General features: G+C 39.5%; 51 protein-coding genes, 1 pseudogene and 1 riboswitch (2 of these 53 running past the window's edge). Of the genes and pseudogenes, 35 read left to right on the forward strand and 17 right to left on the reverse strand.

Annotated elements, in window-relative coordinates:
• Positions 1 to 810, forward strand: the 3' portion of a protein-coding gene (locus NFR44_RS06045; RefSeq protein ID WP_251442082.1) for a PTS transporter subunit EIIC. It extends 363 nt beyond the left edge of the window; 810 of the gene's 1,173 nt are visible here — the last part of the coding sequence; its start codon lies off the left edge, out of view; it ends in the stop codon at positions 808 to 810.
• 240 nt (positions 811 to 1,050) lie between these two features.
• Here the strand turns inward: NFR44_RS06045 and NFR44_RS06050 are convergent, their stop codons facing one another.
• Positions 1,051 to 2,418: an NCS2 family permease gene (locus tag NFR44_RS06050; RefSeq protein ID WP_251442085.1), complete on the reverse strand. Its 1,368-nt coding sequence runs from the start codon at positions 2,416 to 2,418 to the stop codon at positions 1,051 to 1,053.
• 294 nt (positions 2,419 to 2,712) lie between these two features.
• On the opposite strand from NFR44_RS06050, the pseudogene NFR44_RS06055 reads away from it, so the two are divergent.
• The 5 genes and pseudogenes from NFR44_RS06055 to NFR44_RS06075 all read left to right on the forward strand — a co-directional run.
• Positions 2,713 to 3,135, forward strand: a pseudogene (locus tag NFR44_RS06055) (RrF2 family transcriptional regulator); the annotation flags it as partial.
• Between the two features lie 269 nt (positions 3,136 to 3,404).
• Positions 3,405 to 3,860, forward strand: a complete 456-nt coding sequence (locus tag NFR44_RS06060; RefSeq protein WP_251442091.1) for a MarR family winged helix-turn-helix transcriptional regulator — start codon at positions 3,405 to 3,407, stop codon at positions 3,858 to 3,860.
• An 85-nt stretch (positions 3,861 to 3,945) separates the two neighbouring features.
• Positions 3,946 to 5,148, forward strand: coding sequence for an MFS transporter (locus NFR44_RS06065; protein WP_251442096.1), 1,203 nt, complete (start codon positions 3,946 to 3,948; stop codon positions 5,146 to 5,148).
• 164 nt (positions 5,149 to 5,312) lie between these two features.
• Entirely contained in the window at positions 5,313 to 6,302 is a 990-nt protein-coding gene (gene msrA / locus NFR44_RS06070; protein WP_251442102.1) for a peptide-methionine (S)-S-oxide reductase MsrA, read from the forward strand.
• A 523-nt stretch (positions 6,303 to 6,825) separates the two neighbouring features.
• The gene (locus tag NFR44_RS06075; RefSeq protein WP_251442105.1) at positions 6,826 to 8,316 is read left to right on the forward strand and encodes an aldehyde dehydrogenase family protein; all 1,491 of its coding nucleotides are present in this window, start codon (positions 6,826 to 6,828) and stop codon (positions 8,314 to 8,316) included.
• A 141-nt stretch (positions 8,317 to 8,457) separates the two neighbouring features.
• Here NFR44_RS06075 and NFR44_RS06080 read toward each other — a convergent pair whose 3' ends face one another.
• The 6 genes from NFR44_RS06080 to NFR44_RS06105 form a co-directional block, all read right to left on the reverse strand.
• Positions 8,458 to 9,117 (reverse strand): radical SAM protein, encoded by a 660-nt coding sequence (locus tag NFR44_RS06080; protein WP_251442107.1) that lies wholly within the window; start codon positions 9,115 to 9,117, stop codon positions 8,458 to 8,460.
• Positions 9,104 to 9,442: a 6-carboxytetrahydropterin synthase QueD gene (gene queD, locus NFR44_RS06085; protein ID WP_115310671.1), complete on the reverse strand. Its 339-nt coding sequence runs from the start codon at positions 9,440 to 9,442 to the stop codon at positions 9,104 to 9,106. Before queD ends, NFR44_RS06080 begins: the two co-directional genes overlap by 14 nt.
• A 31-nt stretch (positions 9,443 to 9,473) precedes the next feature.
• Positions 9,474 to 10,703: an LL-diaminopimelate aminotransferase gene (locus tag NFR44_RS06090; protein ID WP_251442119.1), complete on the reverse strand. Its 1,230-nt coding sequence runs from the start codon at positions 10,701 to 10,703 to the stop codon at positions 9,474 to 9,476.
• Between the two features lie 550 nt (positions 10,704 to 11,253).
• Positions 11,254 to 11,979 carry a hypothetical protein gene (locus NFR44_RS06095; RefSeq protein ID WP_251442122.1) on the reverse strand — a complete coding sequence of 242 codons (726 nt, stop codon included), beginning with the start codon at positions 11,977 to 11,979 and terminating at the stop codon, positions 11,254 to 11,256.
• On the reverse strand, positions 11,976 to 13,385 hold the full coding sequence (locus tag NFR44_RS06100) for a sensor histidine kinase (RefSeq protein WP_251442124.1): 1,410 nt from the start codon (positions 13,383 to 13,385) through the stop codon (positions 11,976 to 11,978). The genes NFR44_RS06095 and NFR44_RS06100 overlap by 4 nt, the downstream gene beginning before the upstream one ends.
• A gap of 19 nt (positions 13,386 to 13,404) precedes the next feature.
• Positions 13,405 to 14,079, reverse strand: a complete 675-nt coding sequence (locus NFR44_RS06105; RefSeq protein WP_115310675.1) for a response regulator transcription factor — start codon at positions 14,077 to 14,079, stop codon at positions 13,405 to 13,407.
• A gap of 603 nt (positions 14,080 to 14,682) precedes the next feature.
• Here NFR44_RS06105 and NFR44_RS06110 point away from each other — a divergent pair.
• Genes NFR44_RS06110 through NFR44_RS06120 form a run of 3 tightly spaced genes read left to right on the forward strand, consistent with a single transcriptional unit; the run spans position 14,683 to position 18,237 of the window.
• Positions 14,683 to 16,401: an FAD-binding protein gene (locus tag NFR44_RS06110; RefSeq protein ID WP_251442126.1), complete on the forward strand. Its 1,719-nt coding sequence runs from the start codon at positions 14,683 to 14,685 to the stop codon at positions 16,399 to 16,401.
• 1 nt (position 16,402) lies between these two features.
• Complete coding sequence (locus tag NFR44_RS06115; protein WP_251442128.1) at positions 16,403 to 17,359, forward strand: succinate dehydrogenase/fumarate reductase iron-sulfur subunit; 957 nt, start codon at positions 16,403 to 16,405, stop codon at positions 17,357 to 17,359.
• Positions 17,359 to 18,237: a CoB--CoM heterodisulfide reductase iron-sulfur subunit B family protein gene (locus NFR44_RS06120; RefSeq protein WP_251442130.1), complete on the forward strand. Its 879-nt coding sequence runs from the start codon at positions 17,359 to 17,361 to the stop codon at positions 18,235 to 18,237. Before NFR44_RS06115 ends, NFR44_RS06120 begins: the two co-directional genes overlap by 1 nt.
• Positions 18,238 to 18,434: 197 nt before the next feature.
• On the opposite strand, the gene NFR44_RS06125 is transcribed toward NFR44_RS06120, so the two are convergent.
• Positions 18,435 to 19,112 (reverse strand): lactate utilization protein, encoded by a 678-nt coding sequence (locus NFR44_RS06125; protein WP_251442132.1) that lies wholly within the window; start codon positions 19,110 to 19,112, stop codon positions 18,435 to 18,437.
• Between the two features lie 693 nt (positions 19,113 to 19,805).
• Between NFR44_RS06125 and NFR44_RS06130 the strand changes: the two genes are divergently transcribed.
• The 14 genes from NFR44_RS06130 (at position 19,806) to NFR44_RS06195 (ending at position 34,636) form a co-directional block, all read left to right on the forward strand.
• Positions 19,806 to 21,326 (forward strand): anthranilate synthase component I family protein, encoded by a 1,521-nt coding sequence (locus NFR44_RS06130; RefSeq protein ID WP_251442134.1) that lies wholly within the window; start codon positions 19,806 to 19,808, stop codon positions 21,324 to 21,326.
• Positions 21,307 to 21,873 carry an anthranilate synthase component II gene (locus NFR44_RS06135; protein WP_251442137.1) on the forward strand — a complete coding sequence of 189 codons (567 nt, stop codon included), beginning with the start codon at positions 21,307 to 21,309 and terminating at the stop codon, positions 21,871 to 21,873. Before NFR44_RS06130 ends, NFR44_RS06135 begins: the two co-directional genes overlap by 20 nt.
• A gap of 55 nt (positions 21,874 to 21,928) precedes the next feature.
• Positions 21,929 to 22,945 carry an anthranilate phosphoribosyltransferase gene (trpD, locus tag NFR44_RS06140; protein ID WP_251442466.1) on the forward strand — a complete coding sequence of 339 codons (1,017 nt, stop codon included), beginning with the start codon at positions 21,929 to 21,931 and terminating at the stop codon, positions 22,943 to 22,945.
• A 12-nt stretch (positions 22,946 to 22,957) separates the two neighbouring features.
• Entirely contained in the window at positions 22,958 to 24,391 is a 1,434-nt protein-coding gene (gene trpCF, locus NFR44_RS06145; RefSeq protein WP_251442152.1) for a bifunctional indole-3-glycerol-phosphate synthase TrpC/phosphoribosylanthranilate isomerase TrpF, read from the forward strand.
• A gap of 93 nt (positions 24,392 to 24,484) precedes the next feature.
• Entirely contained in the window at positions 24,485 to 25,681 is a 1,197-nt protein-coding gene (trpB, locus tag NFR44_RS06150) for a tryptophan synthase subunit beta (RefSeq protein WP_251442155.1), read from the forward strand.
• A complete protein-coding gene (gene trpA, locus NFR44_RS06155) occupies positions 25,674 to 26,474 on the forward strand; it encodes a tryptophan synthase subunit alpha (protein WP_251442167.1) in 801 nt (266 codons plus the stop codon). The genes trpB and trpA overlap by 8 nt, the downstream gene beginning before the upstream one ends.
• Positions 26,475 to 26,730: 256 nt before the next feature.
• Positions 26,731 to 27,585, forward strand: coding sequence for a hypothetical protein (locus NFR44_RS06160; RefSeq protein WP_251442170.1), 855 nt, complete (start codon positions 26,731 to 26,733; stop codon positions 27,583 to 27,585).
• 108 nt (positions 27,586 to 27,693) lie between these two features.
• Positions 27,694 to 28,953, forward strand: a complete 1,260-nt coding sequence (locus tag NFR44_RS06165) for an Nramp family divalent metal transporter (RefSeq protein ID WP_251442469.1) — start codon at positions 27,694 to 27,696, stop codon at positions 28,951 to 28,953.
• A 291-nt stretch (positions 28,954 to 29,244) separates the two neighbouring features.
• Positions 29,245 to 29,847 (forward strand): hypothetical protein, encoded by a 603-nt coding sequence (locus NFR44_RS06170; protein ID WP_251442172.1) that lies wholly within the window; start codon positions 29,245 to 29,247, stop codon positions 29,845 to 29,847.
• Positions 29,825 to 30,577, forward strand: coding sequence for a YaaA family protein (locus tag NFR44_RS06175; protein WP_251442175.1), 753 nt, complete (start codon positions 29,825 to 29,827; stop codon positions 30,575 to 30,577). Before NFR44_RS06170 ends, NFR44_RS06175 begins: the two co-directional genes overlap by 23 nt.
• Positions 30,578 to 30,669: 92 nt before the next feature.
• Positions 30,670 to 31,788, forward strand: a complete 1,119-nt coding sequence (gene hydE, locus NFR44_RS06180) for a [FeFe] hydrogenase H-cluster radical SAM maturase HydE (RefSeq protein ID WP_251442178.1) — start codon at positions 30,670 to 30,672, stop codon at positions 31,786 to 31,788.
• A 254-nt stretch (positions 31,789 to 32,042) separates the two neighbouring features.
• Entirely contained in the window at positions 32,043 to 32,831 is a 789-nt protein-coding gene (locus NFR44_RS06185) for a DUF3100 domain-containing protein (RefSeq protein WP_251442181.1), read from the forward strand.
• Positions 32,831 to 33,310: a hypothetical protein gene (locus tag NFR44_RS06190; RefSeq protein ID WP_251442184.1), complete on the forward strand. Its 480-nt coding sequence runs from the start codon at positions 32,831 to 32,833 to the stop codon at positions 33,308 to 33,310. The genes NFR44_RS06185 and NFR44_RS06190 overlap by 1 nt, the downstream gene beginning before the upstream one ends.
• Complete coding sequence (locus tag NFR44_RS06195) at positions 33,311 to 34,636, forward strand: amidohydrolase (protein ID WP_251442187.1); 1,326 nt, start codon at positions 33,311 to 33,313, stop codon at positions 34,634 to 34,636.
• Between the two features lie 288 nt (positions 34,637 to 34,924).
• On the opposite strand, the gene mscL is transcribed toward NFR44_RS06195, so the two are convergent.
• The 3 genes from mscL to thiW form a co-directional block, all read right to left on the reverse strand.
• Positions 34,925 to 35,383: a large-conductance mechanosensitive channel protein MscL gene (gene mscL / locus NFR44_RS06200; RefSeq protein WP_251442216.1), complete on the reverse strand. Its 459-nt coding sequence runs from the start codon at positions 35,381 to 35,383 to the stop codon at positions 34,925 to 34,927.
• Positions 35,384 to 35,691: 308 nt separating this feature from the next.
• The gene (gene cytX / locus NFR44_RS06205) at positions 35,692 to 36,888 is read right to left on the reverse strand and encodes a putative hydroxymethylpyrimidine transporter CytX (RefSeq protein WP_251442218.1); all 1,197 of its coding nucleotides are present in this window, start codon (positions 36,886 to 36,888) and stop codon (positions 35,692 to 35,694) included.
• A 66-nt stretch (positions 36,889 to 36,954) separates the two neighbouring features.
• On the reverse strand, positions 36,955 to 37,476 hold the full coding sequence (gene thiW / locus NFR44_RS06210; RefSeq protein ID WP_251442230.1) for an energy coupling factor transporter S component ThiW: 522 nt from the start codon (positions 37,474 to 37,476) through the stop codon (positions 36,955 to 36,957).
• A 163-nt stretch (positions 37,477 to 37,639) separates the two neighbouring features.
• Positions 37,640 to 37,748, reverse strand: a riboswitch (TPP riboswitch).
• A 256-nt stretch (positions 37,749 to 38,004) separates the two neighbouring features.
• Here thiW and NFR44_RS06215 point away from each other — a divergent pair.
• Positions 38,005 to 38,553: a GNAT family N-acetyltransferase gene (locus NFR44_RS06215; protein ID WP_251442234.1), complete on the forward strand. Its 549-nt coding sequence runs from the start codon at positions 38,005 to 38,007 to the stop codon at positions 38,551 to 38,553.
• A gap of 223 nt (positions 38,554 to 38,776) precedes the next feature.
• On the opposite strand, the gene NFR44_RS06220 is transcribed toward NFR44_RS06215, so the two are convergent.
• Genes NFR44_RS06220 through NFR44_RS06230 form a run of 3 tightly spaced genes read right to left on the reverse strand, consistent with a single transcriptional unit; the run spans position 38,777 to position 42,426 of the window.
• Complete coding sequence (locus NFR44_RS06220) at positions 38,777 to 40,777, reverse strand: PTS fructose transporter subunit IIABC (RefSeq protein WP_251442237.1); 2,001 nt, start codon at positions 40,775 to 40,777, stop codon at positions 38,777 to 38,779.
• A 9-nt stretch (positions 40,778 to 40,786) separates the two neighbouring features.
• A complete protein-coding gene (pfkB, locus tag NFR44_RS06225) occupies positions 40,787 to 41,683 on the reverse strand; it encodes a 1-phosphofructokinase (RefSeq protein WP_251442240.1) in 897 nt (298 codons plus the stop codon).
• Positions 41,680 to 42,426: a DeoR/GlpR family DNA-binding transcription regulator gene (locus NFR44_RS06230; RefSeq protein ID WP_251442248.1), complete on the reverse strand. Its 747-nt coding sequence runs from the start codon at positions 42,424 to 42,426 to the stop codon at positions 41,680 to 41,682. Before NFR44_RS06230 ends, pfkB begins: the two co-directional genes overlap by 4 nt.
• Before the next feature lie 442 nt (positions 42,427 to 42,868).
• Between NFR44_RS06230 and bioD the strand changes: the two genes are divergently transcribed.
• From bioD to NFR44_RS06255, 5 genes are all read left to right on the forward strand, one after another.
• Positions 42,869 to 43,558 (forward strand): dethiobiotin synthase, encoded by a 690-nt coding sequence (gene bioD / locus NFR44_RS06235; protein ID WP_251442251.1) that lies wholly within the window; start codon positions 42,869 to 42,871, stop codon positions 43,556 to 43,558.
• Positions 43,559 to 43,736: 178 nt separating this feature from the next.
• Positions 43,737 to 45,086 carry an adenosylmethionine--8-amino-7-oxononanoate transaminase gene (bioA, locus tag NFR44_RS06240; protein WP_251442263.1) on the forward strand — a complete coding sequence of 450 codons (1,350 nt, stop codon included), beginning with the start codon at positions 43,737 to 43,739 and terminating at the stop codon, positions 45,084 to 45,086.
• Between the two features lie 230 nt (positions 45,087 to 45,316).
• Complete coding sequence (locus NFR44_RS06245; protein ID WP_251442265.1) at positions 45,317 to 46,141, forward strand: class I SAM-dependent methyltransferase; 825 nt, start codon at positions 45,317 to 45,319, stop codon at positions 46,139 to 46,141.
• Between the two features lie 265 nt (positions 46,142 to 46,406).
• The gene (locus NFR44_RS06250) at positions 46,407 to 46,796 is read left to right on the forward strand and encodes a hypothetical protein (protein WP_251442267.1); all 390 of its coding nucleotides are present in this window, start codon (positions 46,407 to 46,409) and stop codon (positions 46,794 to 46,796) included.
• Positions 46,797 to 46,803: 7 nt separating this feature from the next.
• Positions 46,804 to 47,760 carry an AEC family transporter gene (locus tag NFR44_RS06255; protein WP_277612778.1) on the forward strand — a complete coding sequence of 319 codons (957 nt, stop codon included), beginning with the start codon at positions 46,804 to 46,806 and terminating at the stop codon, positions 47,758 to 47,760.
• Positions 47,761 to 48,042: 282 nt separating this feature from the next.
• On the opposite strand, the gene NFR44_RS06260 is transcribed toward NFR44_RS06255, so the two are convergent.
• From NFR44_RS06260 to NFR44_RS06270, 3 genes are all read right to left on the reverse strand, one after another.
• Positions 48,043 to 49,284, reverse strand: coding sequence for a sodium/glutamate symporter (locus tag NFR44_RS06260; RefSeq protein WP_251442285.1), 1,242 nt, complete (start codon positions 49,282 to 49,284; stop codon positions 48,043 to 48,045).
• A 571-nt stretch (positions 49,285 to 49,855) separates the two neighbouring features.
• Positions 49,856 to 51,091, reverse strand: a complete 1,236-nt coding sequence (locus tag NFR44_RS06265; protein WP_251442287.1) for a M20 family metallo-hydrolase — start codon at positions 51,089 to 51,091, stop codon at positions 49,856 to 49,858.
• A gap of 53 nt (positions 51,092 to 51,144) precedes the next feature.
• Complete coding sequence (locus NFR44_RS06270; RefSeq protein ID WP_251442296.1) at positions 51,145 to 52,029, reverse strand: PocR ligand-binding domain-containing protein; 885 nt, start codon at positions 52,027 to 52,029, stop codon at positions 51,145 to 51,147.
• Between the two features lie 295 nt (positions 52,030 to 52,324).
• On the opposite strand from NFR44_RS06270, the gene NFR44_RS06275 reads away from it, so the two are divergent.
• The 6 genes in view from NFR44_RS06275 to NFR44_RS06300 are tightly spaced (at most 27 nt apart) and all read left to right on the forward strand, a layout consistent with a single transcriptional unit that may run on beyond the window.
• Complete coding sequence (locus NFR44_RS06275) at positions 52,325 to 52,612, forward strand: BMC domain-containing protein (protein WP_251442299.1); 288 nt, start codon at positions 52,325 to 52,327, stop codon at positions 52,610 to 52,612.
• Positions 52,612 to 53,427 carry a propanediol utilization microcompartment protein PduB gene (pduB, locus tag NFR44_RS06280; protein WP_162099467.1) on the forward strand — a complete coding sequence of 272 codons (816 nt, stop codon included), beginning with the start codon at positions 52,612 to 52,614 and terminating at the stop codon, positions 53,425 to 53,427. Before NFR44_RS06275 ends, pduB begins: the two co-directional genes overlap by 1 nt.
• Positions 53,428 to 53,454: 27 nt before the next feature.
• Positions 53,455 to 55,116: a propanediol/glycerol family dehydratase large subunit gene (locus NFR44_RS06285; RefSeq protein ID WP_251442302.1), complete on the forward strand. Its 1,662-nt coding sequence runs from the start codon at positions 53,455 to 53,457 to the stop codon at positions 55,114 to 55,116.
• Between the two features lie 12 nt (positions 55,117 to 55,128).
• On the forward strand, positions 55,129 to 55,809 hold the full coding sequence (locus tag NFR44_RS06290; RefSeq protein ID WP_162099465.1) for a propanediol/glycerol family dehydratase medium subunit: 681 nt from the start codon (positions 55,129 to 55,131) through the stop codon (positions 55,807 to 55,809).
• Between the two features lie 10 nt (positions 55,810 to 55,819).
• Positions 55,820 to 56,338: a diol dehydratase small subunit gene (locus NFR44_RS06295; RefSeq protein WP_251442304.1), complete on the forward strand. Its 519-nt coding sequence runs from the start codon at positions 55,820 to 55,822 to the stop codon at positions 56,336 to 56,338.
• Between the two features lie 18 nt (positions 56,339 to 56,356).
• Positions 56,357 to 57,671, forward strand: the 5' portion of a protein-coding gene (locus tag NFR44_RS06300) for a diol dehydratase reactivase subunit alpha (protein ID WP_251442306.1). Its footprint extends 512 nt past the window's final position; only the first 1,315 of its 1,827 coding nucleotides appear in the window; it begins with the start codon at positions 56,357 to 56,359; its stop codon lies beyond the right edge, outside the window.

The raw sequence follows: 57,671 nt of genomic DNA on the forward strand, positions 1-57,671 counted from the left end.
TTAGTCAAAGGTATGACAGGGCAGTCAAATTGGGGAGGTCCCGATTTATTCGGCTTGCCAGTAGGACAAGTGATGTATCCTTCATCCGTGATTCCTATTTTATTAGCGGTGTACTGCATGCAGTACGTTCAACGATTAGGGGAAGGGTTATTTCCTGAAGCGGTACGGGGACTATTTACGCCACCTTTATGTATTATTGTAATGACTCCATTTACACTTGTTGTATTAGGACCCATTGGCACTTGGTTAGGGGCTTTATTGGGTACTGGTTATGAATTAATTTATAGTTTAAGTCCTTTATTAGCCGGGCTAGTCGTAGGGACGGTACAGCCGTTTTTAGGGATGCTTGGTTTGCAGTGGGGATTTTTCCCTATTGCAATTAATAATGTAGCGGTATACGGCTTTGATACCTTAATGCCTTTGTTTAGTTCTGCTATGTTTGCCCAAGCGGGCGCTGCATTAGCGGTAGCGGTGAGGACACGTAATACATTATTTAAGTCAGAGGCTTTTTCTGCAGGGATTATTGCATTATTAGGGGTTACGGAACCCGCTGTATTTGGTGTCACACTTCGTTTGAAACGGCCTATGGTCTGTGCCTGTGTAGCTGGTGGTCTTGGGGGTGCCGTGGCAGGCTTTTTCAAGGTGAGCGCTGCATCTTTTGCCATTCCCGCTGTTACGACCTTGCCAGTCTTTATGGGGCCTTCATTTCTTTGGTATGTAATAGCCTTGGGTCTCGCTTTTGGATTAAGCTTTGTGTTGACTTTGATAGTTGGTTTTAAGGACATTGTAGATATATCAGATAGTAAGTAAGTACAGTCGAATATTGGGTGATGGCTTTACATTTGATATAGGTTTTGCTATAGTAAAGTTGCTAGATGGGTGGAACTGAGTATCCAGTGTTGAAACCCTATCACTAGAGGGCGGGCGGCGATACTGCGACGGACCGCCTCTGATGAATAAAATAAAGCTGAATAAAAAAAAGGTTGTAACTTCTATGTACGTGCATAGTTATTACAACCTTTTTTGTTAATAGTTTAGATTATTATTAAATTAGTACCAAATGTAGCGAATTAATACGATGATTGCTAGTGGGTACATAATCCAGTGTACTTCTTTAGTACGACCAGCGATAATTTTAAGAAGTGGGTACATGATTAAGCCTGCCGCTACACCATTAGCAATGCTGTAGGTGAAAGGCATTAAGGCGATAACCATGAAGGATGGGAAGGCTTCGGTCCAATCGGAGAAATCGATGTCGCGAATTGGTTCCATCATAAGGGCCCCGACTAAGATTAAAATTGGAGCTGTCGCACAGTTTGGTACGAGGGTAATAAGTGGTGCAAAGAGCAAGGCTAAGAGGAATAGCACGCCACAGGTAACCGCTGTTAAGCCTGTACGACCACCTGCACCTACGCCAGCCGCACTTTCTACGAATGCTGTAATGGTACTAGCCCCGAGTAAGGCCCCAAAGCTAACGCCTACAGCATCAACCGTCATGGCTTTGCCAAGACCAGGGAATTTACCTTCTTTTGGATTGGCAATACCCGCTTTAGTAGCAGTACCAATTAGGGTCCCCATGGAGTCGAATAATTCTACAAAGGTGAAAGAGAAGATAATAGTTACTAGGCCAAGATGCATGGCACTGGCAATGTCGAGTTCAAAGAAAGCTGCTTTGCTGAAATCTGGAATGGCCATAATAGAGAAGTTTTCAGGGAGCTGAGCATTCCCTGTTACATAGGCTAAAATACTAGTCACTACAGCGCCGATAATGAAAGCCCCTTGTACATTGCGCGCCATTAAGAGGGCGGTAAAAATAAGACCAAAAAGAGCTAATGCTACTTGTGGATCCATAAGATTGCCTAAGGTTAGGATTGTTTCAGAGGAACCTGGTGTGGAATGACCTTGCGTAGCCACAACTTGGGCAAGACTATCTGGTGACAAGGATAGTGTTACGGTCATAAGACCAGATAATTTTAAACCGATGATGGTAATGAATAGGCCGATACCGACAGTAATCGCGATTTTCATGGCGGCAGGAATGCCTTCTACGATATGTTGGCGCACAGTAGTCAGTGTTAAGAACAAGAAGACTAGACCTGAAATAAATACGGCACCTAAGGCTGTTTGCCAAGCAATGCCCATACCTAGTACAACGGTAAAGGTATAAAAGGCGAGTAGTCCAACGCCTGGGGCCAAACAGATTGGATAGTTAACGAGAACCCCCATAGCTATGGTAACTAGGCCGCCACCTAAGGCTGTAGCGATGAGAACTGCATCTTTGTCCATGCCAGCAATGCTAAGTAGATTAGGCGCTAGAAATAGGATGTACGCCATGGTGATAAAGGTAGTTAAGCCGGCGATAATCTCACCTTTCACCGTTGTGTTGCGCTCTTTGAGGGCAAACAATTTTTCTAACATAATAACCTCCTAATAGATGGTATAGAAATAATTTCATCCCTATTGTATCATGGTCTATAGGAATTGTGGAGAGTTAATTATATTATTTAAATTTATTAAAAATAACTATTAATATGTAGTGCTAATTAAAATATAGTGAGATCCTATAAATTCTTCATTAAGGACTGTTTTTTTGCAAGGTAACTGTATAAAATCTACTAGATTCAGGAAGTTTTTAATTCCCCTCTATGATAGGGGAAAATACTGTGTTATAATGAATTTAGTAATTCCTACTGTGAAAGAGGTATATGAGAGATGAAAATATCAACTAAGGGTCGTTATGCTTTACGCGTATTAGTTGACCTAGCAGAAAATGGTAAGAAGAAAAACGTTTCAATCCGTGAAATTGCGGAACGTCAGCGTATTTCTGATAAATATTTAGAAGGTATTGTAGCACGTCTAAGTGCCGCTGGATATGTTAAGAGTGTTCGTGGTAAATATGGTGGATACCGTTTATCTATGGAACCTAAAGATTATACAGTGTATGATATTTTGCGGGCTGCTGAAGATTCCATCGCTTTAGTTGCTTGTTTGGAAGATGAAGTCAATCAATGTCCCCGTAGCAAGACCTGTATGACCTTGCCTTTATGGGAGCATATGCAAGCACAGTTTAAAGAGTATATGGAAAAATTAACATTGCAAGATGTGTTAGATAAGAAATTCGACGTTCCTACAGATGATGAAGCTGATGAGGTTGAAGTGGCCGTTGCTACACAGGCCATGGCTGATAAGGATGCTTCTGAAACGGGTGAAGACGATACTACAACGGCTGATGTAGCAGCTCATGCATCTGTATAAAACTTTATGGTTAGACGCGCCTTTGAGTGAAACTTGAAGGGCGTTTTTCTTTTCTAGTTCATTAATTACAAGGGATATTAACTTGACAGTGCTAGTATAGTTGTATAGAATTATATTGTAAGCTAATTAATTGAGACGAGGAGATAACTTTGATAGAAAAAAATATAGATGAATTGGCGTTAAGGAATCAATTATGCTTTCCTTTATATGCCTGTGCTAAGGAGATTGTTCGAGCCTATCAGCCATTACTAGAGCCATTAAATTTGACATATACGCAGTATATTGTCATGATGGTTCTGTGGGAACATAGTCATTTGAACGTTAAATCCCTTGGTGAATACTTATATTTAGATTCCGGTACTTTAACCCCTTTATTGCGTAAAATGGAAGCAAAGGGCTTTTTAACACGTACTCGTTCTAAAGAAGATGAGCGGACTGTTATTATCTCAATTACTGAGGAAGGTCGTGCCTTACAAAAACGAGTAGCCCATGTGCCTCAAGCTATGGCTAACATAGTGGAGTTAACGCAGGACGAGTTTGAAACTATGTATCGGTTATTGTATAAGATGATTGCCCAACTTACTGGGCGTGAACAAAAAGAATAAGACATGTTGTAAGTTGTAGCGTTGTAAGCTCCTTGGATATACTTCAAGGGGCTTTTGCGTACTTTTAGAAGAAAGAAGGAATCGTATGGCAGAATCTAATGGTGGTATGCGAAATGTTTGGATTTTAACAGTCTGTATGACAGGTTTATCTATATGCTACACCATGCTGGTCCCTTTTTTACCAGTTTATTTATTAGAATTAGGGGTAGAACACGATCGGGTCGCTCTATGGTCTGGGGTTGTATTTTCAATTACTTTTTTTGTAGCTGGTGTTATGGCGCCTATTTGGGGGCGCATGGCGGATACTCGCGGGAAAAAAATAATGGCAATCAGGGCCGGCATTTTTATCGGCATTGCCTATATTTTAACTGGCTTTGTACAAGATGCTTGGCAGTTATTAGCTACTAGAGCACTTATGGGCTTTGCTAATGGTTTTATGCCGGCAGCGATGACGATGGTATCCCTCAGTGTGGCTAAAGAAAAAACAGGAACGGCCTTAGGGATTTTTCAGACGGGTTTGATTGTTGGTAACGTAATTGGACCATCCTTAGGGGGTTTGATTGAAGCGGCTGTTGGCATGCGTCCCGTATTCTTTATTGCTGGGATTGTTTTATTTATTGCCAGTGCTGTGGTATTTTTCTTTGTAAAAGAACCAAAAGTGACCGAAGAGGCTACTGTTACAACGAGTTCGTTCCGTGAAGATTGGCAGTTTGTGAAACAGCGCAAAGTGTTAACGGATTTGTTGTGGTTGTTCTTTATTATGCAGTCAGCTATTTTAATGTTGCAACCAATTCTAGCTCTTTATGTAGGTCAGTTACAGGGCACTATGGAAGGAGCGGCCTTATTATCAGGGATGATTTTAAGTATTGGTGGCTTAGCTGGGGCGGTAACTACTAATTTGTGGGCTGCTTTTGGTCAGCGCAAAGGTTATTTTAAAGCCGTTTGTTATGCTCTTTGTGGTACGGGCTTATTTTTATTCTTACAAAGTATGCCATTAGGAATTACCTGGTTTGGGAGTTTACAAATTTTAGTGGGCTGTTTTATTGTGGGCGTTAATCCTCTATTGAGTGCAGCTGTAGCTCATTATACAGAACCAGCTTTTAGGGGGCGTGTGTTTGGGATGACCACGACTGCTAATCAGTTCGGTTCGATGGTAGGTCCTTTATTTGCTAGTGGTGTTACTACTTTATTGGGGATTCAATATGTATTTTTAGTAACAGGGACGTTGCTAATGTTTGTAGCTTATCAAGTATATCAACGGCGTGTAAAATCTGCTGATGCTTTTTAAAATTATATTTTATCCTATATATGTAGTATGATATAATATATAGAGATATATCTATGTATATCTAATGAATATTAATGGTAGGTTATTTTTCAGTATAAAATATTGGTAAAGTAGCTTATATTAATACATTGAGAGAGAGTTCTATGAAAGAGAGGGTTTGTTATATGAATGTACAAACTGTATATGGTGATAAACGTACCATTTATGTGGCTGGTGGCTGCTTCTGGGGTGTAGAAGGTTACTTTAAACGAGTTAAAGGGATTGTGGCAACTGAAGTAGGCTATGCGAATGGTAAAACAGAAGCGCCTACTTATGAGCAGGTTTGCAAGGAAGACACTGGTCATGCAGAAACTGTTAAGTTAGAATATGATCGCCACATCATTACGTTAGAAGAGATTTTACTTCATTTATTGCGCATTGTAGATCCTTATTCTGTTAATAAACAAGGTGGCGATGTAGGCGTTCAATACCGCACAGGCGTGTATTATACTGATGAAGCGGATAAGGCAAAAGTAGAGCGTTTGTTTAAACATGTAGACCCAGAAGGTAAATTTGCCATTGAAGTAAAGCCTTTAGAGCAATTCTTTGATGCGGAAACATATCATCAAGATTATTTAGATAAAAATCCTGATGGCTATTGCCACGTATCTTTGCACAAAGCGGATGAACCACTTGTAGGCTTGCCAGCTTATGTGAAAGAAGATGCAGATGCTTTGAAAGCACGTATTGGCGATGATGCTTATGCTATTACGCAAGAGAGTGCTACCGAAGCACCGTTCACAGGGGAATATGATGACCACTTTGAACGAGGTATTTATGTAGATATTGTCAGTGGTGAGCCATTGTTTATGTCTGCTCATAAATATAACTCCGGCTGTGGTTGGCCTGCTTTTTCACGACCAATCGTGGCGAATGCCGTTGACTATAAAGACGATGATTCTATTATAGGCCGTCCTCGTGTTGAAGTGCGTAGTGCTCATGGCGACTCCCATTTGGGTCATGTATTTACAGATGGCAAGGCAGAATTAGGTGGCTTGCGCTATTGTATTAATAGTAAATCTTTGCGCTTTATTAAAGCGGACGATATGGTGGCAGAAGGCTACGGCGCTTGGCTACCTATGCTAGAAGCGGAAGAAGCAGAAAATAATAAATAAAAGATCTTGTTTTAGTTACGGGCAATATTAGTTGCCATTAGCTACTTACTTAATTAGTTATTATTAGTTACTTACTTAATTAGTTATTGTTAGTTACTTACTTAATTAGTTACTAGTTAGTTACGGCTATTTATTTACAAGCTATATACGCATTATTTATAAGCTATATATGCAAGGGACTAAGATAAGCGAGATAATATGAAATCGAAGAAGCAACGCTTAACATGAATACATGGAAAGCGTTGTTTTTTTGTATATAATCAAAAATACTATAAAAGTGATAATTTAAGATGTATATCTTTACAATGAATACAAAATACTTGTACATCCTATATTGAAAAATATCTATTTAGGGTGTATACTTAATATATAGAAAAAAATAGATATTATAGAAATGATATGTATGGCTTTCTAATTTGTGTGACATATTGATTAGCATATCGTAAGTATGATAATGGATAATTACAGAACCTAAACAAGTCATTGTTTACCAAGGCTTGTTTTATTACAAGGAGGAATGAATATGTCTTTAAATTTAAGAGAACAATACGGTTTATTTATTAATAACAAGTGGGTGCCAGCTAGTGATGGTGGCACATATGAAGTACATAGCCCAGCTGATGGTCAGTTATTGGCCAAAGCAGCTGAAGCAACTAAAGAAGACGTAGATGCAGCTGTAGTAGCAGCTACTAAAGCATTTGAAACTTGGAAAAAAACAAGCCCTCAGGAACGTTCTGAGTATTTGCTTAAAATTGCGGATGCCTTAGAAGCACATGCTGAACATTTCGCAATGGTAGAATCCTATGATAATGGTAAGCCAATTCGCGAAACTCGTGCTGTAGACGTGCCGTTTGCAATCGATCATTTCCGCTACTTCGCTGGTGCGATTCGTGCCGAAGAAGGAGCTGCTACAATGCTTGATGAAAACACATTGTCTCTTATTTTAAATGAGCCAATTGGTGTTGTTGGTCAGGTTATTCCTTGGAACTTCCCATTCTTGATGGCAGCTTGGAAAATTGCGCCTGCATTAGCAGCTGGTTGTACAATCGTTATTAAACCATCCAACCATACATCACTTAGCTTGTTAGAATTTGCTAACATTTTCCAAGAAATCTTACCACCAGGTGTTGTAAATATTATTACTGGTAAAGGTTCCCGTTCTGGTCAGTATATTCTTGATCATCCTGGTTTCAACAAATTGGCCTTCACTGGTTCTACTGAAGTAGGTCTTAATGTATATAAAGCAGCTTCTGAACGCTTGATTCCAGCTACTCTTGAATTAGGTGGTAAATCTGCTAATATCTTCTTTGAAGATGCAAAATGGGATATGGCTTTAGATGGTGCTATGCTTGGTATCTTGTTTAACCAAGGTCAAGTATGTTGTGCTGGGTCCCGTATCTTCGTACAAGATACAATTTATGACAAATTCGTTGCTGATTTAACTAAGTTATTTGACAAAGTTAAAGTAGGTATGCCTTGGGATGATAGCACTGAATTAGGGGCTCAAATCTATGAAGCACAAACTGAAAAAATTCTTGAATATGTAGAGATTGCAAAACAAGAAGGTGCTCGCATTGCAGCCGGTGGTGTACGAGTTACTGATGGTGAATTTGGCAAAGGTTGTTTCGTTCGTCCAACGCTAATTGTAGATGCTACTAATGATATGCGCGTAGCTCGTGAAGAAATCTTCGGACCAGTTGCAGTAGTTATTAAATTCCATAGCGAAGACGAAGTAATTAAGATGGCTAATGACAGCATTTATGGTCTTGGCGGTGGTGTATGGACTCGCGATATCAATCGTGCAGTTCGTGTAGCTCGTGCTATTGAAACAGGTCGTATGTGGGTTAACTGCTATAATAGCATTCCAGCTGGTGCTCCATTTGGTGGCTATAAACAGTCTGGTATTGGCCGTGAAACTCACAAAGTTATCTTAGAACATTACAGCCAGAAGAAGAGCATTCTTGTGAATATTGGTGAAACACCATCTGGTTTGTATAACTTAGATGTTGAATAAGAGCGTACTGTTATATAATCGTATAAGTTTGTAATAGTAAAATTAGTAACATTATAAATAGTACAGATTAGTAGACTATAAAGTAGTTAAAATAAAAACCGTGGCGACTTCAGTGTGAACTGAGGTCGCCACGGTTTTTTGTTATACCCCTTTAGCATCAGGATCCCATATAAATTTATGAATTTGTAATTGTAAACGTACTTGTTGTAAGTGATTGGTGAGGAGATACTCCACAATTTCTTTAGGGTCAATTTTACCGAATACAGGGGAGACGAAGATGTGTCCTTTCGGTTGTTTAGTCGTAATGATTTCTTTCATTTTTTGTAGATCACTATAGGAGCTGACTACAAATTTGAGTACGTCTTTTTCTGAGAGGGCTTCACAGAGCGTTGGCTGCATATGTTCTTCCGCCGCTGAGTCAGGGCATTTATAATCGAAGGTGTAAAATACATTAGCTCGTTGAAAAGGCGGTAAAATACTACCATTGGTTTCAATATTGAACTCGTAGGGGCCATAAGGAGTTGTTCGCGTGCTTAGAAGATCAATTAACTCTTCCACTTCTTTAGCTTGAAGGAGTGGCTCGCCACCAGTAATTGTAATATAGCGATTGCCTAAGGCGTCTAAAGCATCGGCCATGTCTGCTACGGTATGAGTTTCAAAGACTGCATCATCACCATAGCTGTAGAGTGTATCACAATATACACAGCGGAGATTGCAGTCATGAAGGCGGAGAAAGGAACAGGGAAAACCTTGACGAGTTCCTTCCCCTTCGATAGAGCTAAAGAGCTCAATCACGTTCATAGATAGCCACGTTCCCTTCAGATTCTTGCACTACGACTTTGAAACATTTTTCACCTAATTCGTCAGCAATCCATTTAGCCATGTTTTCAGCTGTTGGATTAATATCGCCCATAATATCATTGACATGTTTATGATCAAGGCGACCATGAATAGCTTCTTTTATGTGACCAAAATCAATAACCATGCCGTTTTCATCAAGTTCAGCACTGCGTGCATAGATGTGTACAATCCAGTTATGGCCATGTAAATTTTGACACTTACTTTTATAGGTTAATTTTAATTGATGTGATGCACTAATTTCTAACTTTTTTACAACAGTAAACATGTAATCCTCTCTTTATATGTATACTTCAAATTTATATTTCTAAGGTTTTAATACGCTCGATGGCACGCAAGGTATTTTCACGACTACCAAAGGCAGTGAGGCGTAAATAGCCTTCGCCACAAGGCCCAAAACCTGCACCAGGGGTGCTTACAATATGCACTTTTTCTAGTAGCAAATCGAAGAACTCCCAGCTAGTCATACCTGTTGGCACTTTGAGCCAAATATAAGGGGCGTCAACGCCACCAAATACGGTGAGACCAATGGCTTCAAGGCCTTCACGGATGATACGAGCATTTTCTTTGTAGTAAGCAATGGCTTCCCGTGTTTGTTTATAACCTGCTTTTGAATAGACTGCTTCGGCAGCGCGCTGAATGATATAAGGCACACCATTGAATTTTGTGCATTGACGACGATTCCAAAGTTCATTTAAGGCTTGTTTATTACCATCTGCTGTGTTGATAGTTAAGCTTTTTGGTACTACCGTATAGGCACAGCGAGTACCGGTGAAACCCGCTGTTTTAGAGAAGGAGCGGAATTCGATAGCTACATCACGAGCGCCTTCAATTTCATAGATACTATGGACGGTGTCTTCACTACTAATAAAAGCTTCATAGGCGGAGTCGAACATGAGCACCGCATCGTTAGCTTTGCACCAATCCACCCATTCTTTAAGGCGTTTACGACTTAATACGGTGCCTGTTGGATTATTTGGGCAGCAAAGGTAAACGATATCAACTCGTTTGGCAGGAAAGTCTGGGGAGAAATTATTTTCTGCATTGGTTGGTAAATATACGATATTTTCAAAGTGACCATCTACAAATTTTCCAGAACGACCACTCATTACATTACTGTCCAAGTATACGGGATATACTGGATCAGTAATGGCCACCGTATTATTAGCACTAAATAATTCTTGGATATTGCCCACATCAGATTTGGCTCCATCAGAAATAAATACTTCATCAATTGCTAAATCGATGCCAAGGGGTTTGTAATCGTGATCGACTACAGCTTGGCGTAGGAACTCATAGCCTTGTTCAGGGCCATAACCACGGAAGGTTTCCGCATGGCTCATTTCGTCTACGGCTTTATGCATAGCTTCGATAACAGCTGGTGCTAGTGGTTGGGTTACATCGCCAATGCCAAGGCGAATGATGTCAGCCTTAGGATTGGCTTTTTGAAAGTCCGCCACTTTACGTGCAATATTAGCAAATAAATAGGAACTTTGTAGATTGGCATAGTTTTCATTAATTAGAGCCATAGGAGACCTCCTTTTAGTATAAGTACATATTGGTGTAAGTACATATTGGTGTAAGTACATAATTATTACTATATTATAGAATTATAGAGCCTTTGTCCTAAGTTCTAGCGTATTGCTAAAGCTAGCACACTATATAAATACTATATAATATAGAAAATATTAAATTTATTGTTTTATTTTACTATATTTAGGACCTTTATGGCAATAAAGATAGTAAAATAAAGAAAAACAGGAATCCGGGGAGGGATTCCTGTTTTTCTTGTAAGGGGAGTGTTAGTGTTAATCAAATGAAATATTGATTACCTATATCGGCCGAACAGGGAGGGTTCAGATTCGATATAGTTCCCTGTAATCAATGATACAGGCAATCCGAATGGGGTATCGGAATTACCATTCATTTGATAATATAATCATAAGCCACCAAAATGAATGGAAAATGAACATTTTGGCGATTTATCGAGTTTTTTTGTGAAAAATTCGTATTTTATTTAATGGACGAAATGGGCAGTAAACCGCTTGATATATATAGCTTGTCAATTATCCTAGGATATTAGTGTACTATAGATTTAATTATATGTCCATTAACCCCGTCAATAATTAATTCATAGGTTAAACCAGAGCGTGTAGCCTTAATTTGATAGAAAGGATGTGTTTGAAATTCCTGTGGGGGTGTACGACTAAAATCATTAGCCGGCATAGCTTTGTTAGTTGTGGTAGTAGGAGCTGCTTCTTTGGTGACAGTTCCTTCCGGTACTGGGTCTACTAATGGGCCTTGATTTCCTATAGATGATTTATGGGTAGCTTCGTTTTTAATAGGCATTTTGAGTGGTGGTAAGGACGCTACATTACCTTCTTCTTCGCCAGGAATCACCATTTTATCAGGATCATTCATCAACTCTTTATCAGTGCTACTTTGACGAGCATGACCTTTGCGGACTTGCGGAGGGACTGGTAAATCATCAAATGCTATGAGGGCAATTTCTTTAAAGGAGAGTTCATTTAAAGAAACGCCTGTATTAATAGCTGTTAGTTCTTTGATACGTTCTTCGCTGAGTAATGTTAAATTGTTGGCGAGAGCTTGTGCTTTTATCATTTCAGAACGGGCAGCTACTACTTTTTCCTGTTCTTCTGCCTTTAGGTAGTCGTGAATCCCATAGATGATGGTACCGATAATACTGACTGCAATGAAGATAGAGAGTATGCGACGAATTCGTCGCGTCGGTGGCTCTGTATCAGTGGTTTCAACAGAAGAAGAGGGTTGTATTAAATGTTTCATGGTAAATCCTTTCCAGAGGCCTCAGCGGTCGTTGTAGGAAATTCCAAAATAAAGCTAGTTGACACATGAGGTTCACTTACAGCATAGGCTTTGGCATGATGTAACTTTATGATGTTTTGTACAAAATAGAGTCCCAGTCCAAGACCTTGGTCTGCTTTTTTAGTACGAGCCTGATCGACTTGATATAAGCGATTCCAAATCTTTGCTAAATCTTCTTGGCTGATGCCAGCGCCATTATCAGTGACGATAATGCGAATGGCTTCATCGGCTTTTTCTAAGGCAATTGTAATAGTATCATTGGTGAATTTAATTGCGTTATCGACTAAGTTGCCAACGGCACGTTTTAAAAATGGAAGATTACCGGTTATGGATAGATTTGGTTCAAGGTTTGCCTGTAAGGTTATCTGTTTTTCCTTACAGATACGTTGATAGCTATCAACGACTTCTTGCATCATTTGACTTAAATCAAGAGGATCTTTTTTTATGTTAGCCATATTATCAAGGCGTGCAATATCAAGTAATTGCGTAACCATAGCTGTCATAAAACGGCTTTGCTGGAAAATATGTTCAAAACTTTCTTTAGCTTCGTCTATAGTATTGATATAGGCTCTGCCAAAATCACTTTCTGCTTGAATAACAGCAATTGGTGTTCGCAATTCATGAGATACATCCGAACTGAATTGCTTTTCTCGCAGTGAGGAGTTTTCTAAACTATCCAGCATGCTATTAAAAGTTTGCGATAGGGCTGAAATTTCATCATGACTATCGACTAATTGTTCAATACGTTGTGATAAGTCGCGTTTTTGTCCGATAGTAGCCGCTGTTTGGGTCATATTACGAATAGGCCGTAAGCCTCGTTTTATAATCCAGTAACCACCACTAGTTCCAATTACTAAGAAGATGACACCACCTAAAATAAGTGACCAGAGCATAATATTGGCAGCACGGCTTGCTGTAGTAGCAGGTAACACACCACGAACCCAACCGTGAAAGGCTGGATCAGCTACTGGGGCATCATAATAGTAGAAGGTCGCATTTTTTACAGTTATTTCTGTAATGTGATGGGGGGAGAGCATACTTTCTGGTGGAAAGCCATCAGGAATAGCCCCTTTAATAGCCACCCCGTTGTCCATATAGAGTACCGTAAAAACACCATCTTGGAAGGGTCTAAAACGCATCAAATTATCGGCTGTGTTGATAACTCGTGATTGCAAGGTACTACGCATTTCAGAGTCTTCCCACAATTGTGTAAATTGTAGAATGAAGACGGATAGCATGAGTAACATAAGGAGCAAAAAGATAGAGTACCAACCAGTGATTTTTAAAGTAATGGGCAATCGGTTAAAAGGATTGCCTAAGAGTCCGTTTTCGTTGCGGACAAAGAGGGAACGAAACCAGTGTCCCATTCCCTGCAAATTTGATTCCTTATTCTTCCACTTTGAACACATAGCCAACACCTCGTACGGTATGAATTAATTTGGCTTCGTCGGCTACGTCAAGTTTCTTACGCAAGTCTTTAATATATACATCTATTAAGTTAGAATAACTTTCATAATCATATTCCCATACATGGTCAAGGATTTGTTGACGGGATAATACGATGTTTACATTACTTGCTAAATAATATAATAGGTCGAATTCTTTGGCTGTTAATACTAACTCATGGCCATGTAAAGTAGCGGTACGACTTTGGCTATTGATTGTCAAAGGACCAGCTTCTAAATCATTGTGAGCATGGTTGTAGCTACGACGAGATAAGGCGTAGATACGAGCAATTAACTCTTCAAATTCAAAAGGTTTTACTAAATAGTCATCTCCACCATGATTAAAACCTTTGATTTTATCTTGAAGGGCATCTTTCGCTGTTAAGAATAAAACGGGTGTTTTATTACCTTCTTGGCGCAAATGTTGTACTACTGTGAAACCATCCATTTTAGGGATCATTACGTCCATTACAACAACATCATAGCTGGATGTATTGATATGGTCTAATGCGGTCTCACCGTCAAAACAGCAGTCTACTGTCATGGACTCTACGCGGAGGCGTTTGGCGATAATATTATTTAACATTTCTTCGTCTTCAACTAGTAAAACTTTCATATAATCACTCCTGTCTTACAGAAATAAGCCTGTTTCACACCCAATATGGAAGGTAACAGACTATAATCAAACACAAATATATTTGATGCTCTTCGTAATTAATTATAACAATTAATTAATAGCAATTTTATGCGCCCAGTATAACGTAAGGGAATGAACTCATTATGAAGAGATATCCTTTGGGCATTAAATTTATGATAACTAAATTGTGCACCTTTGTGTTTTATGCATAGATTAGACGTTTTTTGGACGTTTAAAGGAAAAACAGAAAAAAACAGAAAAAAACGATGATAATGGTTTTCGTTTAGTTATTACTTTTTTCTATTCTGAAATATAAAAGAATAGAATACATATAAAATAAACGTTGATTTACTGGGAAATGACAGTTGTATATGCATTAATTATACCCTAAATTGAAGGGAATTAACTAATTGATATAAATTATCATTTGTGAAGTATGTTTTCAAGTATGAGTAATTGAGTTTGGACAAAAACCTTTAAAAACCGCTATAATTAAGTAACAAGCTATAGGATTGGTATGCAACAGGTATCGCATACCGTTAATAAGACTGTAGGAAGTAGGTACAAGTTTAGGAGGTTATTATGGAACAGTTTGATGTTCTAGTAATAGGCAGCGGCGGAGCTGGCCAACGAGCAGCTTTAGAAGCAGCTCATCAAGAAGGTTTGCGCGTTGCTCTTATTACCAAAATTTTCCCTAGTCGTTCAGCAACGGCTATGGCTCAAGGCGGTATTAATGGCGTATTAAACAATGTAGCAAAAGAAGACACTATTGAAGATCATATCTTTGATACTGTAAAAGGTAGTGACTATCTTGCTGACCAGGACGCTGTTGAATTCTTTATCAGTCGTTGTCCTGAATTAATCAAAGAACTTGATTACTTTGGTGTGCCATTCTCCCGTACTAGTGAAAACAAAATTGCACAACGTAATTTCGGTGGTCAAGCATATCCTCGTACATGCTATAGTGCCGATAAAACTGGTCATGTAATTTTGCATACCTTGTATGAACAATGCTTAAAGGAAAATGTACATTTCCTTCAAGATTGGTACTTATTAGACATCGTAAAAACTGACGACGGCTCTGTAGGTGGCGTTGTTGCTTGGAATATGAAAGAAGGCCGTGTAGAAAAAATCGCTACTACTGCATTAGTAATCGCTACTGGCGGTGCTGGTCGTATGTACTGGACACGTACTTCTAATCCTTACCTTTCTACTGGTGACGGCATGGCAGCTTGCTTCCGCGCTGGTGTAGCTTTGAAAGACCCTGAAATGGTTCAGTTCCATCCAACTGGTCTTGGTAAGAGCGGTATCTTAATGTCCGAAGCTGTTCGTGGTGAAGGTGGTTACCTCTTAAATAATAAAGGGGAACGTTTTATGAAGGACTATGCGCCTAGTAAAATGGAATTAGCACCTCGTGACGTTGTAGCAAAAGCTATCGAAACTGAAATCGCTGAAGGCCGTGGCTTTGGTACTGGTCTTGATGCCTATGTAGTAGCTGACGTTCGTCACTTACCAAAAGAAGTTATTCTTGAAAAACTTCATGGTATTCGTGACTTGGCTATCACATTCGAACATGCTGACCCATTAGTTCAACCAATTCCAATTCGTCCAACTTGTCACTATTCCATGGGCGGTATTGATGTTAACGATTACAAAACTTGCGGTACTTGTGTACCAGGTTTATTTGCTGCTGGTGAAGCTGCTTGTGTATCCGTACATGGTGCTAACCGTCTTGGTGGTAACTCCTTGGCTGACGCTGTTGTATTCGGTAAAGTAGCTGGTGAAGGCGCTGTAGATTATGTAAAAAATAATGCAGCTAAAGACGCTACTAAAGCTCTTAATGATGCAGCTAATAGCTGGGAACAAAAATTCCGCGAAGTAACTAGTCGTACAACTGGTCGTCCTATTGCTGAAATTCGTGATGAAATGGCTCTTTCCATGTGGAATAACGTAGGTATTTTCCGCGAAGAAGCTAAAATGGAAAAAGAATTAGAAACTTTAAATCGCTTGATTGAAGAATATAAAACTTGCTACGTAGGCGATACTAACCGTACGTTCAATATGGCTTTCGTAAATTACATTGAAGTTGGTAGCTTGTTAACAGTAGCAAAAGCTGTTACTTTAGGCGCTCTTCGTCGTAAAGAAAGTCGTGGTAGTCACCTTCGTGAAGATTACACGAAACGTGATGATGCTAACTTCTTGAATCATACTGTAATTAAACTTAAAGAAGATGGCGAATACGAAGTAGGTCAAAGTGAAGTTGTAATTACCCGCTTCGAACCAAAAGAAAGGACGTACTAAGATGAGACAGATTACTTATAATATCCATCGTTATAATGAAGGTCGCTCCTATGTACAGACCTATTCCTTTGACTATGAACCAGATCGTACAATCCTTTGGGGCCTTCAAAAAATTAAAGATACTATCGATCCAAGCTTAACATTCATCGCTGCTTGCCGTAGTGCGGTTTGTGGCGCTTGCTCCATCAAAGTTAATGGTCAAGCTATGCTTGGTTGTGAAAGCAAAATTGACGATATTACTGAACGTTTTGGTAGTGATACGATTGAAATTGCTCCAATCGGTAACTTCGATGTAATCCGTGACCTTGCTGTTGACTGGGAAGCTAAAGTTAACCGTCTTAAAACAGTGGCTCCATGGATTTTCATGAAACCTGAATTTAATCGTGATATGGGTTCTCGTCAAACTCCAGAAGATTTCAAAAAATTTGTTACTAACACAGAATGTATCCTTTGCGGTTGCTGTGCTTCCGAATGTAATAAATTGACTGCAAATCGTGAAGACTTCTTGGATCCATATGTATATACAAAAGCAAATCGCTTTGTTCAAGATTCCCGTGATGTTGCACCAATGGCTCACGTAAATCCTGCTTTTGAAAATGGTCTTTGGAAATGCGTTCATTGCATGAACTGTATCTCCCGTTGTCCAAAACATTTAAAACCAGCTAAAGATATCTCTGAACTTCGTGCAGTAGCTACTAAAGCTGGCTTGACTAATAAAGGTACTCGCCATGCTATCGCATTCCGTGAAGACCTTATTAAAACAGGCCGCTTGAACGAAGTAACAATGAGTCTTAAAACAGATGGTCTTGTAGACTCCGCTAAACAAGGTCTCTACGCTATGCGTCTCTGGGCACATGGTAAGATTAATCCTCTTGAACTTGTAGTTCCACACAAACCAGTTCAAGGTATTAAGGATGTGCGCACCATTGTTAAAGCAGCAGAGGAGGCAGAAAGATAATGAAATACGCATTTTTCCCTGGTTGTGTACTTGAAGGTGCCGCCAAAGAAGATTTTATCGCCACTGTTGCGGTTGCTAAGAAATTAGGCATTCAAATTGAAGAATTAGAAGGTTGGACTTGCTGTGGTGCATCCCATGTTCAAGATATCGACCCATTAGGCGTTCTTGCTACGAATGCTCGTAATATTGCTTTAGCTGAAGCACAAGGCGTTCAGTTAATGACAGTTTGTAACACTTGTACGTTGATGCTTCGTGAAGCTAAAAACGAACTTGATCGCGATGAAACTCAACGCGCTCGCGTTAACAATATTTTAGGTCAAGCGGGCTTAAAATATAAAGGTACTAGCGATGTAACTCATTTCTTATGGGTATTAATTCGTGATTATGGTTTGAACAACCTAAAAGCTAAAGTTGTTAAACCTTTAAGTGGCCTTCGTGTGGCTGAATATTATGGTTGCCATATTCTTCGTCCAGCTGAAGAAACTGGTTTTGAAGATTTCCAAATCCCAACTAGTTTAGCTGACGTAATCAAAGCTATTGGTGCTACACCAATCGACTTCTCTCGTAAGCTTGATTGCTGTGGTTTCCATGCTGTATATCCAGCTCATGATTCCGTAATGCAAATGACTGGTTCCATCAATGCTGATGCAGCTAAAGAAGGGGCTGACTGTGTAGTAACACCTTGCCCACTTTGTCAAATGCAGCTTGATATGTTCCAGAAAGAAGCAAAACAATATGTTCCAAACGACAAAGATATGCCTATTATTCATATGAGTCAGTTAATCGGTTTAGCATTAGGTATTAGCCCTGCTGAACTTGGTATGACTAAACGCCATATGACTAGCACTGCAGCTTTGAATCGTTTCGTAGGTGCATAATATTAGGTAATACAGGTTCTCGTTAGATAGCTTGTACCTATAAAAATCCCCTGTTCATTAAGATGAACAGGGGATTTATTTTTATTAAATTTATATATAATATTTAAAAGATGGGCAAAATGTGTTACTAAAAGATGGATAAAATGTGTTACTAGTTAAAGGCTTTGTATTTTTACATACAGTTTAAGGCAAGGGGATTAGAAACCTAAGTCTTCATTGATGATAATAATCTCCATAATATCCATATTACGCATTTTTTTATAGTAGATTGTTAAGGCATTGCAAATTCGATCAGGTGAAGCACAATCATAACATTTATCTTGACGAATGGCGCAAGGGTTTTTAGTAGATTTTTTGTTTTTTACTACATTTTGTGGCGCGGCAATATTCCGTGCACGATAAATGGCTGAGCTTAGGTCAGGCGTGATTTTATTGATGCCTACAACAAAGAATACTTCTTCTGAACCAAAAAGGGAGCAGGCTACACGATTGCCAGTTCCATCAATATTTACCATTTCCCCTGTTTGGGCTAGGGCATTAACTGAGGTGAGGAATACGTCTCGTTGCATAGTGCGTAACGCAGTTTGGCGAAAGTTTTCACCGTCTAAGGGGCGTTGGATGTCAGTTATCTCTTTATTCTGTCCTTCTAAGGCTTCATAGACCTGTATAGTTTGTAAGGTTCTAGAATCGCCTAAGGCCACTCGTTTATTTTGAATTCGTGATTTTAAATAGGCAATAGCCTCTTGGCGATTTTCAAAATAATGAACTACAAAATTATTGCGTTCCAAATTTTTAATAGTTTTGTTAATATCAATTGTCATTTCATTTGGTGTAGGATTAGTTACTGCATCAATGGTAGTATTTGTATTAGCCATGGGATTCTCCTTAATGGTTATGAAATGGTATATATAGTATATATAGTGTATATTTGTATTGTACCACGATGAATTTATTGTTCCTAGGCGTAAATTTTATCTTGACAGATGAGAAAAATCTGTTTATTATAATATACAACCTTAGTGGACAGAGTATTACTTCAAAAGGACAAACTTGTGGAATTTGTATGTCGTTGAATGTAAACTAAAGACTAATAAGGTTGATTATTTGAGAAGATAGAGAATACTTAGCTGATAAAAAAGAGTGAGAGACATTTGCTAAGTTTTATAATTAAATAAGGTGCTCTTAAACCGTAGAGACGGAGATAAAAATAGGACGTGCACTTACAGAGAGTGAAGGTGGCTGAGATTTCACAGAACGCAGCTTATTAAATGGACCGTTGAGGGCGCTAGGAACGATTGGACACTTTGCTTTTAGCTAGATAGCTAGGTATAAGTAAAAGCAATGCGGATTTTATGTCTGATTTAGTATGTAGCGACGCGACATTGGCGTTAACAATGAGGGGTATGTTAGTACCCTGCGAATGAGAGGGATATGTATGTAATTAGTTACTAGTAGGGTATACTGTAATTATTATAGCTATTCAAACAAGGTGGTACCGCGAGTTTATAAGACCCGCCCTTGGCATGTATTTGCCAAGGGCGTTTTTTTATACCCAAAGGAGAGTAAGTATGAGTTCTATATCATTAGAAGAATTAAAAAGATATCAATCAGAATTTCCTATAGTGCCAATTTACAAAGAAATATTTGCTGATGTACGAACACCTATTTCTGTTTTAAAAGCGTTAAAGAAAGTTAGTAAAACAGCATTTCTATTAGAAAGTGCTGATAATAAAGAGAATTGGGGGCGTTATTCGTTTTTAGGCTTTGATCCGCTATTAGAAATTACGTGCAAAGAATCTGTGATGACAATCAAAGGGGTGACGACACAACAGTTTACTACAACAGCGCCAAATGAAGTGATTCGCCATATTTTAAACGAGTATAAAAGTCCTCAGCTAGCAGGGCTACCTACTTTTACAGGTGGTTTAGTTGGCTACTTTGGCTATGAATATATGAGCTATGCAGAACCTACGCTGCAAGAAGGATTTCAGAGACAAAGGGAGCGATTAGCTAAGGTAGATGAGAGTGTTAAACCGAGTTTTAATGATGTAGATTTAATGCTCTTTGACAAAGTAATTGCTTTTGATCATTACCGCAATAAGATATTTGTAATCGTCAATATTCGGACGGATGAACTGGAGACCAATTATTATAAAGGGCAATTAGAATTGGAAAGTTTGGTTAAATTAGTGGTAGCTGGCGAAGAGGCTGAATTAGCTTCAGGGCAACTTCTTACTGAATTTAAGGGTGAGTTTACAGAAGCTGAATTTATAACAGCTGTAGAGACTGTGAAAACATATATTAAGGAAGGGGATATTTTTCAAGGCGTTCTTTCTAATGGACAGTCAGCAAAGTTTCAAGGCAGTCTGTTAAATGCCTATCGCGTGTTGCGAACTACAAATCCTTCGCCTTATATGTTCTATTTTAGTAGCCCTCAATTAGAACTTACTGGTGCTTCGCCAGAGACATTAGTGAAAGTTCGCCAAGGTCAGGTAGCCACTTTTCCCATAGCTGGTACAATGCCACGAGGGCGGACAGAAGCAGAAGATATAGCATATGAGCAGCAGTTATTGAACGATGAGAAGGAATTGGCAGAGCACAATATGTTAGTTGATTTAGGGCGTAATGATTTAGGCCGTGTATGTCAATTTGGTACGGTACAAGTTGAATCATTGCGAGATGTTCAGCGGTTTTCTCATGTTATGCATATTTGTTCCTCTGTTACAGGTACTTTGCGAGACGGAAAGGATGCGTTAGATGCTTTAAGTGCTACTTTACCAGCAGGCACTTTATCCGGGGCGCCGAAGATACGGGCGGTTCAAATTTTGCAAGACCTTGAAAAATCACCACGCGGTATTTATGCAGGGGCTATCGGCTATATTGATTTTTCAGGTAATATGGATACTTGCATTGGGATTCGCATGGCCGTAGCTAAAGAAGGACAGGTTCTTGTGCGAGCTGGTGCAGGGATTGTGCAAGATAGTATTGCGGAGCGTGAATATGAAGAAACTCGCAATAAAGCTCAGGCAATGATTGAAGCAATTCAAAAAGGAGCAATGGTGACAGCCTATGGTATTACTGATAGATAATTATGATAGTTTTTCCTTTAATTTGTACCAATTAATAGGTTCTATGAGTGCGAAGGTAAAAGTAGTTCGTAGTGATGAACTAACGGTGCCTGAGGTGCTAGCATTACAGCCAAGTCATATTGTATTGTCCCCAGGACCTGGGCGACCTAGTGAGGCGGGCATTTATGAAACATTGATTTCAGAAATAAAAGGCAACATTCCTTTGTTGGGCGTATGTTTAGGGCATCAAGCAATTGCTGAAGCCTATGGCGGTACGATTGGCTATGCTAAAGAGATACTTCATGGTAAGGCCAGTGAGGTTACGCAATTGACGAAATCTGTCTTATTCGAAGATATACCGACTACCTTTCAGGTAGCACGTTATCATTCGTTAGCAGTAATAGGGGATACGTTACCGAATGACTTAGTAATAACAGCTGAGACAGCGGATGGTGAAATTATGGCGTTAGAACATCGTCAATATCCTATTTTTGGAGTACAGTTTCATCCAGAATCAATTTTGACCCCTTGTGGGGCACAATTAATAGAGAATTTTTTAGCCCTATAAATGAGATACGGGTAATACGTTGATAAAAAAGAGAATGAGAAAGAAGAGTGAAAACATGATACAAGAAGCAATCGAAACGGTAATAGAAGGTCGTGATTTGACCTATCAAATGGCTTTGCGAGCTATGCGTGAAATTATGGAAGGGCGAGCAAATGAAGCACAAATGGGGGCTTTGCTTGGGGCTATGCGTTTAAAAGGCGAAAGTATTGATGAAATTACTGGCTTTGCTCAAGGCATGCGTGAAAAGGCGGTGCCAGTAGTTCATGAGCAAGAGGTGTTTGAAATTGTAGGAACTGGTGGAGATAAGGCAAATACTTTTAACATTTCCACTACGGCAGGTTTTGTTATTGCCGCAGGCGGAGTACCCGTAGCTAAGCATGGCAATCGCAGCGTATCCAGTAAATGTGGCGCAGCCGACTGTTTAGAAGCATTAGGTGTTCAATTAGCCGTGCCTAGTAATAGCAATCAGACTATACTGAACAAGGTGGGCATGTGTTTTATGTTTGCCCCTTTGTACCATAGTTCTATGAAATATGCTGCCCCAGTTCGTAAAGCTTTGGGTATTCGCACTGTATTTAATGTGTTGGGGCCTTTAACAAATCCTGCGGGAGCCACTAAACAGTTAATGGGAGTTTATGATAAAAGTCTAGTAGAACCATTAGCGCAAGTGTTAGCTAATTTAGGTGTTCAGCGTGGCGCTGTAGTTCATGGCTTTGATGGGTTAGATGAAATTACAGCTTGTGATAAGACCTATATTTGTGAGATTAAAGAGGGCAAATTAATTTCGTATATTTTAGATCCGGCTGATTATGGTCTAGAGTACGCAAAGCCCGCGGATTTAGTAGGTGGCGATGGTCCTACTAATGCAGCCATTACACGGGCTGTGTTGAGCGGTGAACTTGGTCCGCGGCGAGATGCAGTGCTTTTGAATGCTGGTGTAAGTTTCCATTTAGCAGAACCAAACACCTCTATTGCAGAAGGTATTACAAAAGCAGCACGTTTAATTGATGAAGGTAAAGCTTTGGCCGTTTTGGAGGCTTTAGTAGAAGCTACTAATGAGGCGGTAGGATAAGAGAGGTGACGTATGATTCTTGATACAATTGTGGAAGCAACACGTAGGCGCATTACTAAAGAAAAAAGTGAGAGGGCTTTAGAGGAATTAAAGGTACTCGCTACGTCACTAGCTGATTCAGAGTTGAGTAGAGGACCTTTTTCGTATCCCTTTGAAAAAGCTTTACGGGCGAGCGACATGAATTTTATTTGTGAAATAAAAAAGGCATCACCTTCTAAAGGAGTAATTGCGCCCTCCTTTCCTTTTGAACAGATTGCCAAAGAATATGAAGAAGCAGGGGCTGCGGCTATTTCTATATTGACAGAGCCAGAGTTCTTTAAGGGGCATGTTTCTTATTTAATGCGGATTCGAGAACAAGTTACATTGCCCTTGTTGCAAAAAGATTTTTTTATTGATGAATATCAGATTTATGGGGCAAAAGTATATGGGGCACAGGCCATTTTGTTAATCTGTGCGATTTTAACAGATGAAGAATTACAACGTTTTTATAATTTAGCTGATAGCTTAGGCTTATCTTGCTTAGTAGAAACTCATAGTGCTGAAGAAATAGAGCGAGCCTTAGCCATAGGAGCACGTATTATTGGTGTTAATAATCGAGATTTGCGAGATTTTACAGTCCATATTAAGCATAGTTTAGAATTGCGCCATTTAGTACCACCAGAGGTAATATTTGTGTCTGAAAGCGGTTTGGAATGTGCCAGTCATATTCAGCAATTACGCGAACATCATATACAAGCGGCCCTCATTGGGGAGCATTTCATGCGAGCTCCTAATAAAAAAGCGGCCTTGTCTGATTTATATGGTAGAACTAAACCTGTGATGACTAAAATTTGTGGTTTAAAACGACTCGAAGACATAGCAATTATTAATGAATTGGCGATAAAACCACAGTATGTAGGCTTTGTGTTTGCTAAGAGTTCACGTCAAGTAACAGCGAAGCAAGCTAAGGCATTGGCGGATTGTTTAACGCCAGGGATTCAAAAAGTAGGCGTTTTTGTGGAAGAGTCTGTAGCGCAAATTATGGAAATCGTAAAGATAGTTCCTTTGGATGTAGTGCAAGTATGTGGAGCACAGGCTGAAACAACTGTGAGGGCTTTGCAGCACCATTTATCCATCCCTATTTGGCGGGCCGTGTCTTTGCAGTCTAAGGCAGATTTAATGGCTTGTGAAAGTTCACAAGCGGATTTACTGCTCTTTGATACATATAAGCAAGGCTATAGCGGTGGCACTGGTGAAACTTTTGATTGGACACTTTTAGAAGATTGTAAACGACCTTATTTTTTAGCTGGTGGTTTAGGCACACATAATATTGCCCGTGCTATTCGTCAAGTACAGCCTTATGGGGTAGATATTAGTAGTGGGGTCGAAACAAATCGTGTAAAAGATAAGATAAAGATAGAGCAATTTTTGCAAACGGTATCCGACGTAACCGAAGCTGATAGATAAATAGATATAACTGAAGCTGACAGATAAAAAGATATAACAGAGATATATATGACAATTATATAGCAAGGTGAATTGTGTGAAAGAGGTAAGACTATGACAGAATTTAATCGAAAAGGGCGCTATGGTGAACATGGTGGTCAATACATTCCCGAAATATTAATGAATGCAGTTCTTGAAGTGGAAGCTGCTTATGAACAATATAAAAATGATCCAGCTTTTATTGCTGAATTAGAAGCGTTACAAGTAAATTATACGGGGCGGCCCTCACTTTTATATTATGCAAAGCATATGAGTGATGACTTAGGGGGTGCTAAGATTTATTTAAAACGAGAAGACTTAAATCATACAGGTTCTCATAAGATTAATAATGTTCTTGGTCAAGTTTTATTGGCACAACGAATGGGGAAAAAGCGGATTATTGCTGAAACAGGGGCAGGACAACATGGGGTAGCGGCTGCAACTGCAGCGGCGCTCCTTGGTATGGAATGTGAAATTTTTATGGGTAAAGAAGATACGGAGCGACAAGCACTTAATGTGTATCGTATGGAACTGTTAGGTGCTAAGGTATATCCTGTTACTTCGGGCACTATGACCTTAAAAGATGCGGTAAGTGAAACCTTACGCGAATGGACTCGTCGTGTAGAGGATACTTATTATGCAATGGGGTCAGCTGTAGGGCCACACCCGTTTCCTATGATTGTCCGTGATTTTCAAAGTATTATTAGTAAAGAAGCAAGAGAACAGATTTTGCAAGCTGAAGGTAAACTGCCTAGCATGGTTATGGCTTGTGTAGGCGGTGGTAGTAATGCAATAGGTATGTTTCATCATTTTATTGCTGATGAAACGGTTCAATTGGTAGGTTGTGAAGCGGCTGGTTTAGGCATTGAAACTAAAGAGCATGCAGCTACGTTAGCAAAAGGTACACCTGGTATTTTCCACGGTATGCGCTCTTATTTTGTACAGAATGAATATGGACAGATTGCGCCAGTGTATTCTATCTCAGCAGGCCTTGATTATCCAGGCATTGGACCAGAACACTCCCATTTGCATGATATAGGCAGAGCTACTTATGTGCCGATTACTGATGAAGAAGCTGTTACTGCTTTTGAATACGTTTCACGAACAGAAGGTATTATACCGGCGATTGAAAGTGCTCATGCCTTGGCACATGCTATGAAAGTGGCGCCGACAATGGGACGTGATGAATCTATCATTATTTGTTTATCTGGTCGTGGTGACAAAGATGTAGCCGCTATGGCTAAATATAGGGGGCACGATATTCATGAATAAGACAATGTATACAGACAATTTTGACATATCTACAGCGTTTGCTAAGGGCAAAGCGTTTATTGGCTTTTTAACAGCTGGTGATCCGAGTTTAGAGGCTACTGCGCGCTATATCCAAATAATGGCAGCAGCTGGGGCGGACTTAATAGAGATTGGCATTCCTTTTTCTGACCCTGTTGCTGAAGGGGAAGTTATTCAGCGGGCTTCGGAACGAGCCTTAGCCCAAGGGGCGTTGACCGATGCCATTTTTGATATGGTCGCCACTGTGCGTAAGACAGTGACAATTCCTTTGGTTTTTATGACCTATTTAAATCCTGTCTATGTATATGGGGCAGAGCGATTTTTTGCACGTTGTAAGGAGCTAAATATTCGTGGCATTATTGTGCCAGATTTACCGTACGAAGAAAAAGGTGAAATTGAGTCTGTTGCCAATGCCTATGATGTGACTTTGATTTCTTTAATTGCCCCTACATCGGAGCAACGAATTGAACAAATTACGAAGGAGGCAAAAGGCTTTATTTATTGCGTTTCGTCTTTAGGTGTTACAGGGGTCCGTAAAAATATTACTACCGATGTGGCTAGTTTAGTGACTACTATTAAAAAATATACAGCCATTCCTGTAGCCATTGGTTTTGGTATTGCAGAACCTGAACAAGCTAAAAATATGGCTACCATAGGGGATGGGGCTATTGTAGGTTCGGCGATTGTAAAAATTATTGAAGCCCATGGTAATCAAGCAGATACAGCTTTAGAGGCTTATGTAAAAGCTATGAAAGCCGCTGTTAGTGAAGTTTAATAGAGATATTGAATAGAGAACTGTGAGAAATGTCTAATGAGTAGGCTTTTTACCTACTTGTTAGGCGTTTTTTCATGAAATGTTTAGGTCCATTCGGTATAGTTTCTAATAGGGAGATTACTCGTTTGAAAGCTATGATTGAAACGTTAGGGCGAGTTTTAAATGATGCGGCTATTTGATAATGACTTTCAGTGATAGCGATAAATGAAAAAACATGATATAATATGGATGAATTAAGTTAATAAGGAGACTAACCATGAATTGGAAAAGAGTGTTATTAGTAGCCACTGTATGCACGGTTTGCACCATGAGTGCTAGTCAAGCCGATAATCGTTTAGCTGATGTAAAGCCTACTGATTGGGCGTACCAAGGAATACAGACTTTGGTAAAGCATGGGGCTATTACTGATACTAAAGGCTTGAACTTAAATGGGCAAGTATATACTCGTTATGAATTAACGCCTCTTGTGGCTGATATTGTAGAGAAACGGGAACAGATGAATGACACGGATAAAAATATTGCCATTCGTTTGTATAGTGAATTCCGTGATGATTTAATGCAATATAATCGTGATCAAGAAATTAGAGAAGGTAAGCGTGATGAAAGTGCTGCTGCTAATGGTGAAACGCCAGCTTTGACGAAGGAAGAAATTGCGGAACGCATGAAGTCTTTTGAAGTTGACCGCAGTCGTATCCAGACCGGCGGTGATGTGCGTATTCGCTTTGGCAAAGGTGGGAAAAATGATTTCCGCACCCGTGTAGGCGTTGTTATTGGCGGTAGTGATGTGGCCGCACCGGATGCTTTATTTGATAAAGTAGGTCGTCGAGCTATTGAAGAAGCAGATAAAGAAGCAGAAAAATCACGTGCTCAATTTGCTAAAAATCGAGCACGCATAGAAGCAGAAGAGGCTAAAGAAATAGCGGAGGCACAAAAGAAAGCCGATAAGGATGCGGAAGCTCAAAAGAAAACAGATACAGAAGTTGGGGCTCAAAATCAATCTGAGTCTGATAAGAATATAGCTAAAGCAGTTGAGGCTGAACAGGAAGCCAATAAAACAGCTGTATCAGGAGAAACTAATACAGCTACTGCAATAGAAGAAACTAAGGCATAGGCTAATGTAACATATAATAGTAACCATTTTAGTTGTGAGTTTGGGTTACTAGGGGGCATTAGAATGACCGTTTAGTAATGAAACAATAGATAGGGAATGGTGAAGTGTATGTTTTTGCGTCGTGTTAAAGAAAAATTAAATACAGTCCATCAACAACGAATGCAAGTATCTGAAGTATTTCGTTATATTGGACCAGGTATTATTGTAACAGTAGGTTTTATTGATCCCGGTAACTGGGCAGCCAATTTAGCTGCTGGGGCCATGTTTGGCTATGATTTGTTGTGGGTTGTTACCTTGTCTACAATTATGTTAATTCTTTTGCAACATAATGTGGCTCATTTAGGAATTGTTACCGGTCGGTGTTTGTCGGAATGTGCCTATGAAGCATTGCCACGCTGGTTGTCGCGAATTTTGTTAAGTACCGCTGGGTTAGCGGCTGCTGCTACGGCGTTAGCAGAATTTATAGGGGCGGCCATAGCACTTAAGATGCTCTTTGGAATTCCTTTATTTATTGGCTCGATTCTGACGGCTATTATTTGTACCCTTATGTTGTTAACCAATTCGTATAGTAAGCTCGAAAAGGTAATTGCCGGTTTCGTTTCGCTCATTGCATTGGCGTATTTAGCTGAATTATCTATGGTGGATGTAGATTGGGCTGCGTCTGGCTTAGCTTGGGTGAATCCTACGTTACCTAATGAATCTATGTTGGTTATTTTGAGTATTTTAGGGGCTGTTATTATGCCTCATAATTTATTCTTGCATTCTGAAATTATTCAGAGCCGTGAGTTTAACAAAGAAGATCCAAAAGTAATGCAAAAACGTTTGCGTTATGAGTTTTTAGATACTATTTTTTCTATGGGCATTGGCTGGGCTATTAATTCGGCTATGATTATTTTGGCTGCGGCTACGTTTTTCCAGCAGGGAATTATAGTAGAAGAGTTAGAACAGGCACAAGAGTTGTTGGTACCCCTTATTGGTCCGTCGGCAGGGATTATTTTTGCACTTGCTTTATTGTTTGCTGGATTTGCTTCTTCCGCTACAGCGGGGATGGCAGGAGCCAGTATTTTTGCCGGTATGTTTGGTGAATCTTACGATATGAAAGATTTTCATAGTCGTATTGGCTTAGCGTTGACGTATATTCCTGCTTTAGTGCTTATTTTGTTTATTCAAGATTCCTTTAAAGCGTTGCTTATTTCACAAATGTTCTTGAGTCTACAGTTGCCATTTACCATTTTCTTGCAATTATATTTGACTGGCTCAGCTAAAGTTATGGGTGTTTATAAGAACAAACCATCTACAGCTGTTATGTTGTGGGTTATTGGTATTGTAGTAACAGGCATGAATATTTTCCTGTTATTTGAAGCATAATTTTCTTGTTATTTGAAATATAAATGTTTGAAGCGTAAGCTATTAGTGAAAAAATTTTATAATTAGTATATTAGCTTAGACTAGTTAGAGTTGGGAGTATGCACTTAATAAGTATCTCCCAACTCTTTTGTGTTGTAGGAGTAGGCGTTGGCCTTTTCCTAGACGTATAGTCATGGAGCTTGAAAATATGCTATAATTATGTAATTAATGAGAAAATATAAGCGCTTTTAGCGATTGTATAATTAATTCTTTCAGTGTCATGATTTCATTTGTAAATAGGAGGTAATAACTATGGCAGATGTTCTTCGTTCTGACTATGAAGAGATTGTTGAAGATGTGTCGGTTCAGCTGCAATCACAATTGAATGCAGCCGAATCAGGTGCGATTATAGATTTATTTCAAAGCGATACCTTAGATCCAGCACAAAACTTTTTATTCTTTGGTGCTACGGAGCGTGCTTTATTAGAATACCGCAAAGGGCATAATAAAAAGACCGTGTTCGTGCGGGTACAGCCAGAAGGCTTAGCAACCGCGGAACCTGTGGCAACACCAGTAAGTGCTTTGTTAGACCGTTTAATTTTACGGCGCATGGATGAATTCATGCATGACAAAATTTTTATCGAAGATATTTTCTATGATGGGGAGCAGATTACCTACAGTGGAGCGGGCTTGAAAAATCGTCATGTAGTATTGCTTATTGATGGCATTGATGAAGGATCTCCTTATTTAAGTGAAGTTATATCTTTATGTGAAGAGATGAAGGCTAAGTTTATTGTTGCATTACCTCTTGTAATTTGGAGTGAAGCAGTACAAGAACGTTTGGCTCTTGAATTAAGTGAAGCTGGTGATGGGCAGCAAGGAATTGAAATCGATGAAAATACTCCTGTCTCCTAGTAAGACTAAGACTTTGCAAGGTGAACCAAGGGCGCCACTATTTCAAAGTGAGATGACTGCAGCAATTATTTCTCATCTTCAAACATTAAATGCGTCCGAATTAGGTAAAGCATTAAAGCTCGCTGAACCTAAAGCAGAGCCTTTGGTAGTGTTTTATAAAGACTATGAAACGCTACCCACTGGTACAGCGATTGAAAGTTATAATGGTTTAGCTTTTAAAAATCTGGCTTGGTCTAGCTTATCTGAAGCGGCACAGCAGTTTGGTGCTGACCATGTATATATTTTGTCTGCTTTATATGGTCTTATAAGTCCTTTGAGTCCGATTAAAGCGTATCGACTTGATTTAGTAGATCGAATTTTTCCTAACGGCGCCCCCGCAGATGGCCCATTAGGTGGCTATACATCTTTGTATGAGTATTGGACGCCTGTAGTGACAAAGGCCTTGGCTGCAGAAGATTGGTTATTGAATTTAGCTTCTAAGGAATACTACAAATTAGTGGATCATCCACGAATGGTTACAGTAGAATTTTTAGAGTTCAAACAAGGCGTTTGGAAGCAGTTAAGTACCTCCTCTAAACAAATGCGCGGGCAATTAGCTCATTATATGCTAGCGCATGGAGCGATGTCTTGGCTTGATTTGCCGTTACAAATTGGTGAATTCACACGTTATACAGAATTACCAACTACGTTAACCGAGCCATTAGTGGTGGCGTATCATCGTAACTCTTAATTAGTAAGTAAGTGAGAGTTGTGCGGCGGTGAAGAGGATGACATATAATTAAAGTTAGTTAATATAGTAAAGAGAGAACAGTAAGAGTGACTATGACAGTACAAGATATTTTGAAGAAAGACTTAGTGGGTTCTGACACTCTGACCGTGGAAGAATTACGTTTCTTGATGAGTGTTACTGATGAAGCTGACTTACAGGCTATTTATAAAAAAGCCTATGAAGTAAAAGCTCGTTATGTAGATAAAGTGGCGTATTATCGTGGTTTGATTGAATTTTCAAATCGCTGCATAAAAAACTGTGAATATTGTGGAATTCGCCGCGAAAATGACAAAACAGAACGTTTTGATATGAATCGCGAAGATATTATAAAAATGGCGCAGTGGGCGTATGATCATGAATATGGTTCTATTACGTTACAGTCCGGTGAGCGCAGTGATGAAGCCTTTGTTGATTATGTGGTTGAATTAATTCGTGATATTAAGGCTATCGGTGATGGCTCTTTGGGCATTACTATGTGTGTAGGGGAGCAGTCGGAGGAAGCTTATCGCCGTATGGTAGAAGCTGGGGCTAGCCGTTATTTGTTACGGATTGAAACAAGTAATCCTGAATTATATAGTAAGATTCATCCGAATGATGAGCTTCATTCCTTTGAAAAACGAGTAGCTTGTTTAAAAAGCTTGCGCAAAGTAGGTTTCCAAGTAGGCACTGGGGTTATGATTGGGTTGCCTCATCAGACGGAAGAGGATTTAGTGAATGATATCTTATTCTATCGTGATATGGATATTGATATGATTGGCATGGGGCCTTATGTAGTGCATCATGATACGCCATTAGGACAAGAAGCCTTGGCTATGGGTCTAGATGATAAGGCTGGCAAATTACGGCGCATTCAATTAGGACTAAAAATGATTGCCTTAACTCGTCTATTCTTAAAGGATGTAAATATAGCAGCCACTACCGCTTTACAAGCGCTTGATCCATTGGGGCGTGAGAAAGGCTTAGCCGCAGGGGCTAATATTTTAATGCCGATTATTACTATTCCAGAGCATCGGGCTAAATATTTATTGTATGATAATAAGCCTTGTGTAGATGATAATGCGGATAAATGTAAGGATTGCTTAACCCGTCGCGTTATGTCCATAGGTGATATGGTGGGCTGGAAACAAAATGGTGATTCTAAACACTATGGCAAACGAACTGGTTTATATTAAGCCGATTAGTTTGTATAGTTAATAAATTGTATGAAACAGGTAATTACTAATTTAGTAATTGCCTGTTTTTTGTTACAACGTATAGATAATAGGGGGATAGAGGATAAAAATGATAGACTTATTAAAAATATTACAAATTTATTAAGAGGTATTACAAATTGGTATGTTATTAGTATTGGCATTTATAATGACTTAGCGTATAATCAAATGTATATTTTTGAGTATACATTTATATATTGTGGGAGGACAAAACGATGGAGCTATTGAAAAATTGGAAGATTCATCTGCTGTGCTTGCTTATTACTTTGGTGGCGGAGTGGATAGGCATTCAGAAATTTGGTATTATTGTATTTTTGCCTTTACTCTATTCTTTGGTAATTGGTCTTGTTGTATCAATTCCTAAATTGAAAATTGTGACAGAGGAACAAATGATAGCGGCCTCTGATTATCTTAATATTTCAATTATGTTGCTTATGACAAAGGTTGGCTTGGGGATTGGACCTAATTTACATATTATTTTAAACTCAGGCTGGGCTTTGATTTTACAAGAAATTGGTCATTTCTTTGGTACTATTATTTTCGGTTTACCAATTGCCTTGTTAGTAGGTATGCGCCGTGAAGCAGTAGGCGCATGTTATTCCATTGACCGTGAAGCGAATGTGGCAATTATTATCGATCGCTATGGCTTCCATTCTCCAGAAGGTCGAGGTGTAATGGGGATGTATATTTGCGGTACTTTATTTGGTGCAATGTGGATTTCCGTATTAGCTGGTATGGTAGCGCAATTACAGTGGTTCCACCCATTGGCTTTAGCTATGGGCGCTGGTATCGGTAGTGCTAGTATGATGGCGGCGGCTACAGGCTCAATCGTAGCGGTCCACCCTGAATTTGAACGTGAAATTATGGCCATGGCAGGCGCTGCCAATTTATTGACCACTGTGGTAGGGGTGTATTTTAGTTTATTTATCTCCTTGCCAGTTATGGAACGTTTGTATACGATTTGCTCACGTGCATTAGGTCATGACACGAAGGAGGTGCGCTAATGAGCGGGGAAAAGACAATGACAGTTCAAGAAAAAATTATCCAATTTTTAATTGTTGTTATCATTGCAGCAGTGATTACAGCTATAGGCAATGTGTTAGATGGAAAACATGCATTCGGGCCTAGTATGGTAGGTTGCTTTGTATTAGCGGCTATTGCGTTTACTGGTGCTGTTATATCCTATATTCCAGGTTTTAATAAATTACCGATGGTATTCTGGGTTTCTATTTTAGGCGTTGTATTATCAATCCCTGGTGTGCCTGGGAGTGAATGGATTACTAAGCAAGCGGCTGAGGTTACTTTTTTAGCAACAACAACTCCTGTATTAGCGTATGCTGGTTTGTCCTTAGGTAAAGATTTAGGTGCTTTTAAACAATTGTCCTGGCGTATTATTCCAGTAGCCTTGGCAGTAGCGGCAGGAACATTCATTTGTGCTGTTTTAGTAGCACAAGTTGTATTGCATTGGGAGGGAGTTATCTAAATGGGTTTAACTAAAGCAGAAGTGAAAGATCGGGTATGTCGTGCCATTGAAGCGGCGATGCCTAAATTAATGGATGTGGCAGAGACTATCATGGCGGCACCTGAATTAGGATATAAAGAAGCGAAAACGACAGCGCTAGTACAAAAATTATTTACAGAACTTAATATTCCTTTTACAACGGGCCATGCCTTAACAGGTGTAAAAGGTCGTTTGAAAGGGAAGAGTGATGCGTATCGCGTAGCGATGATTGGCGAATTAGATGCTATTATTTGTCCTAAACATCCGCGTGCTGATGTGATGACTGGAGCGGCTCATTGCTGTGGGCATAATGTGCAAATTGCTAATATGTTAGCCGTTGCGATTGGCTTGCAGGCCGAAGGTGTATTAGAGGAATTGAATGGCGAAGTTGTTGTATTTGCAGTACCTGCTGAAGAGTATGTAGAGATAGATTATCGAAATACTTTGCGTGAAGCAGGAAAAATACGTTATTTAGGTGGTAAGCAACAGCTGATTTATGAAGGCGCTTTTGATGATATTGATATGGCCATGCAAATGCATGTAGAAACAGCAACTACGCCAACTGGTGAAATGGGGCTTGGCTCTACTTCTAATGGGTTTATTGGTAAATTAATTACCTATCATGGCAAAGCAGCTCATGCGGCAGCCGCACCTCATGAAGGGGTTAATGCACTGCAAGCAGCTATGTTAGGTGTGATGGGTGTTAATGCCATTCGTGATACCTTTAAGGAAAGCGATTATTTCCGCTTCCATCCAATTATTAATAGTGGTGGTAGTCTAGTGAATGTAGTGCCTGATAGTGTGTCGATGGAAAGCTATGTGCGGGCGTCTAATGTGGCAGGCATGATAGAGGCTAATAAGAAGGTAAATCGAGCTCTTAAAGCAGGGGCTGATGCGGTAGGAGCTACCTGTGAAATCAATGACTTACCTGGGTATATGCCTATGCGTAATGATACGACTATGAATCAATTCTTAAAAGAGAACTCCATACCTCTATTTGGTGAAGCGAATGTAATACAAGGGCCTCATATGGCTGGCAGTACTGATATGGGCGATGTGGCACATATTATTCCTGTAATTCATCCATGGGTAGGTTGTATTGAAGGTGTTTTACATGGCGCTGATTATAAAATCTCTGTGCCAGAGGTAGCTTTTACAAAAACGGCTCAAGCTTTGGCTATGACAATTGTTGATTTGTTATATGGTGAAGCAGAAGGTGCTCAAGCAGTAAAAGCAAATTATGAACCTGTATTTACTAAGGAAGAATACATTGCACTTATGGATAGTATTAGTGAAAATAAAGAATAATAAAAAGTTATAATAAAAAATCTATAAATCAGAGATGATAAAAAGGGACTATAACAAAAGATAGTAGATATATTTACTATCTCCGTTATAGCCCCTTTTTTGCGTGTTCAGAGATTTTAGATATTAAATGTTATATTACATAAACTCATCTATAATAAAATATACATAAAATAATATTGATTTTAATTGACGGTTTTAGTAGCAATGGTATTTATAATAGTGTGTTGTATAAAAAAAGAGGCAGAAAGTGTATATTAAGCACTTTCTGCCTCTTTAATATAGGTTTTCTTATGAAGCTTTTACTTCTGGTGTAATTTCAGATGTACAATGTGGACAACGAGTAGCATCTTCCGCTACTTCCTGTTTACAGAACGGACAAAGTGTTGGATCTTCAACAACTTCTTCTTTTTTAGGGAATAGACGGTTAACTTGTTTAATTACAAGGTAAATCGCAAATGCTACGATTAAGAATTGGATTAATGCATTTAAGAAACTACCATAGGCAATAACTGGAATACCAGCTGCTTTGGCTTCTGCTAAAGTAGCTGCCTGTTGCCCGTTTAAGCTAATAAAGAAATCAGTGAAATCAACGCCACCAAGAACCAAACCAATTGGAGGCATAATAATATCGCTAACTAAAGACGATACAATTTTGCCAAAAGCGGCACCAATAACAACACCGACTGCTAAGTCAATGACATTGCCTCGTAAGGCAAATTCTTTAAAACCTTTAATAAAATCGCTCATGTTTCATTCCTCCTAATGATACCCTTACATCACATATAGTTAGTTTTATATGTGGCTTTGTTAACTGTATGGTATTATATCTATAATTTCTGAAAATAGTATAGCATAACTTGTAGGGACTGTACACAAGAAAATTTATAAATTTCGATATGAATGTTATGCCGTATAAAATAGTAGTGAAAGCCGTTTTACAGGCATTTTTGTAGGTGTAGCGAATAGATTAAGCCGTCATAATATAAGTGCTTTATGACGGCTTGATTTATTAAATATGTTTCATGACATAGTCTTATTATAATTTACAATGAATATTAACTACGTTTCGATGATACGAAACGGCCTGTTACATAGGTAAGGGCGGCAATAATAAGCATAACGGGAAAGGTTGTGCCCATTGGTGTTTCATAGGTCAATACATTGCGATATAGAATAAAACCAAATAGCCATAAGGCTAGGTTGGGTAGGTAAAATTTACGCCCAGATGCATCCTGCTTAAGGAGAAAGTATTGGGTAAAGAGAATCGCAATCATGGGCGTGAATACTGAACCAATGAGAAATAAGAAGTTTTCATACTCTGTCATAGGTATAAAAATAGCTAGCAATATACCTATAATTGTTAGACTAATGGCGGTCTTTTTTTCAGATAGTTGAGGCCAAATGCTGACGGCGCTTACACCGGCGGAAAAGGCATCAAGATAGGTCGTAGTAACTGTTGCAAAAATTATAATGAGTAATGGCCATAAGCCAAGCCCTGTTTTGAGCATAACGGCTGCAATATCTGTTTCTCCTGCATATATGGCAGAACTAAGGCCAATTACATACATCCAAATACTAACTACTGTATAGGTTAGCGTGCTTACAATAGTGGCGCCTAGAGGCTTTTCCGCGTGGCGCGTATAGTCTGATACTAAAGGTAGCCAAGAAAGGGGCATGGCGGTAGCTAATTCAACTGCTGCGCCAAAAGAAAGGGCTTGATTATCGGTTATAGGCACTATTTGAGCTATGCTGGCTTGTGGATTAAAGATGATGAAGCTAAGCCAAACTGTTAGTATAAATAGGAGTGTCACTGCTATTAAGTTAAGGCGGGTCAAATTTGTAAAGCCTAGTAGTAGCCAAAGAATGATAAGGCCACCAATGATAAGTGACCATAGGGTGGTTCCTAAGGGATAAATGGCATCAGTTGCAGCGGCTCCGGTTATAATCATAACGGTAGTCCAGCCGATGAGTTGTAACACATTGGCTAACGCGAAGCCTGAAGCGCCTTGTCGCCCAAAGGCAAAGCGTACTGTTTCCATGGCACTAGCGCCTGTTTGGGCGCCTATAAGACCGGCTAAGAAGAAGAGGGAGCCACCGATGAGATGGCCTAAGATAATAGCCCAAAGTCCTTGCGTAAATCCCAGTGGCGCGAATAAGGTGCCTGTAAAAATCTCAGCGATTGACAAGGCGGCGCCAAACCATAATAAACTGTGGGATAAAAGCTTAGTTTTAGGAATTGTTGTTGTACTCATAGAATACCCTTTCCAACGGCTTATGCTTGGCAGGTTTATATGAGTTAACTAACTGTTTACTGCCAATTATAAGGTATGTTGTTGTAAGTTACGTAAAGCTCCTGTGCGGCGTAATGTGAACAGTAAAATTCCTGCCAATAGGGAGCCACCTATGGTAGAAATTAAAAAAGGAACCACATAGGTATAAAAGGCAATTTGCCCCGCCGTTTTGCCAAGCACTAAAATGGCTAGCGGATATGCCGATAAGCCACCTAAAATACCAGTGCCGAAGACTTCAGCAATTAAGGTGAGTATTAGACTTCCCGTACGATGATAAACAATCCCAGCTAAGAGGGCGCCCCACATGCTGCCTGGATAGGCTAAGATACTACCCAAACCAAGAAGTAAACGTAAGCTACTTGCGCAAAAGGCAACACTTACGCCTGCATAGCGGCCTAGGAAAACAGCACAAAGAATATTTACCATATGTTGTATAGGCGCACATTTACTAATTCCTACGGGAAAGGAAAAGGTACTGCCCACTACGGCAACGGCTACTAATAAACTGGCAATGGTTACTTTTTTTACATTACTTAAAGATGGATTCATTACAAACACCTATTGCGGTCGAGACTGAATGGTCTCCTCTCACGCCGGAACACGGCTTCCCATCGCTGTAATGACAACTGTCGGGCGCTCCCCCGCCAGCTGGTCTATAATTAGACTGTATAAAAAAACAGAGGCACCAAATACGGTACCTCTGCAAGAGTTTGTGTCGTCTATAACATCTTCCTACGACGGCATTATCCGTATCAGGTATAAGGGTCGAAGTTAGATGACTTCCTCTCAGCCTACAAATATAAGCTCCCCTGAAATTTATACCGTGATTATAGCACAGCTCACTTAGATTATGCAACTCCTATCTGTGAATATTTTAAATTGCTTAGCTTAGAGGTTGTAGATATTCTTTACAGTAGTTGTTAGTTATGTTATTATAATACAATCATTAAAATAGTAACTGCCACCGGGTAGTGTGCGTAAGCATATTGTACATATCATTAGGTCTTAGAAGATATGTAGAGTATGCTTTTTCTTTTAAAAATTATTAAGTATTTATAGACTAAAGGAGTGAGGGGCATGAGTCTTACCTTGAGAAAGATAACACTTGATGATATTTCAGAATTACAACGTATAGCTATAGAAACATTTAGAGAAACTTTTGGTCATCATAATACAGAGGCCGAATTAGAGGACTATTTTAATACGGCTTTTAATCCTGAAACCTTAGCAGCTGAAGTTATGGATAGTGAATCACAACATTATTTTGCCTTAGTCGATGGTGTAGTAGTGGGATATTTAAAGCTTAATCAAGGCGCTGCTCAAACGGAACAGGAACTACCTAATGGTTTTGAAATACAACGAATTTATGTATTAAAGGCATTTCAGGGGCAAGGGCTAGGTCGCCTTTTGTTTGAAAAAGCGTTACAAGTAGCTTGTGAAACCGATTGTGAATGGGTATGGTTAGGCGTTTGGGACCAAAATTATAAAGCGCAACGTTTTTATGAAAAATATAAATTTGAACGTTTTAGTGAGCATCAATTTCCTGTAGGCGATAAAGTTGACATCGATTGGATGTTGCGTCGTTCCGTGGCTTCTTTACAAGCTGAGTTTGGTCAATCTAAGTAGTGTTTAATCTTAGATATTATGTCTAATTGTAGATGTTGGGATTGTACCTCAAATAGTTAATGTATGGTAATTTAATAATAAAAAGGAAAAGCCCTTATTCAGTTGTTACTACTATGCTATATAGCATGTTAGTTGCTGAATAAGGGCTTTTTTGCAGGATAAAATTTTAAAAGAAAGATTTTATAGGAAGTATTTATTTAAAAATAAACATTATACTATGCATTTAGTTTTTTAGCGGTTTTTTAAGAATAGCTAATAATAGCGCTGTTATAACAGAACCGATAAGGATAGCTCCTAAATACATGAGCGGGTTTCCAATAGTTGGTACTACAAAGATACCCCCATGCGGTGCTCGTAAAGTACATTCGAAGGCCATAGATAAGGCACCTGCAGCAGCAGCGCCGACAATACAAGACGGAATGACACGAATTGGATCTGCTGCAGCAAATGGAATCGCTCCTTCTGTGATAAAGGAGAAGCCCATAACATAGTTAGTAATGCCTGATTTGCGTTCTGCTGGGGTAAAGCGATTAGGGAAGAAGGTAGTGCATAGGGCAATGGCTAATGGAGGCACCATACCACCGGCCATAACTGCGGCCATAACGCCATATTCACCAGTAGCTAATAAGCCCGTGCCAATTACATAGGCCGCTTTATTAACAGGCCCACCCATATCAACGGCCATCATACCCGCAAAGATGAGACCGATGACAATACGACTGCTTGTGTTCATGCTTTTTAAGGCGTTCATAAGACTTTCGTTTAAGGCCCCTACAGGTGGATTAATGATAAAGGTAATTATAATGCCCATAAGAAGTACGCCCAGAACAGGATATAGTAATACTGGTTTGATACCTTCTAAGGTATGAGGTAAGCCTGCAAAGGCTTTTTTCAAGAGGAGCATTAAATAGCCCGCTACAAAGCCTGCTAACAAGGCCCCTAAGAAACCAGAACCACCTGCATTGGCTAGGTAGCCACCGACAAAGCCGACGGCTAGACCTGGACGGTCAGCAATACTCATGCCGATAAAACCAGCGAGCACTGGTAGCATAAAGCTGAAAGAAGCACCGCCAATTTTCATAAAGAAGGCCGCGAGCTCTGTGCCGGACCCAAATTTACTTGGGTCAGCAGGGTTAAAATCATCAAATAAGAAAGCTAAGGCAATGAGAATACCACCTCCAATAACGAACGGTAGCATGTGAGAAACGCCATTCATTAAGTGCTTATAAATTTGACGACCTATGCTATCATTTGCTGTTACGGCTTGGCTGTTGATATCCTCTTGGTTAGCTTGATAAAGTGGCGGTGTGCCAGTCGTTGCTTCTGTAAGAAGTTCCTTAGCTTTATTAATACCATCAGCTACTTTAACTTGGATTAAGGGCTTGCCATTGAAACGAGCCATAGGGACACTTTTGTCAGCCGCTACAATGATACAAGTAGCATTGGCAATATCATCAGCAGTTAACGCATCTTTAACGCCACTAGCACCGTTTTGTTCTACTTTAATAGAAATGCCCATGTCGGCAGCTGTACGACTTAGTGCTTCAGCAGCCATAGCTGTATGAGCGATGCCAGTAGGACAGGCTGTAACGGCTAATACTTGGTAGTGATTAGTAGTAGCGGTATTTTCTTTTGATGATGTTGCTGTTTCTGTGGAGGTACCGGCTTTAGTATCCTCTGTTGCCATAGGGGCAGCGGTAGTTACAGGTGTTACATTTTGTTCTACCATAGCTAATGCTTCCGTTTCTGTCATGTTAGGTTTGAATTGGTCGGCCTCTTTAATATCAATTAAAGCAAGAAAGCCTTCAATCGTTTGTGCTTTTATCAAAGCCTCTTTAAAATCAGGATCCATGATGAGTGTAGCCAAATTAGCGAGTACTTGTACATGTGTGTCAGCCTCGCCTTCAGGGGCAGCAATCATGAAAAATAAGCGTGATGGTTCGCCATCGAGGCTTTCAAAGTCCATTCCAGCTGGTACTGTCATGGCGGCTAGTCCTGGGGTAGCCACTCCAGAACTTTTAGCATGAGGTGTGGCCAGCCCCATACCAAGACCAGTTGAACCTGATTCTTCACGGGTAAAGACATCTTTAATATATTGTTCTTTATCGGTTATATTGCCGCTGGCGGCCATTAAGTCGGCTAATTGTCGAATCGCTTCTTCCTTAGTGGTAGGTGAAGCTTGCAGTTGAATGGATTGTTTTTTTAATAAGTCCGTAATTTTCATAATGTCCTCCTACAGTAATGCTTCTATGTCAGCTCGACTGGCTAACCATTCTTGAAACGCTGAGGCAGAGCCAGCGGCAACCCCCATAGCCAGGGCTTTATCATAATCTCCTTGTGATTCTAAATAGCCTGCTAAGAAGCCTGCTACCATGGAATCACCAGAGCCTACTGAGTTAACTAAGGTCCCTGTAGGTACTTGTTTGGTGCGTACTTGACCTTGCTCATCGAGAAGTATAGCGCCTTCACCTGCACGAGATACTAATACATTACGCGCTCCTTTAGCTTGTAATTGGCGAGCGGCTTCGATGATATGATCTTCCGTTTCAAAGGTTGTCTGAAATACACTTTCTAGTTCATGATGATTTGGCTTGATTAGAAAGGGCTTATAGGCTAATACATTCAGTAGTAAATCTTGGGCGGCGTCAACGATAATTTGGATGTTACGCCCTTGAAGACGTTCCATAATCTGCCGATACATAGTAGTAGGTAGTCCTTTTGGTATACTGCCAGATAAAACAAGAATGTCACCAGCTACCAAGCTATCTAATTGAGTATATAGTTTTTCTATATCCTGTTCAGTAATTGTAGGGCCTTGGGCGTTTATTTCCGTTTCTCCTTGGCTTTTTAATTTTACATTAATACGAGAATTGCCCTGAGGTAATCGGATAAAGGCTTCATTACAGCCCTCTTGATTAAGTTGGCGAATGATTTCATCGCCTGTGAAACCGGCAACAAAGCCAAGGGCTGTATTGTCGTGGCCTAGATGGCGTAGCACTATCGATACATTAATGCCTTTGCCACCAGCAACAATGAAATCTTCATAGGTTCGATTGACACCATTTGGTTGAAACGTATGTAAGCGCATAACATAATCCAAAGAGGGATTAAATGTTACTGTATAGATCATGGCAATACCTCTCTTACAGTTGTATAGGAGGCGTAAGCCCCTTTTACACGGGTAGTAATAATTGTGGCGCTTTCTAGGGTTGCAAAGGTAATAGGCGAAACTGTATCAAATTTAGAAGAATCACATAATACATAGGCGTGGTGGCAACGTTGCATAGCTTTAGCTTTAATGGCTGCTTCTGCTGGATCGGGAGTGCTAAACCCTCCTTTAATACTAACGCCGTTGGCACCAAAGAAGCCTTTGGTGAAATTAAAAACTTCTAATTGCTGTAAGGCAGTGTCACCGATAATAGCCCCAGTGACAGCTTTTACTTGACCACCTAGTAAAATAACACGGCAGTGACGAGCCGCTAAGAAGGCGGCATGAGAAGTGCCATTAGTTACAAATGTAACATTTTGTGCTTTTACATAAGGGAGTATATGCTCCGTAGTAGTGCCAGCATCGATGAAAATAAAATCATGGTCTTCAATGAGACTAGCTGCTTCACGGGCTATCGCTTCTTTTTCTTCGGTAAATAAGCTAGCCTTAGTGTTAATATCTGGTTCTGTAGTGAAATAATCTACATCGCAACTAACAGCGCCACCGTGCACTTTTTGTAAAAGGCCTTTGTTGTGTAGTTCGGTTAAATCGCGTCGAATAGTCGCCGCCGAAGAATCTAAGTCTTGCACTAATTCTTGAACGGTAACAGCTCGTTTCATACGAAGTCTATCGAGAATTAAAGATTGGCGTTCTTCAGATAACATGAGTAGCTCCTAACATTAGATACATTACGAATACATATATTATAAATATGTGCAAATATTATATAAATACATGTATAGAGATAGTTTAATATATTTAGTATATTTTACAGCTTATTTACAATATAATCATAAACGCTCATTAAGTCAATGATAAAACCTTTTATTTGCTCAAAAGTAATCAATAACGATAAAATAGTTATTATAATGCTTATTTTGCATAGTATATATTAGCTTGACGTATTAGATGTGTTAGCAATATAGTAAACCATACCTAAATGATTGGAGTTGACAATAGTAAGCCTACATGGTTAAATAACATTGAAATTACTTTGTAAACCTTGCATAGATATCTGGATAACAAAAGAGGTTGTTATGTAAGGCGTATATATAAGCGATTTGGTATATTGGTATTTAGGTAGCGTCAGGTAGGAAGGGATTCGTTATGGCACAAGATGTAAAGAGCAGGGGTTTATTTGTTGTCGGGACAGGCACAGATGTGGGTAAGACCTATATTACCGGTTTGCTAGTTAAAGCATTGCGTGAAGGTGGCTATGAGGCTGGTTATTATAAAGCGGCTGTTAGTGGTGCACCGTCTATTGCAGCTAGTGATGCTGGCTATGTAAAAAAAGTAGCGCACCTAGAAGCTCCTGATGAAACATTATTGTCTTATTTATATGATCATGCAGTGTCACCTCATTTAGCGGCTCAATGGGAGGGACATCCAGTAGAACAGAGTGTTATTACTACGGCGTTTGAAGCGGCTAAGAAACGGTATGATTATGTGACGATGGAAGGCAGTGGTGGCATTATGTGCCCTCTTCGTTATGATGAAACAGACCAGATTTTCCTAGAAGATGTGATTCAGTGGTTCCATTTGCCAACTTTATTGGTGGCTCATGCTGGTTTAGGAACGATTAATGCAACGGTGCTTACTATTGAATATTTACGAGCTCGTAATATTCCTGTAAAGGGTGTTATTTTGAACTATTATACAGATAGTCCCATGGAACAGGATAATAAAGTTATGATTGAAACTTTGACTGGAGTACCTGTTATAGCCTGTGTGCCAGAAGGGGCTAGTGATTTAGCTGTTAGCCCTGATACCTTAGCTGCTTTATATGAGGAAGTATAAGGTATGCGAGGAAAATCTGTTACGGGGAAGACATATAAAACATAAAGTACAAGGCATAAAGTGTAAGGCATAAGGTATGGTATAAAGTATAAAGTAAAGATATAAGATATAAAGCAAAATAGAGGTAGTTAGATTAGGTAGTTAGAGGTATTTACGAGTATTCATAGAGGTGATACACATGAAATCACAGGTGTGGGTTGAAAAAGATTTAGCGCATATTTGGCATCCTTGTTCGCAAATGAAAGATTATGAAACATTGCCACCTATTGTAATCAATCATGGTAAAGGTTCGTATTTATATGATGTTGATGGGAAAGAATATATAGATATTATCAGTTCCTGGTGGTGTAATTTATTAGGTCATTGCAATCCTAAGATTAATGAAGCCATTAAGTCGCAATTAGATACGTTGGAGCATGTAATTTTTGCTAATTTAAGTCATAAACCAGCTATTACATTAGCTGAAAAATTAGTAGAAATTTTGCCTAAAGGGCTAAATAAATTACATTTTAATGATAATGGTTCCGGTGCTGTTGAGTGCGCTCTCAAAGTAGCATTTCAGTATCAATACCAAACGGGTCATCCCGAACGGCAGAAGTTTATGTGCTTAAGTGAAAGCTATCATGGTGAAACTATGGGTGCTTTGGCGGTAGGCAGTATGGATTTGTTTGCAAAAATGTACCAACCTATGTTGATGGAAACGATTCATACAGAAGCGCCAGATTGCTATCGTTGCCCTTATGCTAAAACACGAGAAACTTGTGATTGTGAATGTTTTGTTCATATGGAAGAAAATTTTGCTAAGCACAGTCATGAATTAGCGGCTGTTATTGTAGAACCTATTGTACAAGGCTGTGCTGGTATGCGAATATATCCGCCTGCTTATTTACAAAAACTTCGAGCTCTTTGTGATGAATATGGGGTACTACTTATTGCTGATGAAATTGCTACAGGCTTTGGTCGTACGGGTAAATTATTTGCTTGTGATCATGCTGGTATTACACCTGATATTATGACAATCTCCAAAGCATTGACTGGGGGCTATATGCCGATGTCGATTATGGCTGTAACAGATGCTATTTATGATGCTTTTTATGCAGATTATTTTGAATATAAAGCGTTTATGCATAGTCATACTTATAGTGGTAACCCATTAGGTTGTGCTGCTGCGTTAGCAACGATTGATATTTTGCAACATGATGGTGTTATGGAAGAAGCACAACAGAAAGCTGTGTTTTTACATGCGGCGTTACAAGAGGCTTTGGGAAATCATCCAAATGTAGGAGAAATTCGTCACATTGGTCTTATAAATGCCATAGAATTAGTTAAAGATCCTAAGACGAAAGAGCCTTTGCCAAGTAAGGCTCGGACAGGCTATGAGATTTACAAAAAAGCCTTGGATAGAGGTCTATTATTGCGTCCTTTAGGGGATATTTTATACTTTAATCCTGCATTGACAATTAGTGAGGAAACTTTAGAAGAGGCAATTCGTCGGACCGTTGCATCCTTTGATGAAGTATTAGGCTGATGGTTAGTATATCGTTTGTTAGTATGGACATTAGATAGTAGTTTATTTTAGTTCGATAATTGCGAATAACTTTCAACTTAATATAATCATTATTAATAATTTGCATTTGCTATTATGATAAAATAAGAGTAATCTATATATAGAAAATATTAAATATGATAAAATTTATCATTTAAACTATATATCTATACTTGACGCATCTCGTAGAGAGCGTTATATGGAGGACTTTTATGAGTAATACAACGGTAACAAATGTAAATACAAATAATGAAGAATGGCAAGTAGAGCGTGATGCTTGGAATAGTCGGTCAGAGTTTTTTGTAGAGTTACATGAAAAAATAGAACGAACAGCACAAGTTGACTATTTTATTAGCTTTTTGAAAAAGCATAATTTATTACCTGCTACTGGTGGTAGCACCTTAGATATTGGTTGTGGCGTTGGTGATTATGCATTAGGTTTGGCTAAACTAGGCTATAAAGCAACAGGCATTGACTTGTCTAACGGCATGATTGAAGGGGGGCGTCAGTTAGCTGAAAAGGAAGAGTTAGATCTTGATTTATATGTTGCTCCTTGGAGTGAAGTTACACGTTTGACGTTAGGTTGGGATAAAACCTTTGATTTGGCATATAGTTTCTTCTGCCCAGTTATGTTTGACCCACAAAATATTGAAGCTATGAGCCGTACTAGTCGTGATAAGTGCTTGTTAGTTGCTTTTGCAGGACGGCAAGATACAATTGTAGATGCCTTAACAGAGCATTTCTATGGAGTGGATGATTTTGATTGGCAAGCTAATATTGATGGTGTTTTGAATATGGCTAATTCCGTAGGGGAAAATGTTAAGGTAGAATATATTACAACCCCAGAAGAAGAATTCTTTACAGAAGAAGAGGCATTACGCTATTTTACAATGCGTCTTCATAGTGAAGAATGGGGTACGGTAGAAGCCATGAAAGAACAGATTTTGCCACTATTAGCACCATATCGTCAAGCTGATGGACGAATTCGTAATACGTCAGAAGATAAAGTGGCATGGATTTCTTGGTCTGTGAAGTAAGCAAACATATTAGTATAGTCTATGAAGTAAATGATAATATGTTTTGAGATAGAATACATTGCATAAAAAGCGGTTTGGAATGAGTCCTCATTTCAAACCGCTTTTAGTCTTTGTCTAACTATTGAGACTTGCAAACTATGACTAAGCGGGTATAATGGTAGTTAGACGAATTTCGATGATTTGATATTTGGGTGCATAGTGTTACTAATAAGTAGCTAAGTGCATATGTTTTGATTGTTAATATTAGTAGAAAGAAGGCGAGTTTATGAAATATATATCAAAAACATTAGCTGTATTAGGCTTAGTGGGCGCTTTGAGTGCTGGCTTGATGAGTTCAGTACAGGCACAAGATTATTGGTATTATGTTGGGGCAGATAGCCATGATAATACTTTGTCGATTGATAATAGTAGTGTAGATAAGGAAGACGATGTAGCGCAGCTTTGGATTCGCGTGGTACAACCAGGGGGCGACTATTATTTTGAAAAAATGGAAATAAAAAAATCGGCCCGCACTATTCAGACTTTGGAAATTCGCTATTTCCATAATAATGGGATTCCTTATAATGATGTAGAATACACCTATGATACGAAACCGCAAGCTGTGACTGAAGGTACGATGGGCGAAGATATCTATAAATTAGTATGGGGTGCCTAAGAATCCGATGATATTGCATATCTTTTTGACAACTGTTATGCCAATTCTCATGCTTGTACTAATTGGCTATTTTATGGATAGAAAGTTTCACCTGGATTTAGATACACTTAGTAAGATTAATTTTTATGTGGTGGCTCCAGCTTTTTTGTTTACGAATACCTATAGTTATACAGTGACCGCCGAAAGTGCAAAAGTAGTGTGGCTTACAATCATTGGTTTTATTGCTACTTGGCTGGCTAGTCTGTTGTTTGAAAAGGGCCTCCGTTTGCAAAAAGAAAAGTGCGGCATTTTTAGAAATGCAGTGTTATTTAATAACTGCGGCAATATTGGTGTACCACTTATTGTTTTTATTTACTCCAATGATCCTTTCTTGCAGAATGGGCAACCCATTTGGCTCCAAGCGGCTATTGCCATTCAGATTGTAGTATTTGTTTGGCAAAATATAGTGACTAATAGCTTTGGTTTTTATTTTGCTGGACAAGGTAAAATGAGCCGCTATGATGCATTTTTGCTTGTATTTAAAATGCCTATTATTTACGCGGTAGCTGGTGCGTTGCTTTGTAATTTTGGCGCTATCCCTATTAAAGACACTTTCTTTTGGCCGGTTCTTATGAATGTAAGTAATGCCCTCGTGATGGTCGCTTTATTTACCTTAGGCGTTCAATTAGCTCGGACGCCATTTAACTTCTTTAATCGGGAAGTTATGTGGGGCAGTGCCGTGCGATTGTTAATAGGTCCCCTTGTGGCTTGGGCGACCATTGCAGCCTATGATGTGTTGGTAGAGCCTGTGTCTGCTCTTGTTATGCAAGTGCTTGTTATTTCTGCCGCTGTACCTAGTGGCGTGACGACCGCACTGATTGCGGGCGTTTTAAAGACAGAAACAGAATATGCCACGCAGTTAGTCGTGGCAACCACCGTGTTATCCGCTGTTACCTTACCTGTTGTTATAATGTTAGTGAAATAGCGTTATATGCTTTAGCTCGGTGTGTTTATAGTGAGTCGGTTATAAGCAGGCTTGTTGGATGCGTAAGCTAGATGTTGTAAACTGAATGTGTAAATGGATGTATAATACAAATAAATGAATAGAAAGAAGCCCCTACGATGGTGCTGTAGATTATTGTTCGTAAGAACTTAATCTTGTTAGCACTGTTGTAGGGGCTTAATTGTTTTTAATAGAAATATTGAGTTATTAGAGTTTACTCAGTAAACAGGTCTGATCTGACCTGCTGTATAAACCTCGAGATGCTTACCAATTGGCCATCCAGGTAATAATAATGGCATTGACAAAGTCAATGAGGAAGGCACCAACGAGGGATACGATGAGCCATGCACGAGGGGAAGGGCCATATTTTTCTGCTAAGGATTGCATGTTAGCTAAGCCGTTAGCTGTAGCACCCATAGCAAAGCCGATACCACCGACACCAAGCATTACACTATCGTAATTTTTGCCGAAGAGTAAGAAGTAACCGAGCCAAGCAAAAGCAATCATTAAGAGTGTTTGTGCAATTAAGATAACCACTAATGGAAGAGCAAGGTTAACAAGTTCATATAGTTTCAAGCTATTAATAGCCATAGTAACGTATACGGTAAGAGCAACTTCGGATACTACGTTGAGGCCGCCCCCTTGTACACGATAGGCACCAGTAAAGTCGCCAATATTACGGATAACGGCAGCAATGAGCATAGCACCGATATAGGCTGGTAACGTAATGAATGTATTTAAATAATCACTAAGTACAGCACCTAGACCTACGCCAACGAAAACGAAAGCTGCAGCTTTTAAAACGCCATTTACATCTGTAGTTTCTTCTTCTTCAAGAATGGACATATCAAATACATGTGGTTCTAATTGTGTAGTGGCAGCTGATTCGCCATTTTCTGACTTATGAGCACCTGGTGTTTTAATATTATAGCGTTTGATTAAGAATTCACCGAATGGGCCACCAAGCACGAGGGCCACTACCATACCAAAGGTGGCAGCTGTAATAGCTACTGTGGTAGCGCCTTGGATGCCATAAGTAGATTCAAAATAAGGACCAAAAGCGGCAGAAGTACCAAGCCCGCCTATGAGTGAAACGGCACCAGCAAGAATTCCATAATGAGGGTCAATACCCATAGCACCAGCAATAGACATGCCAAGTAAGTTTTGGAAGAAGCCAAGTACGGAGGAAATGACTAAATAAAGAATTAGTGCTAAACCACCATATTTAATTAACTTTAGACTGGCCATCATACCAATGGTAGTAAAAAATACTAACAATGCTACGGTAGAGAGGGTATTATCAAAATCAACTTGAAGAATACCATTTACACGTAAACCTGATAGGATAAAAGCTAGGGGTAGACCACCGATTACTGCGGCTGGTAAGCTGAGTTTTTGAAATAAAGATACTTTGCTTTTAATCCAAACCCCAATGAAATACGTTACAAATGCGAGTGCGACAGCTTGCGTACTGCTAATTTTGACTGTCAAGATTTCTGCGCCCATAAACAACGCCTCCTTTAAGCAATGTGAATTACCCCTTCCATATGTTAGGTTAAATTTCGGGGCCTCTCATATACGCTCTAAGAATGAAGTTAGCTATAGGCGTGGCTAACAAAGAAAATGATTTCAACTTGCGTAATATGAGATCAAATATAATTTAACTTGGGAAAGTAGATTTCATATAGAAGGGTACTTTCTTGCACGTAATTTTACGACTGACTTAATTATACTATGTGGTTGCTTAAAAATACAATAGTTTTACGAAAATTTTCTATGTATACAAAAATCATGTACACCTCTATAGCCTTATTGTACCTGTAATTATAGTGTTTTAGGATTTTGAATAAAAATGGTGATATATTCTATAATTTGTGTATTCATTACAATAAATGCGACTGTTTATACGATAAAATTCAGAAAACTTTCATTAAAAAAGATTATTTGACAGACGAATGTTATGTAGATAAAGACGTTTTGTTAGGCTATGTTATAAAAAATACTGCATTTATAGCCGACAGGTATATAAGTGCAGTATAAAAGTAAATATTCTTTTTTTATGAGGTATCTACATAGTCTATAAAGTATCTAAATGTTGCAGCAAATCAAGCATATATTGTGCGCCTGCTATTAAATCATTTATGTCGATTGCTTCGGCTGGATTGTGGCTAATGCCTTTTTCACAAGGTATAAAAATCATACCAACTTCTGTATAATCGCCCCAGTTCATAGCATCATGACCGGCACCACTTGGTAAGGTCATATAATTATAATTATGTTTTTTGGCTACATTTTCCATAGCATTAATCATAGTTTCGCTCATCATTAGTGGTTTTTCATTAGCAATCAATTCAGTATCAATAGGGATTTGACGAGTTTTGCTAATAGACTCAATGGCTTGTAAGATGGCAGTAGTAGCATCTTCTTTGGCGGTGTCTGAAATACTACGAATATCAAGTCCTAAGGTGACTTCTCCAGGAATTACATTCATTACACCTGGTGTTGCTTCAATTACGCCAATGGTAGCCACTACAGGAATCGTTGTGTTTGTTTTAGCAATAGTTTCCGTAGCTAAGATAATTTCCGCAGCTGCACAGAGTCCATCATAGCGATGATCCATAGGGGTAGCACCACTATGACCAGCTGTGCCGTGTATATGAACTTTGTAGCGGGTTGGTGCAGCAATGCCAGTTACAATACCAATTTGATGTTTGGTAGCTTCTAATACAAGCCCTTGTTCAATATGAAGCTCTAGGAAGGCTTTGAGTGGTGTTGTATAGGATTGATGCGGCACTTTTTCAGGGTCAAAGCCTCGTTGCTGTAAGACTTCATACAGGCTAAGACCATCTTTACCGGTTAATTGCATGAGCCGTTGTTTGCTTAATTGGCCACGCATAGCTTGACTGCCTAAGGTGGCGGAACCAAAACGACTTGATTCTTCACACATAAAGAGGGCAATATCAATAGGTGATTGCAGGCGGATTTCGTTTTCTTTTAGGGCGGTAACTACTTCAATAGCCGCGATGATACCAGCGAGACCATCAAAGTGGCCGCCTTGTGGCACACTGTCAGTGTGAGAGCCCATCATAATAGCAGGGGCATGGGAATCCAAGCCTTCGTAACGACCTATTACATTGCCAAAGTCATCATAATGTAAGGTGAGGCCAAGTTCTTTTAAACAGTTAATTAAGTAGTCACGACCAGCCCAGTCTTGATCGGTAAAGGCAACTCGATTAATTCCTGGTACACCTTCGATTGTACTTAGGGTAAGCATTTGCTGCAGATGATGTTGTAAGCGGTCTTGTTGAATCATGAGGGCTCCTTTAAATCTGTTAAGTTTACGGCGTTGTAAACTTAACGGATTTTTTATTTATATTTTCTACGATATGAATGTGGTGTTTCAGAAGTGGCTTCTTTGAATACTTTGCAGAAATAACTAGGGCGATTATAGCCTAGATTACGAGCGATGGATTCAATGGAAGAATCTGAACCACGAAGCATGAGTTTAGCTTGCTCTAATTTGCGTTCATTAATGTATTGTACTAAGGATAAGCCCACGTCTTGTTTAAAAATTTTAGACAGATAGGACTCACTTAAGTATACATGATTAGCAATATCCCGTAAGGATGGATTATGGCAGAGATTTTTATCGATATAAGTTAAGGCTCGTTTAATTTCTGGACGATAGGTAGTTTTCATTTGCTGACAACTACTGCAATTTGTACTTTGTAACTCTGGTAAATCCAGACTCATGTTGAGTATATCAGGGAAATGATGACCAGCCATAAGGTTTAGAACCTTTGTAGCGCTGGTGATTTCTTCTGATGAATAGTTTGGTAATTGGCGATAGTAACTTTTTAAGGTACTATCGTTTTGCCATTCACTACGAGCCGTGATTAAGGGCATTTGTGAATCTGTAGCAATGGTCTGACCAGCTACAATATAACCTAATAAATGGCCATTATGAATAATGGGTACAGAAATATCAATAATTCCTGCATGACAGCGATAAGCAGACGGACAGCGTCCTTTAGAGGCTTCTAGGCCTCCATAAGCATCGCAATAAGCACACAGTTTAGATAAGGTTGGATGGCTGCGAATGTATTTACAGAACTTACTGAAATTATATTTGTTGGACAATACGCGGCCTCGTAAATCTACATATACAGCTGCTAAATCTGTGATGTTAGTAAAATCGCGCATGATTTCATTAATCATGGTTGATTCAGTCTTAAAATTACTGGTTGGCACCGTTGCCACCCCCTTTTTTCTGTTGTATGGGCGTACAAAGAAAATAAAAAAAGATTAAAAAGTAGTAATACTTGAAATGATAAAAAATCATGATTAATACAGAACTTACTATAATTTTATGACTTTTGATAATACTTATTATAACAAAAAATTGTTAAAAGCAGAATGAAATAATGTAATTTAACAAAAATGTGTTAAAAAATGAAATACTGTTATTTTGTATACTAAATTTACACAGAACCGCACTAATTGTGGTAAAAAAATAGGATTGCGCCAAAGATAGGAGATGAATTGTATGTCGCAAGAAGCATTAGGCATGGTTGAAACAAAAGGCCTTGTAGGGGCCGTTGAAGCAGCTGATGCCATGGTAAAAGCCGCTAATGTAACATTAATTGGCACTGAAAAAATTGGGTCTGGTTTGGTAACAGTTATGGTACGTGGCGATGTTGGTGCTGTTAAAGCCTCTGTAGATGCAGGTGCTGCGGCAGCAGAACGAGTTGGCCAAGTCGTATCTACCCATGTAATTCCACGCCCTCATAGTGAAGTGGAACGCTTACTCTTAAAGGAAAAAGGTGATGCGTAATGAGTAATACGGACAAAATGGTAGACGAAATTCTAAAGCGTGTATTAAGCAAAGCTGATACTTTATCAGCAACAGCAGACAAGCAAAGTGAAAGCAAAGGAGCGGAACAAGTTATGGCGAATAGTTGCAGTTTAACAGAATTTATTGGCACAGCTAAATTCGGTGACACAATTGGTTTAGTAATAGCAAATGTTGATCAGCAAGTGCTTGATGCAATGAAATTGACAAAAAAATATCGTTCAATTGGTGTTGTAGGTGCTCGTACTGGTGCCGGTCCACACATTATGGCAGCTGACGAAGCGGTAAAAGCAACCAACACAGAAATCGTAAGTATTGAATTAGCTCGTGACACTAAAGGTGGCGCTGGTCATGGTTCTTTGATTATCTTTGGTGGCGATGATGTTTCTGATGTAAAACGTGCTGTAGAAGTAACACTTAAAGAAGTGGAACGCACATTTGGCGACGTATATGGCAATGAAGCAGGTCATATTGAATTACAATATACAGCTCGTGCTAGTCATGCGATTAACACCGCTTTTGGCGCACCAGAAGGCAAAGCTTTTGGTCTTATTGTAGGCGCTCCAGCTGCTATTGGTGTAGTTATGGCTGATGCTGCTGTTAAAGCTGCTAATGTTGATGTAATTGGCTATGCATCCCCAGCTAATGGCACAAGCTTCTCCAACGAAGTAATTTTACAAATTTCTGGTGATTCCGGTGCTGTTCGTCAAGCGGTTATTACTGCTCGTGAAATCGGTAAAGAATTATTAGGTACCTTAGGTAGCGAACCTAAAAATGATGCCCCTTCTTATATCTAAACCTTATACAGAAAGGAAGCTTGAAATATGAGATCAAAACGTTTTGAAGTATTAAGTCAGCGCCCTGTTAATCAGGATGGATATGTAAAAGAGTGGGTAGAAGAAGGCTTTATAGCTATGGAATCCCCACAAGATCCAAAGCCTAGTATCCGCATTGAAAATGGTAAAATTGTTGAACTTGACGGCAAGCGTCGTGAAGATTTCGACTTAATTGATACATTTATTGCTAACTATGCAGTTCGCTTAGAACGAGCTGAAGAAGTTATGGCTATGGATTCTCGTCAAATCGCTAATATGATTTTGACACCAACTGTGCCACGCAGTGAAATTGCTAGTTTAGCAAAATCTATGACACCAGCGAAAATGGTAGAAGTAGTAAGTCATTTCAATGTTGTTGAAATGATGCAATGTATGCAAAAAATGCGTGCTCGTCGCACTATGGCTAACCAAGCTCATGTAACTAATGTAAACGATAATCCTGTACAAATCGCAGCGGATGCGGCTGAAGGAGCTTTCCGTGGTTTTGCGGAAGAAGAAACTACAGTAGCTGTTGCTCGTTATGCACCATTAAACGCTATTAGTATTCTTGTTGGTTCCCAAGCAGGTCGCCCAGGCGTATTGACTCAATGCTCCTTGGAAGAAGCGACTGAATTGGAACTTGGTATGCGTGGTTTCACAGCTTATGCAGAAACTATTTCCGTATATGGTACGGAAGATGTATTTACTGATGGTGATGATACACCATGGTCTAAAGCATTCTTAGCATCTGCTTATGCTTCTCGTGGTTTAAAAATGCGTTTCACCTCTGGTACTGGTTCAGAAGTACAGATGGGCCAAGCGGAAGGTAAATCCATGTTATACCTTGAAACACGTTGTCTCTATATTACTAAAGGGGCTGGCGTACAAGGTATCCAAAATGGTTCTGTAAGTTGTATCGGTATTCCAGCAGCTGTACCATCTGGTATTCGTGCTGTTATTGCAGAAAACTTAATTGCTGCTATGCTCGATCTTGAATGTGCTTCTAGTAATGACCAAACATTCAGTCATTCCGACTTACGTCGTACAGCACGTACACTTATGCAGTTCTGCCCTGGTACAGACTTCATTTGCTCTGGTTATAGCTCTACGCCAAACTATGACAACATGTTTGCTGGCTCTAACTGGGATGCAGAAGATTATGATGACTGGACGATTATTCAACGTGACCTCAAAGTTAACGGTGGTTTGAAACCAGTGCGTGAAGAAGAAGTGGTAGCAGTTCGTAATAAAGCGGCGCGTGCTCTTCAAGGCTTATTTGCTGAATTAGGTTTGCCAGCTATTACTGATGAAGAAGTAGAAGCAGCAACCTATGCACATGGTTCCAAAGATATGCCTGAACGTGATAAAGTAGCGGACATTAAAGGGGCTGCTGATATTATGGCTCGTGGCGTAACTGGTATTGACTTTGTTAAAGGCCTCGCTAAACGTGGTTTTAATGATATTGCTCAAAGTGTACTTAACTTGTTAAAACAAAAAGTTGCTGGTGACTATTTACAAACGGCTGCTATTTTCGACGATAAATTTAATGTAAACTCCGCTATTAATAATCCAAATGATTATGCTGGCGTAGGTACTGGTTATCGTTTGGAAGGCGAAGATTGGGAAACCATCAAAAATATTCCAAATGCAATTAATCCACGAGATATATAAGGAGGAATCCACATGGCTGAAGTTAATGAGCAAGTTTTACGCGCACTCATCATGGAAGTGCTTAAAGAAATGGGCACTGCTAGCGAGCCTGTAACATTCTCTGGCTCCTCCGCAGCACCTGCTTCGCGTCCTAAAGAAGAAGATACTGATGATACTTGGATTCAAACAGGTGGTCCAGCTGAATCTCATACAGCCCCTGATGAAGTAGTTATCGCAGTAGGTCCTGCCTTTGGTCGTAGCCAACGGACTACGATTGTAGGGGTACCTCATCGCAATGTAATCCGTCAATTAGTAGCTGGTATTGAAGAAGAAGGTTTAAAAGCACGAGTTGTACGTGTATATCGTTCTTCTGACGTGGCGGCTGTAGCTGTTGAAGGGGATAAATTATCTGGTTCCGGTATTTGTATCGGTATTCAGTCTAAAGGAACGACAGTAATTCACCAACGCGATTTACAGCCTCTTTCCAACTTAGAATTATTCCCACAAGCTCCATTACTTACGGAAGAAGTATATCGCGCCATTGGTAAAAATGCGGCTAAATATGCTAAAGGGGAATCCCCAACACCAGTAGCGACCTTAAATGACCAGATGGCACGGCCTAAATATCAAGCCTTGTCAGCCCTATTACACATTAAAGAAACAAAACGGGTAGTTAAAGGTAAACCGGCTGATGAATGCCGCGTGAGCCTATAAGGAGGCCACTATGAGTACAGAAATGGAATCTATGATTCGTAAGATTTTAGAAGATATGCAAAAAGGAACGCCAGCACCAACTACAGCTAGCACAACGCACACATCTTCCAGTGAACGTGTGGCTACCGTAGCTGACTATCCAATTGCTAAAAAACATCCTGAATGGATTCGCATTGGTAATAAGAGCCTTGATGACATTACTTTAGATAGTGTTATGAATGGTCAAGTATCTATGGATGATATGCGTATTAGCCCAGAGATTTTGAAGGCACAAGGTCAAATTGCTAAAGCAGGCGGTCGTGACCAAATCGAATTCAACTTCTCCCGTGCTGCTGAAATGACAAAAGTAGGGGATAAACGCTTACTTGAAATGTACAATGCACTTCGCCCTTATCGTTCTTCTAAACAAGAATTATTGGCGATGGCTGATGAATTAGAAAGAGAATATGGCGCTGTGATTTGTGCTGATTTCGTTCGTGAAGCAGCTGAAAATTATGAACGCCGTAAAAAATTAAAAGGTGATAACTAAGAGTTAGGAGTTAAGCATATGAAGCGAGTCGTTGGTATTGATATAGGAAATTCTACAACTGAATCAGCCTTAGCGGAAATTCACGAGTCTGGTGAAGTTCGTTTCCTAGGGTCGGCCATTGCTGATACGACTGGCATTAAGGGGACGAAGGATAATATTCAAGGTTTATTTGCTTCCCTTCGACAATTAGTCGCAAAAACGGGCTTGTCCTTGCAGGACATCGATTTAATACGTATCAATGAAGCTACCCCGGTTATTGGCGATGTGGCGATGGAAACAATTACGGAGACTATTATTACCGAATCAACGATGATCGGTCATAATCCAAAAACCCCTGGTGGCCTTGGTATTGGTGTGGGTCAGACGGCTCATATTTTACAACTGCTAGATAAACCTATGACTGAGGACTACATCGTAGTAGTACCGAAAGAAATAGATTTTCAACTGGTCGCTGAATTGATTAACGCCTATGTAGTTAAAGGGTATCGCATTACAGGTGCTATATTACAAGCCGATGATGGCGTGCTCGTAGCTAATCGTTTACAACAACCTATTCCTATTATTGATGAAGTAGCCTTTGTAGATAAAGTACCACTTGGTATGTTAGCAGCTGTAGAAGTAGTTGAGCCAGGTAAAGTTATTTCCCAATTGTCTAATCCTTATGGCATTGCTACCGTGTTTAAACTGTCTGCTGAAGAGACCAAGAATATTGTACCTATAGCAAGAGCTCTCATTGGTAATCGGTCAGCCGTAGTAATTAAAACTCCAGCTGGGGATGTAAAAGAGCGGGTAATTCCCGCTGGCTCGGTGGTTGTTAGTGGTGATGGTCGCACTGTATCAGTGGATATATCGGCAGGGGCGGAACAGATTATGGCCACCCTTGGACAAGTATCGAAAATTGAAAATGTATGTGGCGAAGCTGGCACCAATGTAGGCGGTATGCTTGAAAAAGTACGTCAAACTATGGCTAATTTGACGAATAAATCACCAAATGAAGTGTTTATTGAAGACTTATTAGCCGTAGATACGTCAGTACCTATTAATGTAAAAGGGGGGCTCGCTGGAGAGTTCTCCATGGAACAAGCAGTAGGCATTGCTTCGATGGTAAAATCAGATCATTTACAGATGGAGATTATTGCTAAAGAAGTAGAGCGAGAATTGCGCATTCCTGTTGAAATTGGTGGCCAAGAAGCGGAGTCGGCTATTCTGGGTGCACTAACAACACCAGGCACAGAAACACCGCTGGCGATTCTTGACTTAGGTGCTGGTTCAACTGATGCTTCTATTATGGGACCTGATGGCAAGGTAAAAGCGATTCATTTAGCCGGTGCTG

Origin of the sequence: Veillonella intestinalis (genome assembly GCF_943193155.1) — a bacterium.
Classification (GTDB): Bacteria; Bacillota; Negativicutes; order Veillonellales; family Veillonellaceae; genus Veillonella_A; species Veillonella_A intestinalis.

Bases quoted from the DNA above. Each gene is read 5' to 3' on its own strand.
- NFR44_RS06050 (WP_251442085.1), bottom strand. From the start codon at position 2,418: ATGTTAGAAAAATTGTTTGCCCTCAAAGAGCGCAACACAACGGTGAAA.
- NFR44_RS06065 (WP_251442096.1), top strand. From the start codon at position 3,946: ATGGCAGAATCTAATGGTGGTATGCGAAATGTTTGGATTTTAACAGTC.
- msrA (WP_251442102.1), top strand. From the start codon at position 5,313: ATGAATGTACAAACTGTATATGGTGATAAACGTACCATTTATGTGGCT.
- NFR44_RS06075 (WP_251442105.1), top strand. From the start codon at position 6,826: ATGTCTTTAAATTTAAGAGAACAATACGGTTTATTTATTAATAACAAG.
- NFR44_RS06080 (WP_251442107.1), bottom strand. From the start codon at position 9,117: ATGAACGTGATTGAGCTCTTTAGCTCTATCGAAGGGGAAGGAACTCGT.
- queD (WP_115310671.1), bottom strand. From the start codon at position 9,442: ATGTTTACTGTTGTAAAAAAGTTAGAAATTAGTGCATCACATCAATTA.
- NFR44_RS06090 (WP_251442119.1), bottom strand. From the start codon at position 10,703: ATGGCTCTAATTAATGAAAACTATGCCAATCTACAAAGTTCCTATTTA.
- NFR44_RS06095 (WP_251442122.1), bottom strand. From the start codon at position 11,979: ATGAAACATTTAATACAACCCTCTTCTTCTGTTGAAACCACTGATACA.
- NFR44_RS06100 (WP_251442124.1), bottom strand. From the start codon at position 13,385: ATGGGACACTGGTTTCGTTCCCTCTTTGTCCGCAACGAAAACGGACTC.
- NFR44_RS06105 (WP_115310675.1), bottom strand. From the start codon at position 14,079: ATGAAAGTTTTACTAGTTGAAGACGAAGAAATGTTAAATAATATTATC.
- NFR44_RS06110 (WP_251442126.1), top strand. From the start codon at position 14,683: ATGGAACAGTTTGATGTTCTAGTAATAGGCAGCGGCGGAGCTGGCCAA.
- NFR44_RS06115 (WP_251442128.1), top strand. From the start codon at position 16,403: ATGAGACAGATTACTTATAATATCCATCGTTATAATGAAGGTCGCTCC.
- NFR44_RS06120 (WP_251442130.1), top strand. From the start codon at position 17,359: ATGAAATACGCATTTTTCCCTGGTTGTGTACTTGAAGGTGCCGCCAAA.
- NFR44_RS06125 (WP_251442132.1), bottom strand. From the start codon at position 19,112: ATGGCTAATACAAATACTACCATTGATGCAGTAACTAATCCTACACCA.
- NFR44_RS06130 (WP_251442134.1), top strand. From the start codon at position 19,806: ATGAGTTCTATATCATTAGAAGAATTAAAAAGATATCAATCAGAATTT.
- NFR44_RS06135 (WP_251442137.1), top strand. From the start codon at position 21,307: ATGGTATTACTGATAGATAATTATGATAGTTTTTCCTTTAATTTGTAC.
- trpD (WP_251442466.1), top strand. From the start codon at position 21,929: ATGATACAAGAAGCAATCGAAACGGTAATAGAAGGTCGTGATTTGACC.
- trpCF (WP_251442152.1), top strand. From the start codon at position 22,958: ATGATTCTTGATACAATTGTGGAAGCAACACGTAGGCGCATTACTAAA.
- trpB (WP_251442155.1), top strand. From the start codon at position 24,485: ATGACAGAATTTAATCGAAAAGGGCGCTATGGTGAACATGGTGGTCAA.
- trpA (WP_251442167.1), top strand. From the start codon at position 25,674: ATGAATAAGACAATGTATACAGACAATTTTGACATATCTACAGCGTTT.
- NFR44_RS06160 (WP_251442170.1), top strand. From the start codon at position 26,731: ATGAATTGGAAAAGAGTGTTATTAGTAGCCACTGTATGCACGGTTTGC.
- NFR44_RS06165 (WP_251442469.1), top strand. From the start codon at position 27,694: ATGTTTTTGCGTCGTGTTAAAGAAAAATTAAATACAGTCCATCAACAA.
- NFR44_RS06170 (WP_251442172.1), top strand. From the start codon at position 29,245: ATGGCAGATGTTCTTCGTTCTGACTATGAAGAGATTGTTGAAGATGTG.
- NFR44_RS06175 (WP_251442175.1), top strand. From the start codon at position 29,825: ATGAAAATACTCCTGTCTCCTAGTAAGACTAAGACTTTGCAAGGTGAA.
- hydE (WP_251442178.1), top strand. From the start codon at position 30,670: ATGACAGTACAAGATATTTTGAAGAAAGACTTAGTGGGTTCTGACACT.
- NFR44_RS06185 (WP_251442181.1), top strand. From the start codon at position 32,043: ATGGAGCTATTGAAAAATTGGAAGATTCATCTGCTGTGCTTGCTTATT.
- NFR44_RS06190 (WP_251442184.1), top strand. From the start codon at position 32,831: ATGAGCGGGGAAAAGACAATGACAGTTCAAGAAAAAATTATCCAATTT.
- NFR44_RS06195 (WP_251442187.1), top strand. From the start codon at position 33,311: ATGGGTTTAACTAAAGCAGAAGTGAAAGATCGGGTATGTCGTGCCATT.
- mscL (WP_251442216.1), bottom strand. From the start codon at position 35,383: ATGAGCGATTTTATTAAAGGTTTTAAAGAATTTGCCTTACGAGGCAAT.
- cytX (WP_251442218.1), bottom strand. From the start codon at position 36,888: ATGAGTACAACAACAATTCCTAAAACTAAGCTTTTATCCCACAGTTTA.
- thiW (WP_251442230.1), bottom strand. From the start codon at position 37,476: ATGAATCCATCTTTAAGTAATGTAAAAAAAGTAACCATTGCCAGTTTA.
- NFR44_RS06215 (WP_251442234.1), top strand. From the start codon at position 38,005: ATGAGTCTTACCTTGAGAAAGATAACACTTGATGATATTTCAGAATTA.
- NFR44_RS06220 (WP_251442237.1), bottom strand. From the start codon at position 40,777: ATGAAAATTACGGACTTATTAAAAAAACAATCCATTCAACTGCAAGCT.
- pfkB (WP_251442240.1), bottom strand. From the start codon at position 41,683: ATGATCTATACAGTAACATTTAATCCCTCTTTGGATTATGTTATGCGC.
- NFR44_RS06230 (WP_251442248.1), bottom strand. From the start codon at position 42,426: ATGTTATCTGAAGAACGCCAATCTTTAATTCTCGATAGACTTCGTATG.
- bioD (WP_251442251.1), top strand. From the start codon at position 42,869: ATGGCACAAGATGTAAAGAGCAGGGGTTTATTTGTTGTCGGGACAGGC.
- bioA (WP_251442263.1), top strand. From the start codon at position 43,737: ATGAAATCACAGGTGTGGGTTGAAAAAGATTTAGCGCATATTTGGCAT.
- NFR44_RS06245 (WP_251442265.1), top strand. From the start codon at position 45,317: ATGAGTAATACAACGGTAACAAATGTAAATACAAATAATGAAGAATGG.
- NFR44_RS06250 (WP_251442267.1), top strand. From the start codon at position 46,407: ATGAAATATATATCAAAAACATTAGCTGTATTAGGCTTAGTGGGCGCT.
- NFR44_RS06255 (WP_277612778.1), top strand. From the start codon at position 46,804: ATGATATTGCATATCTTTTTGACAACTGTTATGCCAATTCTCATGCTT.
- NFR44_RS06260 (WP_251442285.1), bottom strand. From the start codon at position 49,284: ATGGGCGCAGAAATCTTGACAGTCAAAATTAGCAGTACGCAAGCTGTC.
- NFR44_RS06265 (WP_251442287.1), bottom strand. From the start codon at position 51,091: ATGATTCAACAAGACCGCTTACAACATCATCTGCAGCAAATGCTTACC.
- NFR44_RS06275 (WP_251442299.1), top strand. From the start codon at position 52,325: ATGTCGCAAGAAGCATTAGGCATGGTTGAAACAAAAGGCCTTGTAGGG.
- pduB (WP_162099467.1), top strand. From the start codon at position 52,612: ATGAGTAATACGGACAAAATGGTAGACGAAATTCTAAAGCGTGTATTA.
- NFR44_RS06285 (WP_251442302.1), top strand. From the start codon at position 53,455: ATGAGATCAAAACGTTTTGAAGTATTAAGTCAGCGCCCTGTTAATCAG.
- NFR44_RS06290 (WP_162099465.1), top strand. From the start codon at position 55,129: ATGGCTGAAGTTAATGAGCAAGTTTTACGCGCACTCATCATGGAAGTG.
- NFR44_RS06295 (WP_251442304.1), top strand. From the start codon at position 55,820: ATGAGTACAGAAATGGAATCTATGATTCGTAAGATTTTAGAAGATATG.